Genomic DNA, 57,671 nt, shown 5'->3' on the forward strand with positions numbered 1-57,671 from the left:
TCCGTGTCAAACCGCTCTCGCGCCATTGGCGCACAACGGTAAACATGTAATCTCTACGCTCTTTCATAATCATATTATTTGTGGGCGTAAAACTACAGCCGATTAGTTAAGCATAAAAGATGTACTTGGTAGGGCGGATACTAATTGGTTTCTTAGTGATGCATATTGATGAAAATAAATCCGATTGGTTTCAAACTATTGCTGGTAGCATAGTTCAAGTGGATGATGACAAAATAGTCAATTATCTCACTCATTTGTTCTATCAACTAGTAAAACAAAACGTAGAATTATCGTACCTATTGATAACAAAACGTTTTGAAAGTCTCGGAAGAAAAAATTTCCTCGAAAGCTTTTGGCATGAACTAGTAAACCAAAACCACGAACTATTCCATGAACAGTTGACAAAATGGTTTAATGCTGAAAACAGGAATATACATTCAGCTATCCTTAAACTCACATCGTTATCCGAGATACACGAACATGATTTCGCGTTATCAGAAAAGGTGTTGACGACAATAAACAGCTCCGAGAAATTGTATGTTGCGATGAAAATTGCTGGATATATGTACTCAAAGGAACACCTACAATCTTTGATTATATCTTTAGTGAGATCTGTCAAGGAAGACGAAGCAAACCTGTTAGCTGAGTTATATGATATTTTTTATTCCTATGTAATCTATAACTACAGATCTACTTTGGATATGATAAGCGAAGAAGCGAAAAAAGAGAACACTCCCTCCCATATCGCGAATTTCTATGACCAGCTTGAGAAAGCCTACGAAATCTATTTTCAGAACTTCTCTCTAATTAAATCCCACTCCGAGCTCTCTCACGATAGCCCCCTTTCTCAACATCTACAATACTATAAGCAGCAACAGCTATCAGTTGGACTAAAAGAGTCCCAAAAACACTCTTTCATGGACTCCATGAAAAAAGTTCAACTACATTCCAATAATTGGGCATCTCGCAATTCGTCTGAAAACCAACACCACATACGTACTCTTGAAAAGTTTGGCATAAGTGTAGAATTTCCTGCTGGTGAAATTTACAATCCAATACTACAGGAAAGTAAACGTAGGTTGTATCAAAGAATAAAAAAACATGAAATTAATATTGACTGAATATATCAATTCATTAAAAGAAGATGGGGAACTAGATAAATTAATTAAAGACGTCCTCTTAGCCCATAACTTTGAAATATTCTCGGAACCTGAGAGAGGCAGACAATATGGGGTTGATATTTATGCCGTCGGAAAAGATTTTCAAGATAATGATGTTCAAAAGGTCTTTTTAATCACGGTTAAGCAAGGCGATATCGATCGTCAAAAATGGAATGTGGATCAAAATAGCGTCCAACAGTCCCTTGACGAAATTCGAACGGTATTCATTAGAAACAACCTTGCGCCGCAGCACGTAAATCTGCCAAAGAAAATAATTGTGGTCTCAAATGGCAGAATGAAACAGGCTATTCAACAAAACTGGCGGGGGTATCAGGAAACCAACAATGATTATGAATATGTATACTGGGGAATAGATTTTATAGTAAATGAGTTCCAAGCTCACCTACTCAACGAGGATTCGTTTTCAAATGAAGTTAGATCGCTATTCCGTAAAACAATTATAAATTTAGAGAATCCGGAATACCGATTAGAAGATTTCACTGCGTTACTGACCTCTCTGTTTTCAGAATTCCAAGCTACCAAACAGAAAAGGAAAAAATTCAAACTGCTAAAACAGCTTCGCTTGGTGGTTGCTATCGTGACTAAATATTGTCGCGAGGTGGATAATTTAAAACATGCGATAAAATGTGTCGAAAAGTATATCCTGCTTCTCTGGTCGGAAATCTCAAAAAATGACACAGACAAAGATTTGATCATAGCTTTTATAGAAGCTTATAACGATCAAATTTCTGTGTTTTATGCTTATTACGCCAAACTTAGCTACATTGGATCGATTCAGGATGGATTTGGAAAAGCAAAACACGAAGCGCTGATTTACACCGCAGTATTATATGAACAAGTCGGCATATTTTCTCTTTATGGCGCTCTCTTGTTACAAATACACGATGTTCTATTAAGCAAAAACGAAAAGCTTGCTGGAATTATAAAACAAAGAGCTAATGAAGTAGCCGATATGATTATTAAGACTTTGAATAATAATCCTATTTTCTTTAATCCGAGGGCCGACGATCATCACATTGAACTAAACATATTACTAATACTACTATACAGACTAGATCGGAAAAACGATATAAAAGGTATTCTTCAAATCTTCCTTAAACAAATTAGTGAAGGTCTTGCCTTTTTAAAAATTTTCCCTGTGTTTTCAAACTCGACTCAAATTATGGCAGAACTTGACGTTGATCATGAAAAGCGTATAAAATATGAATACGGATCTAGTACCCTTTTAATCTCATTAATTGAGTGGACATTAGTTATTGCGGATAATGATCTATATAACAGCTATAGGCTAACGAAGAGCACACTTATGAAAGACATCGAATTGATACTTTGGTTTCCTGATAAAAGTAGCGAAAGTGGACTATATCATCAGAACGTCGTAGGTGAGACGGGATATTCATTGTCAGAAATTGAATTGTTAGAAGATTTCAATGCCTATAAAACACTGGTTCTTGAAGAATACGCAAAAAACTGTGCTGAAAAAGACTTTTCGTTTATACAAAAATCATTTTGGTCAATTGGTCTAATTGCCGCACGACATTACCGAACTTATATTTTCCCGCATTATTGGAGACAATTTATTTCTGGATAACTTATACTGATATTATAAGTTTCTTATTAAGTAGCAATGGAGACCGGTAGAGCCTAATTTATCAAATACAAAAAGAAAGCCCCGAAACGGGGAGAATCGGGGCTTTCAAACTAACCAATTATAAACCTAAATTATGAAAAGACAATCTTATAAATTTCACTAACTGACTCTATAACGCATGTCGGCACCGTTTTGTTGCAGCGGATTTGTTAAAACATATTAAACAGACAATGCGGTGACCAAAGGCGGTCTAAAAAAGAGAAACCCGTCACTTTGAAAGCAACGGGTCTCCGCCCCAATGGGGTTAGGGGCTATCAACCTAAACCTACATTCTAAAACGAAGGAACGGGCGTATTATTTTGTTGGGCGAAAAAAATGCCCCGGCCAAACCAAAAGCCAGGGCGTGGTATTCCTATGAAAGCGGTACCGCGCCGGTTGGGAGCCGGCACCAACAGTACCTATACCAAAAGCTAATGTACAAAATCGATTTCGGTGTTCCAAAGATTTGGAAGTCAGTGGCAAAGTTTTTACCTTTAACGTAACTAATGTGCAGCCTGGACTGAAGTAAGCTATAATTGGTTTTAGTAATTGTGGTCGGATGGCTTTTGACGGACTTGTTGGCTCCGTTGGATTTGAGTTGGAAAGAACGGCGGACAAAAGAATTGGCACTGATGGAAGATCTGGTGCCGCAATTGAGAAAACTTGCTCAAGGATGTGAGATATCAGGACTAGCGACTTATGAATAAAAAAAATATTACAGCGATCGATCCACGGGGTTATGACGCCATATTGCAACAGGCTGTAGCAGAAATACGTGTTGGTCGAAACCTTGTAGCCCGCCAAATCAACAGTGGTGTAAGCTCAGTTTACTGGAGTTTGGGCAAATTACTTTTCGACAAGCAACTAGTAGAGGGTTACGGCACGGGCGTTGTGAATCAACTATCGCTTGATCTGAAAAAGGAATTTCCAGACATGGGCCTATCTCCGCGCAACTTGTGGAACATGAAGCGCTTTTATGAGCGTTATTATCAAGAAGATACAAAACTGCTACAGGCTGTAGCAGTTTTGCCGTGGGGGCATAACCTATTGTTGCTTGACAAGGTACAGCAACCCCACGCTGTAGCATTCTATGCAAACGAAACGATCACCAAAGGATGGTCCAGAAATTTGTTGCTCAATGCGATAAAAATGGACACCTATAGTCATGCTAAGGGGCAACTAAAATCAAATAATTTTAAGGAAACACTGCCCGCTGCACATGCGGACTACGCCGACGAAGTATGCAAAAGCGCTTATAATCTAGGTTTTTTAGGCATCACCGAACCGATCAAGGAGTTGGAACTAGAAAACCGACTCATCGCCAAAATCAGATCTTTCATATTGGAACTAGGACGCGGGTTTAGTTTCATTGGCAACCAATATCGGCTGGAATACAACGACAAAGAATATTTTGTCGATATGCTCTTTTTCCACCGGGGTCTACGTTCCCTAGTGGCTATTGAACTGAAGATCGGAAGCTTTAGGGCTGAATACGCTGGAAAAATGAACTTGTACCTATCCCTGTTGGACCGTCTCGAAAAAGGAGAAAACGAAAATCAGTCCATCGGAATCATCCTCTGTGCCGATAAAGATCATTTGGACGTGGAAATAGCGCTACAAGACATCAACAAACCCATTGGCGTAGCCGAATATCAATTGCTTCTGCCTAAAGACGAATTGCAAACCTTGGTACTCAATGAAATAAAAGCAATAGAAGAAGATGAGGAACAAAAGTGATCTGATACCTGAATTACGCTTCCCCGAGTTTGCGGATAGGTCATCGAGTGACCGGTCCGGATTGATATAGCTATCCCAACTGGTATTGAAAGAGCGGAGACGCAGGTCAGCGATTTCTGTCAACGACAGTTGGTGATTGGCATTATTTACCCGCTTGTAATATCGGCCTTTGAATGCAACGGGTTTTACCGGAAATTCCTTTACCGATAGAACACCGACTTTGGTCCGGCCAAGTCTATTTCATCCACATCGGCGATGATATTGGGTTGGTCACGAAGGAATCTTCTTTTTGGATATGAATATCCAATTGTTGGGTAGTTCGTGCTTGGCCATCCTGATTAGCGATTACTTGCTTGCTTCTTATGACGTTTTCTTCGAAAATAATTTCTAAAGCCTTATCAAGAAATGGGTCGGTCGCCAATATAAGGTCGTCGACAGCGTACGAAGCATAATAATCGGGAGGAATGCCTTTCAGATGGTGTACAGTTTTCCACAAGGGCTTATTTCTGATTCTATTTGACTTTCAATTCAGCTTTAACTCTCTGCACAAAGCCCAAAGAAACAGATGCCAATTCCGCAATTTTTTCATCATCGAAATCGGTGTTGAACAGTAGATTTTTAATGAATTGGAAATCCCTTTTTTCGGCACCTTCTTTAAGAGCCTCTCTACGCACCGAATCAAACGCATTCTGCGTATCCCACTTAGATTTTAAACTTGCTTCGTATGCCATACGTTCCTCCTTCCTTAATTTTCATCTGCTCGGTCTGTTTCATTGGTAGATGAGAGATCGATAAGCCCACTTTCTACGCATTGGGCTTATCTTAGTTTGCTACTTCCGATATCTTAAAGATAAGCTGAAATACAAAAACCATCCATCGAACGACAGATGGCTCGATACCATCACAGCGTCAGCCCAAGTCGCTGTTATTTTTTCTTAAGTAAATCAGCGCGGACTTTGCGCACAAAATCAACTGAAACTTCCGCTACTCCGGCCGCAGCCTCATCGTTCAAGCCCAGTTGTTGTATAAGATTAGCTACCACCTTGTAGCTTTTCTGCTCGGCCCCTTCAACACGTGCCTCACGTCGCACCGCGTCAAAAGCATTCTGCGTATCCCACTTATTCTTTAAACTTGCTTCGTATGCCATACGTTCCTCCTTTCTTAGTTTCGCTACTTCCGATACGTTAAAGATAAGCTGAAAAACCCGCTTATCCAAAAATGTCGGAACCTTATCCAGCGTGTTCATGTGCTTCAACAGGTACAGCCATTTGTCCATGTCTGTGAGCAACTCATTATCCGGCTTTACAAAATTAACGATTTTATCAGCTCGCAATTAGCCCTGATCGGCCTGATAGAGCCCTTCGGGGTTCCAAGAACTTAAAACCCAGTTTATTGTAAAAAACTTCTCCCGACGTCTTTTCCATCAAGGCGATATCGTGGAAGTAACGATCTTGTTCGCCCGCACCCATACGGAACTCCAGAATGCCGATTAAGTAAACTTCCGGTAGTTGGTAATCATTAGACGCCTTGCCCTTTTTCAGTAACCGCTGGATGAGCCGCGATACGTAATACAGTGCCCTGTCCTTGAAGAAATCCTGCCGGATGCGCTGCATCTCGACGATGAAATATTCGCCGTTATCGCCACGGCAATGCAGGTCGAAAACAACACGTTTATCGTCATCATCATCGCCGTCATGTTCATTAGGCGCATATTCGAGTTCTGCAATGTGCTTCTCCCCCTGAAAAAGGTCATTAAGAAACGTTATTAAAATCTCCTTGTTCGGTTCCTGCCCGAAAAGGTGGCGAAACCCCCAGTCAGTTAAAGGGTCGATGAATCTTCCTATTTTAGGTTCTTTTGAATTGGCCATACACAAAGATAAAAATTTTAGCTTAATTTTGCCGGTAAATTTATTGACCAATTAGCTTTTCAACTGAATGGTATGTGCAATTTTATCAAATACGTCAACATCCATAATTACAAAAATCAGAGAAGATCCAACATATTCCTCACCCCACTAAAAAGAAAACGAATGTTTATAAGGTGTAGCAGTGATAATTATGGTTCAGCCATAGATCGTTAAGCAACGCATTTCCGGCCTTCGAAGAGTTGTTGCTCCAGTTCACGGGGCAAGAACGGCGGAGCCAATTTCGAATCACATTTTTGTAGTTGGCGATCATTTCGTATTTTTACAAAAATGAATGGTCCTAACATGCAAACTTTGATCGTCCAACCAGAAAACAAGGAACAACTTCTTGCTGTTCAATCCGTATTGAAGCTACTTAAAATTAATTTCGTTGTCGGAGAAGACGAAGCTTTACCTACGTATGTAGCGGATGGAACGAAGGAGTCGATGCTGGAAGCGCAAGCCGGTAAATTGACACCATTCACTTCAATTCGAGAAATGCTAGATTTGAAATGAGCCTCGAAATTCATTACTCGAAATTCATTATACACCTAAAGCCAAGAAGTCCCTTCAATTTTTACATGCATTCATCACGGAAAAATTCGGTAAGAGACGCGCCGATAAATTTATCCGGGAAGCTGAAAAAACGATTCTCCTACTAAAGGAGCAACCTTATCTCTTTAAGAAAAGTGAATTGGGGGAAAACATCGGCTTGGCCTTATTATTCTACATTTCTTTTGGGATAATCGGCAAGAGCCTTTTTACGATTAATCTTTACAGCTCCTTATTTGGCTAATAAATAGAATCCGTACTTTTTATCTTGGCCTTATTAGCACATTTGTAATCTTCTCTGAAAAATCCGCTACACTTAAACCAAAAACCTGACATCGCAGTGTTATCGCTATTCGTTATAAAGGTCGCTAAAAACAAAGCCCCGAAACGGGGAGAATCGGGGCTTTCTAACTAACCAATTATAAACCTAAATTATGAAAAGACAATCTTATAAATATTACTAACTGAACCTATAACGCATGGCATATCCATTTTGTTGCAGCGGATTTGTTAAAACATGTTAAACAGACAATGCGGTGACCAAGCCGACTTAAAAAGAGAAACCCGCCACTTTGAAAGTAACGGGTCTCCGCCCCAATGGGGTTAGGGGCTATCAACCTAAACCTACATCTAAAACGAAGGAACCGGCGGATTGTTTTATTCAGTGAAAAAAAAATGCCCTGGCCAAACCAAACAAGACCAGGGCGTGGTATTCCTATGAAAGCGGCACCGCGCCGGTTGGGAGCCGGTACCAACGGCACCTATACCAAAAGCTAATGTACAAAATCGATTTCGGTGTTCCAAAGATTTGGAAGTCAGCGGCAAAGTTTTCCAGCAAACAGGGAGTATCATAGTGCGGAGATCCTGCCCATGGCGACGATGGCCAATAAGCAAACCATAGACAGGGTGTGCGTCGGTTTCATTGCGGTAAATATAGGCATTCGAGGGCACATCGCCCTTACTTCTCTACCCTTCGTATTGGTGTAATTCGGTGACCGTCAGAAAATAACCGTCGGGGTCCCGGAATGAGAATTCCTGCCGCAATGAATTTGGGTTTACATGGAGGTCTTCTTCAACGGCCCAGTCGGCATCTGTGAGGTTCTGCCTGATTTCTTTCCAATCCGCCGTGCGGAAATAAAGCAATAACCCGTTGCCTGCCGGCAACACCGGGTTTGCCATGGTCGGGTGTTGGTCTGCCTGCCACGCGTGGAGGCACAGCACGACTTCGTCAGCTTCGGTTGTCATGACGGCAAAATGGTCGCCGCCGTGTGCGTTTTTAAACTTAAATATCCGTTGATACCACTGCGCACTTGCTTGGACATCTTTCACGGCAACCATTGGATCTAATTGGGTCATTCGAGACGGATTTCGTTGTCAATTCAATGGGTCATCTATCGGCTTGAACCGTTTCGCTAAAAACCCAGTGGCCTTTTCCGGATGGATGTCGCACAGGGTTATTCCCGGCTCGCCGTACCGCTGGTGGACCAGGCAAGTGCCGTCCGGGGCGATGATGGCCGAACCGGATTCCTGGAAGGTGGTGGCATAATTGACACTGGCAAAATAGATTGTATTTTCCAGCGCCCGCATCTGCATGGCCTTTTCGTAGTAGGGATTGTCCTTGTGGCCCCATTCGCGAAGCGTGACGCCCGCCGTGTTCCCGCCTGAGAAATGCGGGTGGAAAACCACCTTCGCGCCCCGGCGTGCTGCCCAGCGTACCGTTTCGGGATAGCGGAAGCCTTCGTGGCAGATGGCTATCCCAAACGTCAGCCCGCCCACTTCGAAGAGCTGCCGCGTATCGCCCGGCGTCCACCATTCATCTTCCGAAGGATCCAATTGTACCTTTGCTTGATACCCCATCACTCGGCCATCGGCACCGATGACCTGCGCGACATTATATACCTCATCGCCGATGTACCAGTCCATGGGCAGGATGATGGCAATACCGTGCCGCGCAGCAATGCCCTGTGCTTCGGCAACTGCCCTTTCCAGGGCCCTGGGCGTGCGGTCGCTGGTTGGATAGCCCATGCCGGGGTATCCGGGTAAATACGATTCTGGGAAACAGACGACCACGGCGCCGCTGGTTTTCGCGCCCTCGGCCAATCGGTCCAGCCATTTCAGCCGTTGGGTGCGATCCGGGCAAATGGGTGGCGAAGCCAATGCGATTTTCATGGCCTAAATTTAGGAAAAGGAGCCGGAAAAAAGTCGCTGCATCGGAAAAAATACCGGCTCGGGGCAACCGCCAGAACGCCTGCCTGTAACCTCCCCACACAATCCGGCTTTTTATATGTTATTCACCGAAACGATTGGACAATGGATGATTCGCGAACCCCTTGGCTACGGCAGCTTTCACGGATACTTTTGGCGTTTTTTATGGTCGCCACTGGTATCGGTCACCTGACTTTTTTGCGGCAGGAATTCCAGGCACAGGTACCGAGGAGGGTACCGCTGGACACCGATGCCAAACGGTTGGCGCGCCTGTTTTTCCAGCCCGTGCTCGTGGTTTGGGCGCTTTGGTCATCCGGTGCATGGTCGTACCTACGCCGGCGAACGATAAGTAACATGAATCGTACGGAAAGGAAATAACATGCGGTATGTTTTGCCCATGGGCGTGGTACTAGTTGTCGGTTGTGGCGAATAACTTGATGACCACTTTCGCTTCCGGGTCGACCGGGGCGTTGTGTTTGGGATAAGGTGCTACGTCGATCAACCGGAACCTGATGTCGTTGATCACCGTATCCTGCGGGAACTTCGGCCCACCGTGGGTATTCAGGTCGAACAAATGCCTGTAGTTGCCCTCAGCAATGATTTCAAAGCGCACCCCGGCATTGCCTGCCCAGACGCACTGCACCCCTTCGGGGCAGCGCGAGTCCCCGAGCAGGGAATCCACCCGGATGCGGAAGTCGTGTTCGGCATCGTAGTAGGTATCGCCCAGCCCGATCACGATGGTGTCCCCTTTCCGCTCGGTCACCAAGCGCTGCCGGACATACACTTTGTCCGGGTTTTCGGGGATAACCGTCAAATCACTAATTGTAAGGGTGTCCTCTCCCCTGCTATACAGCTTATGCGTGGATTGGGGAAAATCGTCATGCCCATCGAAGCGGATGGTCAGCAGGCTGTCCGCCAGTGTGTAATGGAAGGGTGAATATTCCTCGGATTGCCGGCTCAGCACGCCGAAACGGCCGCGATCGGTACTTTGGAACTCGATGAATTGCAGCGCATAGCTTTCCGCATCCACCCATGTCCCTGCCAGCAAACCGAAATCGGCGCCCGCATCGCTGTTCTTTAGATTGGCCTTGGAACAGGAACCGAGCGTAAGGAAACTTGCTATTGAAACATAACCGATGGTTAGTATTGCTTTCATTTTCAGACCCTCCTTTTCATTATAGACGGTTGTGTAACCGGATGTGCTACGTTCGTTAATGTGAAAAATTTACAGTCGGTTCTTTTCATCCGAACCACATTGACCTCCTCCCAAATTCCGAGTCATGCTAAAGTAGGGAATTCGGGATCGAATTGCTAAATTTTAAAAAGGAGAAACCAGGATGAAGGAGGTCAGTTTTACCCGGGCTAAATAGCCGTACTTTGCCCTTTCTTGTATTTCAAAAATGCCACGAAATCTGACACCTCTTGCTTGAGATTAGCCGGTAAGGAACTGATTTCTGAAAACAATTGCGCATCCGAAACAGTACGGCTTTCTTTGGCTTTGCTTGGTTTGGCACTTTTCGCAGATACCTCATTCAGATCATATGGTGTGTTGAGTAAATTCTGATCCAAATGCAAGAAATCGGACAACTTACGAATCATGCTTTTTGATAGCCCGCGCTTTCTATTCAGTACTTCGGATACAATCCCGCTGCTTCCGATATACGGTTGCAAATCCTTTTGCTTCAAACCCATGTATTCCATTTTAAGTTTGATGATTTCTATGGGGTTGCCGACATCAATGTTGGTATGCTGATTTTCGTAAGCCTCAATCAAACCTGAAAGCAATTCAAACTGTTTTACGAGTTCTTCATTTTCTTCAAACCCTTCCCGATCACCAAGTTCTTCCAACAAGGCGACCGCCTTGTTGTACTCTTCCTCATTTCTAAACATTTTCATTTTCATGGCTTTCATTTAAACATTTCTACAACATACTGCTTGTTTAGTTTGCAAAGCTTCGAATATGCTGCGTGTGTACCAATCCACTTAACATAAATCACGGATTGCTTCAATTTGGAGTGAAATTGATATTTAATGATGATTCGTATGTGATTTCCTTTAATGTCAATTACAGCGCGCTCACCTCCGATAATATCTACAGCCTTTGCTCCAAACGATTCGACAATATCTTGGGGTTTTTCCCACGTTAGCGTTTTGACCAACGATACCCAAGCTTCGAGAGCGTCCTTTACTTTCGGATTTGTTTCGATATATTTACCTATCGAAGTGACTTTTACGATTCTAACCATGTTACTATTGCCAGTGATTTCGCTCTCGATTACAAAGGTAGGGATTTGCTCTCGAAATGAGAGATTTTTTATTTTGTTTTTTGAAAACATCGAGACTGACAACGACACAATTTAGAGACAATAAAAAAAAACGAGTTCAGCGAGCGCCTAAAGTTGGTCGCTGCATGTATTTCCCAAACAATGAATGTCAAGTTTTAAGAGCACAAAACTTGACATTAACAAATAATGGCTACCTTTGCAAAATGACGTTGGCAACACAGATACGCGACAGAATCACACAGCTACCCGATGGGAAGACCTTTGGGTATAACGATTTGCGTATTGCCAAAAAAGAATATACCACAGCGGCGAAAGCATTGGAGCGTCTGCAAAAGAAAGGCTTAATAAAGAAAGTATCCAAAGGCGTGTTTTATAAACCCGAACAGACCGTGTTTGGCGAGTTAAAACCCGACTACAGCGAGCTACTACGCCCTTATCTGTTTGAAAACGGTAAACGAGTAGCCTACGAAACCGGTACAGCGCTATATAATCGTTTGGGGCTGACCACGCAAATGGCTTTCCGCACTAAAATAGCCAGTCGGAGTAAACGCATCAATATTGATCGGGGGGTTTTAAAGGCAGATGCCGTAAAAAGCTATGCCGAAGTAACCGATAATAATTATGTTATTCTGGGTCTATTGGATGCATTTAAAGATATCAAACGTATCCCTGACAGTTCGGTCGCTCAGGCAATCCGGAGGCTAAGTGCTATTTTGGAAGCGTTAGACGCAAAGCGGCTCGAATCATTAATTAAATATGCCTTGGTCTATCCGCCCAGGGTAAGGGCTTTGGTAGGCGCTGTGTTGCAAAACAACGGTTATCGGGAAAAAGGGTTAGAAAGGCTAAAAGACAGCCTGAATCCGCTCACCACTGTCAAATTAGGCCTGAACGAATCCGAACTACCCACGAAGCGCAACTGGTATATCGAATGAGGCTGCATGAGAACATAAAACTATACAGGGACGCGATTCGGTTTACCGCGCAACAAATGAACCTGAAACCTGAATATGAGTTTGGTCCGGTTTTCATATAGCGAAAGCCCGTTGGATGACCTAAGGAAAAAGATAAGGCATACCTACGATTTGCACCAGCTACTCACCCAACAGGAGTTTTCCGACTTTCTCAATTCACCCGACTTTGAAACCATGATACTGAAAGTGGCTGCCGACGATGTGACCAGTTTTAGAAACAATAATAAGTGGTTAGCCTATCATCCGAATGAATCCATCATTTTAAAGATTTAGAAAATAGCTGGCGCGAGGTGCGCATCGCTTATACAGGCGATTTTAAAGACCTCGTATACGGAAAATTACCAGAGGAAGACGCCATTTTGACGACCCTGAAAATGATTGGAGCAAGGTTAAATAGCGTTACTTGGACCATTCAACCGTAACTTGTAGTTTTCCAGGAAATCCGCCACAAAAGTCGCTAAAAACAAAGCCCTAAATCAGGGAGATCGGGGGGTTCTAACTAACCAATTAGCTTCCAAAAAAGACGGTTTGACGAGTAGAAATTGTTCACTAATTTTAACGGCAAATTACGAAAGGGTCGACAAAACTGAAACCAACTATTTTATGATAACCGTAAACCCATACCTCTATTTCAACGGGAATTGCGAAGAGGCTTTTGATTTCTACAAATCAGTGTTTAAATGTGAATTCAATTATATCGGCCGATATAAAGATGTGCCGCAAACTAGCCGCGGGTTGTTTACGGAACAGGACCATAAGATTATGCACGTTTCGCTTCCGATCAGCAGCAAAACTACATTGATGGGTGCGGACAGTACCGCGCTGTTTAATCAACCGGTGTCAACGAGCAATTTCTCCTTATCGATCAGTACCGACAACAAAGAAGAGGCCGACACGCTATTTCAAAGCCTATCCGAGGATGGGGAAATAAAGCTACCAATGAACGAAACTTTCTGGGGTTCATACTACGGAATTGTAACCGACAAATTCGGAATCAATTGGAAGATAAGCTTCGAGTTGGACTGATTGGCAATTGGATTACCAATAAAAACACACTTGAATACCTGAGTGTACCTGATTATTTTGAATTTCGCGCTGACGGTACATATAGGGCGGATTTAGTTACTGGTCTTGTCACGGGTCGTTGGGAGATAAACGGAAATAAACTCTTGCTTACCGGGGCCAGCAAATTTGAGCTTTCCGAAGATGGCTTTGACATCCTTAAGCGCACCGGCAATGAGTTCGAATTCACCGACACATATTATCCTGAATTTGAAGCTCCCAATTCTTGGGAAGATCACCAATACAAAGGAGCGAAAGCAGAAATCACCTATTACCTGCAAAAGAAGTAGGCCTTCAATATTAATCGCCACTCCATATTGGGTGGTACGTCTAAGGAAATAGAAAATCTTTAAATATTGTCTGCACCGATGTAATCTCTGAAATAGACAGTCCCTCATGGCTTAGCCGTACTGTAATCTCCCAAAAAATTAGTTACGATAGTAAGTAGAAACTTAGTTGCCGATGATCTCCCAATAACCACCTTTGGCAGGGCCGATACGACGTAATTTTTTGTGCTTTTGCAATTGGCTGATATTGCGCTCTACCGAACGCTCAGTAATTCCCAGTAATCGCGCAAGCTCCGGTATCGTTATATCAGGATTACCCTGAATGTACGTTATAATTTTCCCCGACGTTTTCCCCGACGTTTTCCCCGACGTTTCCCCCGACGTTTTCCCTGTGTCGGCTAATCTTTCAGCATACACAATAACACGGAATCCATGCTGGAAATTTTCAAATTGAGGTGCTTTCAGCCCGTATTGTTCAAACGCCTCCCGGATTCGTCGAATCCCCGACCCGTACTTTTCGATAAGCTGCGCCTCCTTAAAAATTGCGGCAACTTTCCGGTTACGGGAATAGGACGAATACTCATCGGCCAGCAATTGCTCAATAGTAATAGTATCCGGCAGATGGCCGGGATTGAAGAACTCAATATAATCGTCAAAGATTTTTACCGATGAATCCCCACTGCTCATATAATCACGGTGGACAATCATATTAATGATAATTTCTCGTAACGCCGGCATAGGGTATTGCCAGCGCTCCTCGCGTTGCGGATCGCCAGTGATAATGTAACCTTTATTAATGTGCTTGCGAATGAACCCCAGCACTTCCTCCACTTCACTGAATAAGTCGCTGCGGACGGTCAACCCATCCTTGATACTGGTTGGTGTGGAGAAGCGGCCCAACTCAATGGCTGCCTGAAAGACATCATTTCTTGCAAACAACAGGAATCCGGCATTGCTGACCTTGCTATCCTTAATGAGTTCAAACTTCGTCAATACGGTAAGCGGGTCGTCGGTAAGCGGCGTCTCCTTACCCTGATTGCTCTTTTCGATAAATATTACAACCTTATCCAGCGATAGGTCATCGAGTACCCGATCCGGATTGATATAGCTATCCCAACTGGTATTGAAAGAGCGCAGATGCAGATCGGCGATTTCTGTCAACGAAAGTTGGTGATTGGCATTGTTTACTCGCTTGTAATACCGGCCTTTGAATGCAACGGGTTTGACCGGAAATTCTTTTACCGACAGTACGCCAACTTTGGTTCCGGCCAAGTCAATTTCATCGGCATCGGGAATAATACTGGGTTGGGTTTTATTCTTGATATCATTTACCCACTTCTGCAAAGACTCGCTACCCAACGTAAACCCTTTTAAAGGCTTGCCGCTATCATCAACACCCACCAATACCCGGCCGCCAACGCTATTGGCAAAAGCCGTAAGCGACTCAATGACCGCGTCGGTAAAGGAGCTTTTGAATTCAGTGTTTTGGTCTTCGCGTAAGCTGGTTTTTGGCATTTCCGTTTGGTATCTGGTGTTACTATTGGGTGCTCAAAGATAACTATTCTTGAATGAAATGCTGCAAAAAAGCTGTATTCGCGCGCGTGCAATTTCCCTAAGTGTAGTTTACGGAAGTGCTTAATACATGGATTAAGAAAATGCGAAGATACTGGATTGGGGCGCAGAGAACGGCCAGAGAGCGTAGCAAAATAAAGCCCCGAAACGGGTAGAATCGGGGCCTGTTAACTAACCAATTATAAACCTAAATTATGAACCCGACATGATTTAAATAATTATTAAATCACGAAGGGATAAGAATTATTTAAATCATCAAAGGCTCCATCTGACCACTAAAAATCACATCAGTTAAAAAAGAGAAACCCGCTACTCTGAAAGTAACGGGTCTCCGCCCCAATGGGGTTAGGGGCTATCAACCTAAACCTGATTCTAAAACGAAGGAAACGGCGGATTGTTTTGTTGGACGCATGATTTAATTTTTCAATGCGCCGTTTTGTGGCGTGGTTTGCCCGACTAGCTGACCTTTTCGCCATCAAATGAAAAAACTGTCGTTCATCACACAAGCGGGTTGCTTGTCACAAAGCATAGCGCGAATTGGGCGGTTCATCACCGGGAAATGGTCAGCTCGTCACAAAAACTTCGGGATCAGTTATCTCCATAAATGAGGGTTCGACCCTTACGGTTCTTGGATTTGATACAGATAACTGGACTTTTTGGCACCTCCCTATTTTCACAACTCAATTTCTCGTTCTATACTGATTTGCTCCAAAAAAGTTTCATCGTGAGAAATAACAAGTAATGTTCCTCGATACTCGTTAATGGCATTAGTTAATAGCGCTATATTCTGAATATCCAGATTATTGGTCGGCTCGTCCAAAATAATAATGTCGGGCGAGTGATTACTAATATGTAAACAGCATAACATTAAGCGCATTCTTTCCCCTCCACTCAAAGAACGGCAAGACTTGTCCCAATCTTCTTTGGTAAATAAAAAGCGGTTTAATCTCGTCTTAATTTCGTGTTCCTGCAATGCGGAAGTATTAAAGCGTTGTGCCTGTTCGTAAACGTTCAGATCATTACTTATCAGGGAATAATCTTGGTCAATATAAACCGCCTTGTTTGCTGCAATAAAAACCCTACCGATTTGTGGTGTGAGGTTTCCCAAAATCACGTTTACCAACGTCGTTTTTCCCGAGCCATTTGCACCCTTTATGGCGATACGTTCGCCGCTAACAAGTTGAAAATTCAGATTTTCCTCCCATAAGTATTTTTCGTTTTCATAGGCGAAATTGATGGCTTCTGCTGCAAAAATATTCTTGCCTTTGTGCAGTTTTGAATGGTCAAAATCGAGCTTCATTTGGTCGGTTTCAGAAAGAGAAGAACGTAAGTTTTGAAGTTCCTGCCTGATATTCCCGATTTTTTCTGCGTGAACGCCTTTCAATTTTGAAGTGCTGTTTTCAGCGTTGTTTCGTAAGGTATTCATCATGATCCGGGCAACGCCTGATTTTTCTTGTTTGCCTTTTCCTCGGCTATCTAATTTTTGTTGTCGTTCCAGTGTCTCCCGTTCTTTCTCTCTGGCTTTTTTCAATGCTCTTTCTTTGCTTTGAATATCGTGGCTCAACGCATTCGTTTCAATCTTTTTCTGTTCCTCATAAAAATCGTAATTCCCTCCGTAAACCTTAATTCCGCTTTTGTTTAACTCGCAGACGGCACCTAATAGGTTTAGTAATTTTCGGTCGTGGCTTACGATGATTAAAGTGCTTTTGGTTGATTGTATGAAATCATATAATAATTGTCTTGCCGAAGTATCCAAATGATTGCTTGGCTCGTCTAGCAAAACCAATTCGGGCTGATGGATGGAAATACCTGCAAGGAAGACTTTTGTTTTCTGCCCCCCACTCAATGTTCCCATTTTTTGCGACAAATCTAAATCAGAAAGTTGCCAATATTGCAAAACTTCATTACAACGGTTTTCTACCGTCCAGTCGTCATTCAGTATATTAAAGTTTTCTTCGTTTATACTTCCATTCAGAATTGCTGTTAGCGCATTTAGTTTGTTTTCAATCCGCAGGGCTTGTGCAATGGTCAACTGATTGAACTGCCCGAAAATCTGCGGGATATAATAAGGCGCCGTATCGATATTTACCTGTCCGTCGGACGGTTGAAGTTCTTTGGAAATAATTTTCAGCAACGTGGATTTTCCTACGCCGTTGTTCCCAATTAGCGCTATTTTGTCGTAATTGTTTACGGTAAGATTGATGTCGCTAAACAGTAAATCCTTGTTGAGATGTGTGTATGATAAATTGTGAATAGTAAGCATAATTTCTTTCTTTTAGGAATTAAACAATAGCACAACCGTTTTTACGGCCGTCACTCTTATTTGCCTGAAAGAAATTATTTTACATTTTTCGCTTACGTTATGTTTTGTACGGCAAACGTACGAAATAATTTTTTATGACGTCCGCTTTATCCCAATGTGGTGATCCCCCAAAAGGAACTGCTACCCCATTAATCTGGTAAGTCTTTATTTTTTAAGCGTCGACAGCAATTCATCCAACTGTTGGAAATCAACGGTCATACCTTCAATAAAGCCCATTTCGATTTCCTTTTCTAGGTCGGTAAGCGTATCGTAGGTCATCAGCATATCTACGCGCACTTTATGATCTGCCGGCACAAAGGTATTCTCCCATAGGTTTTGTGGAAGTGCCGGATTTAGTACGCCGTTTTCGTCGCTGAATCCACCTTTTGATGAAAAGAATTTCTCTTTTATAATGGCCACGAAATCGCTTCTGCTCCAATGTTTTTCACCTTCAGGGCTTACCATTGCATAAAGCCAAAAGCCGCCTTCTCGGAAATCCATTGTTTTCGTCTCCGCTCTCCAAGGTTGCGGACCCCACCATTGGTCCAGTAGTTCCGGTGTTGTCCATGCCTGCCATACCAGTTCAAGACTTGCATCAAATTCTCGGGTGATGCGAATGGTGTTGTTTTCTTTGTTGACAATGAAGTCAAATAAGGGATTGTTGCTCATGATTACTTGTTTTTAATAGTTCCCAATAAATCATCCAATTGGCTGAAGCGTGTTTCCCAGATTTTGCGGAACTGCTCCAACCAGTTGTCTATTTCTTTCATTTTATCAATTTCAAGCTGGTAATAGATTTCCCTGCCTCTTTGCTCCTGTTTTATCAACTCACATTCGGTTAAAATGCGGAGGTGATTTGAAATCGCCTGTCTCGTGGTATTGAAATTTTCGGCAATAGCATTGGGCGTCATTGCCTGCAAGGCGATTAGAGCAATGATCGCCCGCCTCGTCGGGTCGGCTATGGCCTGAAAAACATCTCGTCTTGTTTTCATTATGCAAGCATTTGATTGCAAATATAAATGCAATCATTTGATTTCGCAAATTTTTCCGATACTTTTTATCCGGTAGTTTCACCCACCTCTTACTTGTGAACGTATGCTTCGAAAAAGAGGATTAATGGACCTAGAAATTCCATACTTTTGTTATATGGCATCGGTACAGGAAGTAGACTTGCATCTCAAGGCGTTCATGCGCAACACGTCAGGGCTAAGCAACGAGCGAATGGTACAGTTAAGCATCGAGCGTATGCGGGCGGCACTTGATAAGGCCATTGACCAGCGCCAACGGGAAATCCGCTTCATCCATGGGCATGGAACCGGCACTTTGCGCGAACGGGTATACCACGAACTGCGGGTTTACCAGCAAAAGGGCCTTATCGAATCGTTTGAACCCTCGTTTTTCAATCCGGGAGCTGTTCAAGTGATTATCCATTATGGATAAGGGCCTGAAATACGAAAAAAGTACGGCTGCTAATCGAAACCAGCAAAATATCGTTCTCTAAAAGCCCGAGGAGCCAATCCGGTGATGGTACTAAATTGCTTATTGAAATTGGATATGCTGTTGTAGCCACACTCATAGCCGATTTCAGAGATTGACTTGTCGGAAACAAACATACCCCAATTTCAAGATTACCACCTTTTACAACGAGGTAAGCATGACGGATATACAGGGTGTGGATTTTGATTATCAAGGCCTAATAAGTCCAACAGCTATCGCAGCGCATCTATACGACGCTACAGACTACTATATATGTGGCCCTGCACCGATGCTGGACTTTGTAAGGGAGGAACTGGTTGCTGCAGGGGTAAACGCTACATCGGTTCATACCGAATCTTTCCACTCGGACCTGGACAGCGCCACTACCGAGCAGGTTTTACCATCCAACAGTGGAACGAATGCGGAGATACGTACCATCAGGTTTTGTAAATCCGGTAAAACGTTCCAATGGGACAGCCGATTTACTTCTATACTGGAGTTTGCCGAGGCAAATGATATCGAAATCAGCTCGGGTTGCCTATTTGGTGATTGCGGCACCTGCCTTACTACGATACAAGAAGGCACCATTAAATATACCCACCCTACCATGGTGAAACCCAATACAGGGCAATGCTTACCTTGTAGTTGCGTACCGACCAGTGACCTTATTTTAGACGCATGAAATTTACATGTAAACGACATGATGATACTCAAAACCACTAAACCCTGACTTACCGACGGCAAAAAGGATTAAGGCAGACAAACAGGTACACATTACTGAAAATAACATACATTGTGACCCTCTTCAAAACAATCTTCACCAGGGACTGCCTATTTTTAGATATCTATAATTGGGATAATAGCCTGGAGAAAAAAGAAGACGCCATCAAAGCCGTACGTGAGGTCATCCGGCAATGGCCAGCAAGGGAACAGGGTTGGAACGCGCGCGCATCCCAGTAAAAAACCGTCCCGCCTGAGGCGGGACGGCGAACCACAAATTAATATGCCCAAACACACTAAGGCATACTGATACGGCTTTTCTCCTCACTCTGGGTCTCACGGCGGGCGCCGTTCTTGAGGCTACCAAAGTTGACGGTTAGGGTAAGCCGCGCAACCCTTGTTTCGTTTTTCTGATTGATAATGGCATGCAAGCCCCCAAAGTGCGTACGTACGTCCTGCACACGGGTATCGAAAACATCGCTGACCGAAAATTTAAGGTTTACCTTCTTATCGTAAAACGACTTGTTCAACCCGGCATCGATAGACCATTGCGCACCAATGCGATACACGCTGTAGATCAGTGACGAGCGGTAATTCGCCGATGCTTCTGCTGTAAAGGTTGGCCATATCGTAAAGGTATGGTTGCTACGCAACTGCCAAGCAAACTGCCCCTGATGAAGCTGCTCGCCATTCAACGGCCCATCAAAAGCCATGTAAAAGGCATTCAGATTGTTGTTGGTGTCCCACCATTTTGCGATTTTCACCGGCGCATTCACGTTGGCATACCAGACGTCCTGTTTGGCAAGATTATCCCGCGATACCCACGTCTGTTTTGTTTCGTCATTCTGATTCATCGATTCGGCAATGACGTCATTTGTGCGACTGTAGCCCGCGCTCAGGTTATAGCGCTGCAATAGGGTGTACGACAGGTCGAAGGCATGGGTATATTCCGGCCGTAGGTACGGATTTCCTTTTTCGAAGGTATACTGATCGAGGAAGTACTCGAAGGGGTTAAGATTTCCGTAATTCGGCCTGTTGATGCGTTTGCTATAAGACAAACCGAATTGGTGATTGTCCGAGAGGTTGTAATTCACGAACACACTGGGGAAGAAGTCGATATAGTCACGCTTGATGCGGTTGGCCAACGTAATGGAGTTGCCATCCGAAACGGTATACTCGCTACGGAGCCCAGCCTGGATATCCCATTTACCCAACTGGGTATGGTAGTTGAGGTAGGCAGCGGCCACCTGTTCTTCATATACGAAGTGATTGGTACGGTTCCCGGCATTTTGCCACACGCCGCCCACCCGGTTTTCAAAGCGCATGTCGTTGTCGGATGCTACGTTGCTGTACTTCACCCCGGCTTCCAGCTTATTATCCTTACCGAATGGGTGAGTGTAATCCACTTTGGCCACGCGGATATCGATGATGGTAGGCATGTCGCTGCGCGACAGCAACGGCTCGTCTTTCATGTCGCCCGAGGGCAAGAAGAGCGTATTGTTGTAGTTGGCTTTGTTGTGATTCGAAAAGCGGGAGATGTCTACATCGGCCACCAATTTACGACCATTGGTGTCTATCGTGAACTGGTTGTTGACATTCACCGCCAAGCTCGTATAACGGCCATCGAAAATCGACGCGGTGGTAAGCGTCGAGTCCGGCGACAGGATGGTTTGGCCAATGAGGGTATGGCTCGAATTGTTGTTGTCGTTGCCACTGGCATACCCGTTGAGCGATATGCCGATCACGTTACGGTCGGACGTTTGGTAATCGACGCCGCCCCGGTAAGCGTGGCTCGAATGATGTCGTATAAAGTCGGTGTACTGCTGGAAATCGGTATTGGCTCCGCCGGGTAATGAAATGGACCGGAAAATATCGATTTCATTACCTCCCCGATTGTTCATGTAGCTATACGTGCCATATACATTCACTGGGCCTTGCTTATGGTTCAGGTTGAGCGATGTGTTGGCCTTATGGCCGAATCCGTAGCCGGCGCCCAGTGTCAGCGAACCATTGGTACCCGCCAACCGATTTTTTTTGAGCACAATATTGATCATACCTGCTGTTCCCGAGGCATCGTACTTGGAAGACGGATTGGTAATCAGCTCGATCGATTTGATGGTGTTACCATCCGTATTCCGGAGGAAATTGGCCAATTGTTCGGCTGAGAGATGGGTTTGCCTGCCGTCGATCATCACCGTGACACCTTGCTTTCCCATGAGGCTGATGTTGTCGTCCTTATCTACGGTTACACCGGGTGAGCGCTCAAGAATATCCATCGCGGTATTGCCCGCTGCCAAGGTGGAGTTCTCTACATTCACCACCAACATATCGGCCCGGCGTTCCACCAAGGGCTGTTGGGGTGCTGCCACGGTCACCTCCTCCAACACGGTATTGCCACTATTTAGCACCAATGTACCAACGGTCGTGCTACTTGCGGCCGATGTAACCACAATCGGTTCGCTGGCCCCATCGTCATAGCCAACAAGTACAGCGGTAACGCGGTAGCTACCCGGTGCAATGCCCGCAAACGTAAACCCACCCTGCTTGTCGGGAAAGACGGTACGGACAACCGTTGAGTCTTTCATATTCAACAGGTGCACGGTCGCCAAGTCGAGTGGTTGGGCCTGTTCATCAACCACCTTCCCGGCAAGGGTTGCCTGCTGGGCGTACACGCCAGCACCGCAGCAAACAAGGAGTGCAGTTATCACTATATAAAATTGGTTCATCAGAAAAATATTATTCATTCTTTATTCAGTGGCATCAATAAGCGCTCGCATGAAGCGGTGCATAACACTCCCCTGTCAAAAAGCATCCATCTTTTCAACCTGCTGTAAATTAGGTATGTTACGTATTGCTTATTTTAATTTAACGAACAGGCATTGCAACTATAAACCATTTCGGTTTTGCCCATGTTCTCGCGTTTTTTCGTTATTGAGCCGCGCACGTTGTTGGTAAGACGCATTGACGAATCGAAAAGTTGCATCGTTGCCCAAATAATTTTTAACATCCATCTATATGGCCCCTTTTGACGGACACCTAGTTGACAGCCGCTACGGTGTCGATAGCTGCGCGGGGCACGCTGTCTATACGAACGGTATCGATAATCGTTGGTGTTTCCGCGGGGAGTGGAGGTGCAATTGCACATTTCAAGCCGGAAGCTGTCATCACCCACTCCGTTTTATCAGGCCGATCCGACTCATCGTAATTTTCGGCGCACTGATTGAACGGCAGGTCGTAGATATGGCGTTGTAAATCCCTGTCGATGATCAATCTGGCCCCTACCGGGATATTCAGCTTAAGATGGAGTTGTTGATCGCGCATCAGGTCGTCATTAGCAATACGGAAGTGGCTACCAAACACGAGTGTGTCGCCGTGTTGTTGAAAATCGTAATCGATTTTTCCGGCCCGCTCAGCTGCCCGTTCGTACGTGGCCCCATGTGCCGAATACTCGTAAGTAAGTGAGGGCGTTTGGAGGGAATCCACTTTTACGATGCGCATATACATACGGCTTTGCCCCTCAAGGATATTCCGGTTGCGGATGACGGCCCGCTCACGGATACTGGATATCCGGTCTGACGAATCGCGCTGGAGACGGATTACCGTCATATCGTTTCTTGTAAGGCGGTACGCCGGGTGCTTTTCCAACGACCGCTCTTCCACTACGGTACTTTCCTCACGGAAATCGTTGAGTGTACGTGTGGCATATACCACGGTGAAGCCCACGGCAATCAACCATACGATCAACAACGTAAACCCGGTGTATTGCCCCATGGCACTCCGGTTAAACAAGATCCGTATGATCAGGGCCACCAATGCAATGAATGGGATGATGGCTACGACCAGGGCACCGACCAGCATCGGCGTACGAAAATCCGGCTCGATCACATTGAGCGGAAACATAGCCATACCGACACCGTTTCCGAAGAACCCGAAACTAGCGATGATGGCGACTACCAACACGATTAGTCCGCCACACAACCCGACGATTACGAGTACGCCGAGGATTTTCACCAATATGACAAATGCGCGCACCAAAAAATTTCCAGCCGAGTTGAGTCCGCGCCTAATACCCGCCTCGGCTCCGGTAAAATTTGAACGGAGGCCCTCCATCTCCTCCTGAAAACTACGTTTGAAATTCTGCAGATTGGGTGCTTCGCCACGCATGGCCATGCGGTCGGCGCGCGTACGGGCCAAGGGCATCACGATCCAAAGGATGATGTAAAGCAGGAAACCCGTACCGCCAAAGATAAACAGCAGTACCAGGATCAGCCTCACCCACCTTGCTTCGATGGCAAAATAATGCCCCAGTCCGCTACAGACACCGCCGAACACTTTGTCGTCGGGGTCACGCATCAGTTTACGTTCCCCACTGTGTGGTGCAAAATCGTATCCTTCGGCCGATGCATAGCCTTCTTCCTGCCCTTCGGTTTCAAAGTCGCTCACCCGTCCCATTTGGGCGATGACATCGTTGACATCCTGCATGGTTACGACTTCCTTTTTGCCCTGCACGATGCGGTCGTTAAACATCTCCGCAATGCGGTTCTCGATGTCGCCCACGATCTCATGGCTATCCGCTGTATTCCCGAAGTGCTTCTTCACCTCGATCATATAGGAGCGCAACACGTCATAGGCATCCTCTTCGATGTGGAAGACGATTCCGTTTATGTTAATGATGATGGTCCTGTTCATTTTCTTGTGGTTTTTATTGTCTTTTTGTTTGCTATTGCTATTTGCCTTTCTGCTGTCTACTAGTTGCTTTTTTCTTCCGGATCGCTTCCCGCCACACTGTTCGGTTCTTCCCCACCCGCTGCTTGCAGTCGCCCCGCCATCGAGGTCTGCACGGCAAAAACCAGTTCCTCCCAAGTGGTGTCCAACTTATTGAGTACTTCAGTTCCGGCCGGTGTGATTTGATAATACTTGCGGGGGGGGCCAGATGTGGATTCTTTCCAAACATAGCTGAGCAGCCCGTTGTTTTTTAGCCGGGTAAGCAAAGGATATAACGTACCCTCTACCACCAATAACCGCGCTTTCTTAAGCTCGCCAATGATGTCTGAGGCGTATATCTCGCCTCGCGAGATAATCGAAAGGATACAGTATTCGAGTATCCCCTTCCTCATTTGGGTTTGCGTGTTGTCTACTATCATAATGCAAAGATATATGTTTTAGTTTGTACTATGCAATACATAGTAGTATATACTTTTATAAAATCCTGATATTCAGAGTAAAAAATTTAAGTCGCATTGAAAATGAGTAGGCAAGGAAATAGCTATTCATCGAAAAAGCCACGATGGCTGGGGTGATGGCACCCACCATCGTGGCTTTATTTTCCGGCGTTGGCGACTGTTATCAGTAGCCCGGGTTCTGCTCCAAATTCGGGTTTACCGCAATTTGCTGGCTCGGAATGGGATATACCAGGGTGTGCGGACCTGCATCAGCAGGTTTCTCCTGCCAAGGCTCCAAAAATTTGCCAAACCGGATGAGGTCCTGCCGTCTCCAGCCCTCCCAATACAGTTCGCGTCCACGTTCATCGAGCAGGTTGTCGAGGGTTAACTCGGTAAACGGCCCTACACCTCTATTTTCGCGGATGTCGTTTACCAAGGCGAGCGCCTCCGCCGCAGAACCGGTGCCACTGCGTAATATAGCCTCTGCTTGCATTAGCAGCACATCTGCATACCGGAATACCACCCAGTCATTATTACGTTGGCCCGACGGCACACTATAGTCGAACGCATACTTCATTACCCGGATGCCGGCGGTCTCCAGGGTATTGCCCGAAGTTCTGAGCGTTACCTCAGGCGTAAATACCAGCGGTTGCGACGATGGATTTCTCGCCATCAGGGGTTCATCGGTTTCTAAATTATACTGCTGGCCAACGAGAAACCCGACATTACGCCGCTCTCCGGGGTTATCCATCGTATCAGCCGGATATGCATAGTAAATGCCCACCCGCTCATCCTCCGCCTCAAACAGACCGTAGTAGTCTGATAGGGTACACCAGCCGTTCCATCCACCCGGCGTCATATTGTAATGGGCTATCGTATTCCATGTTCGGTCCACACTTCCACCCCGCACGCCAAACTCGTTGTGGAGCGTAAAAATATTCTCTGTGGAAACCGCATCGTTATTCGGCGCGAAATTGTCGAAGTACTTCCCTGCTGGCGAAATGGTGTATTCACCACTCCCGGTGATATCCTCAGCCAGCGTAATTACTTGGTTCATGTCAGTTACATCAAACGTCGGATTTTCGCGGTTCAGGAACGTGCCTTTGTTCAGATACAATTTCATGAGCAACGCCCGGGCAGCGTTCTGATTGGCTACATATGCCTCACCTGAGCTTGGAAGGTCGCCCATGATGGCGGTCAGTTCGTTAGCAATAAAATCAATGGCATCCTGCGTTTGCAACGTTTCTGGCGGTACGCGAAAATCATCCAGCTCTTCGCGATAAGGCACCATACCCCATAGGCTCAATACGTCATACATGCTTAGTGCGCGGATAAAGCGGGCTTCAGCGGCTTGCCGTGGGGTAGGGTCACTACGTAACACGTTCGACGCCTGAAACTGAGCACCAAGCAAACTAACGAATGTACTGTTCATAAAGGAGTTGTCAGGGTTCCACGTATGCTGGTGGATAGCCCGATAAATTCCATTGTCGTCCCAGTCGCCGCCCCGGGTAGGTGCCATGGCCGCATCGGTGGAAATTTCTTCAAGCACCCACCGTTGATCTTGGTGGTAGGGGGTATTCAGGGCGGTATAGGCACCGATCAGCAGATCGGCCGTATTCACATTCGACACCCCTTGTTCCAGCTCGCTCCGAAGCTGCTCATTCAGGTCGGTACAGGAAAAAGACCAGCCTGCAACAACTAATACGACAACGCGATATATTTTTAATGTCTTCATGGTTCCAACATTTTACAGTGAAAAATTAAGGCCCAACAAAAATGTCCGTGCCGGTGGATAGGGAATGTACTCAATGCCAAGCGAGGGTATTCCGTCTGTGGTACCATCGGTGTTTACCTCGGGATCAAACCCATTGTACCCTGTAAAGACGAACAGGTTTTGGCCGGTGAGTGAAACGTTTACATTACGTATACCCCCGAGGTTTCCCACGTTGTAGCTCAAGGTCAGGTTCGACAACTTCAGGAAATCACCTTTCTCTAGGTAACGGGTTGAGGGTGCAGCCGAGTTGGACGTGGATTCACCCGCTTGTTGATCGAAGTTAACTTTTGCAATATTCCGATTAGACAAATTGTTTACACCCAACACCGTAGCCATCGTATTATTGAAGAGGTAATGGCCAAAGGCGCCGTGCATATTAAGGGTTGCTGTAATCCGCTTGTAAGTAACATCAGTGGATATGCCTAACAACGATGTGGGATTAGGGCTGTCTACGTAAAACTTATTCAACGCGGGGTCTACCGCTGTGCTGACGTCACCGTCCAACCCACGGTACATGCTCATGCCGGTTGTAGGGTCTATACCTTCAAACCGGGCCAAATACCACACGTTCAGCGGTTGGCCACTCACCATCCGCTGCCCGAGTACACCCGAGAAACCCTGCCCCCGCAGTGCTGCGGTTTCATAATAACCCAATAAACCGTTAACCTCATTTCGCAGCAATGTCGCGTTGGCGGACAGGTTCCAAATCCAGTTATCGTTCTGGATAATATTGCCGAACAAGGCGAGCTCTACGCCTTCGTTAACGATTTCACCATCTAGATTGACCCAAATCCGGCCCGCAGGTGCCGGCTGGGCGAGTGTTTGTTCAAATAGGGCATCGGTGGTGGATTTCTTAAAATAGTCAATAGACCCTGAAAGCCGTTCTTGGAAAAGCCCGAAATCGATACCGGCATTGATGGTTGCCGAACTCTCCCATCGCAGGTTCGGATTACCGAAATTTTCCTGACTAATACTCTGGGCATCGAATACGTAGCGATCTTTCGAAGCACCCGATGGGAATTCCTGATTACCGGTTTGCCCCCAACCCAGTCGGACTTTCAAGTTGCTGATGTGCTCACTATCCTGCATAAACGCCTCATTGGAGACGTTCCACGCGAACGCCAACGATGGAAAGTTAGCGTACTTATTGTTTTCTCCAAACTTGGTGGAGCCGTCGCGGCGGATGGTTCCGGTTAATAGGTAGCGATCCGCATAGTTGAATGCTGCACGGGCAAAGAACGACTGCAATTCGTTGGTCGGGTACCGGTAAGAATTAATCGATCGGTTACTGGCTATGGCATAATCGAGGTAGTCATAGTAGTCGAGGTCACCCAGTTCGGAAAAGCCGGTTCCGCTTTCCGAATTCCATCGTGTATCGAAGCTCAGGTATTCATAGCCCACCACGGCATTCAGGTTGAGATCCGTTGCAATATCTTTGTTGAATGACAACGTATGAGTGAGCTGGTGGTTGGTCTCGAAATCATTGCCAATGAACGCACCTCCGTTATTCACATTGCTCGGGTTAATCATCCCCGCGATAAACCGCCCCGTGCGCCTACCTGTTTGCCTGGTGAAACTGTACAACAGCTTATACTCCAGCTCGTCGGTTATTTTATAGGAGGGTGCAAAGCTCGCTAAAATGGTATTGACCACCGCGATGTCCTTGTATGCTTCGAGTGCAGTCAATGGGTTAATAAGCGAAGGTGATTGATAAGCCAATTCGCCGTCACTATCCCGCAGCGGCAATGTGGGGTTCCATTGCAGCGCTTGGGAGATGACGTTTCCCTCGAATCCAACACCGTAATCGATTGGCGCAATGTTTTCATTATTCTGTGTGGCCAGCAAGTTCATGTCGAGTCCCAGCTTCTTGCTTTCCAAGAAGCGGAAACTGCTGCTCAGATTGGCTGTATATTTACGCAGCCGGGAGGTTTCAATTATTCCGTTTTGATCCAGGTAGCCTGCAGAAACCCGATAACGACCGTCGGCATTTCCGCCCGATACATCCACGTTATAATTTTGGGTCATGGCCGTCCGGGTAATTGCATCAAAAGCATAGACATTCCCACCGTGGTCGGCTTGGGTATCGTCTGGTGTATAAAATTGCACGGCTTGCCTGAACTCATCGGCGGAGAGTACCTCAGGTTTCTTCAACAATGTGGAAAAGCCGGTAGACGCCATCACGTTCAGTATGGGTGTCCCCGTTTGTCCACGTTTGGTGGTGATAATCACGACGCCGTTGGCACCACGTGAGCCGTATATCGCGGTTGCAGATGCATCCTTCAAAATATCCATACTGGCGATATCATTCGGGTTGAGGTAACTGAGTGGGTTACCACCGTCAGACCCGTATCCGCCGGATCCGCCCGGCCGTGCGGATGTACCCGATAGCGGAATGCCATCCACCACGAACAGCGGGTTGTTTCCGGCACGGATGGATGAATTACCCCGTATCCGCACGGTAGTAGCTCCACCCGGCTGGCCGGTGTTGTTGATGACCATCACGCCCGCTGTTCGTCCTTGTATCAATTGGTCGGGTGCCGCAATAACGCCTTTGTTGAAATCCTTGGCCTGCACCGACGCTACCGAGCCGGTGAGATCCCTACGCCTCGCCGTACCGTAACCGATTACGACTACCTCGTCCAAGCTTTCCCCGCTCGATGTGAGGCCGAAATCGACCACTTGCACCGACCCCGATACCGTGACGGTACGTTCGGCTTGTTCATAACCAATGTAGGATACCGTGAGGGTATAGCTACCATCCGGAATGCCGGTAAAGGAATAATTTCCTTGCTCATTCGTTCCGGCCTGCCGGTTCAATTCAACAATGTGCACGGACGCACCAACCAGCGGTTGCTGGCTTTCGTCCAATACTTTACCTTGTATGCCACCTGTTTGGGCATACCCTGGCATGGCCCATAGCAATGCCAACAACGCACAAACGAAACCGCCTACGCGCCGAAAAAAGAATACAACTGTTTTCATAATGCTTTGTTTGTTAATAATTGGTTATTGATCACGGGTTCATGATGATCAAAAGCCGTTGATCGACGGTTTACCGTCAAGCACTGCTTTCCTAACAAAGAGGGTGTTGATTTGTTTTTTTAAGGAATATTCTTTTTTACTGCTTCTTCAACAACCACTTTCTATAGCGGTGGAGGGCAAACATCACCACACCCGCTATCACGGCACAGGTTGTTAGCGGGTGGCCTTGGGGCAATGCGAGTAAGCAGATGAGGCAGAATACCACCACGAAGACGTACAAGTAACTAAAGTAAGGGTGTTTGATAAGGCTTTGTAGTCTTCCCATGGTTGTTCCTATCGCGCTACGGGCTCAACCCGCAGCCCCACATCCGCAACCTCGCGCAGTGGGTTTTCGCGCATGTTTTGCTCAATGATAAAGTGGTATAGCCCTGTATCCGGAAAATGGATATTTTGCCTGATGAGTTCCTGATGGGCATACATGCTACCGGTACTGCGGCCCAACCAACGGCCATCAGGAGCGGCAAGGCGCAGTTCAAACCGTTCCGTCGTGTCTTTGATACCCGGCCCCGACTGGTGCACAAGCAGGAAAATATTCGAATACCGGTAGTCGGGCGTATGGCGTAGGTTCAGGTAGATATTATACCGTTGGCCCGTGTCGGTAATATGTGCTGTCAGTCGGGGTTGGTCGTCATAATGCCAAGTGTTGTCGGCAATGGCTACGTTCTTGTCTACCACGGCCGTATCTGTACACGATATAACCAGTATGCCTAATGCAAAAACCAATCGCCATATTGTCGATCCGTGCTGCATGGACTATTGGTTTGGGGTTCCACCGGGTTGTTGTGTTCCTCCTGACTTACCACGGCGGTTGCCCCGGAACCGTTTTTTCGATTTCGGTTTCCCCTCGTCAGCGGGAGACGGTGGAGTCGACTGCCCCGCATTGCGTGCCTTATTTTCGGGTTTAGGCCCCGGTCGTTGCCCCTCGGGCTTCTGCTTGCCTTTACTGCGGCGCTTTTTCTTATTGCGCTCATCCAAACGTGTCAAGCTATCCTGGCCTACCACATTCTCGTAGTCGTAACTTACAGGTTTCTCTTCCACGACTTCCTCCAGCACGACAGCGCCAATTTCTTCCGGTCTCACCCCTTCTTTATTGAGCTGGTGGATTTCTTTTACACGGTCGGTGGTCAGCGGAATCCAGTTTTCCTCTCCGGGATAGGTAAACCACATCAGTTTTTTGAAGATATCCGTTTTCTGCAGGTATGCCGTTCCGCGCTGTGTTTCTATCCGCTCGATGTTGTTGGGAATATCTTTGAGCGCATCCATGTAGCTGTCCAGCTCGTAGTTGAGGCAGCATTTTAGCTTCCCACACTGACCCGCGAGCTTAAGTGTATTGAGTGACAGATTTTGGTACCGCGCTGCGGAAGTTGATACGGTTTTGAAGTCTGTGAGCCAAGTGGAGCAACAGAGCTCACGCCCACAGGAGCCAATCCCCCCCAGCCGGCTGGCTTCTTGCCGCATACCAATCTGGCGCATCTCGATACGGATACGGAACGCTTCCGCCATACGTTTGATGAGTTCCCGAAAGTCTACCCGCCCTTCGGCCGTATAATAAAAGGTAGCCTTGCTTTTGTCGCCCTGGTAGTCTACGTCGCTGATTTTCATCGATAACCCCAAGTCTAGCGCCAGCTTGCGGGCGCGATGCATGGTTTCCCACTCCAGGTCTTTCGCCGCTTGCCATTTTTTGATATCGGCGTCGGTTACCTTACGGTATATCTTTTTGGTTACGCTTTCTGCGGTCACTTTATTCTTTTTCAGCTGAAGACGCACCAATTCACCGGTCACTGATACATGGCCGATATCGTATCCTCCCGTATTGGGTTCTACGGCTACCATTTCGCCCATTTCGAGGTAAAGGTTCTCGTGGTTGACGTAAAATTCTTTCCGGGATCCCTTAAACCGGACCTCCACAATATCGAAGGGTTTATAATTTGTTGGCATGTCCATGTCGGCCAGCCAATCGTATACATTCAACTTATTACATCCGCTCGTGCCGCAGGTACCGTGATTCTGGCAACCTGCCGGTGCAGTACCAGCAGTACCACACCCGCCGCCGGATGAGCAACTGCTACATCCCATAATTATCGCTATATATAGAGTCCACCTGCCGGCGGAACGTTTGATACTTAAAAATTAAAACTAACTGCAAAGATAAATCTAAAAACAATATTTTCGGATTCGCATTGCGTTCAATATGATAGTGTGCCTCTTCGAGCAACCGTACCGTTTCTTCCACCTGTCCCAATTGGTAATGCTTGCCAAACTTCTGCACGAAATCCAATTCGGCGGCGGGTAAGTGAATCATTTGCAGCATGCCGGCCTTTAACAATACCGCCTGCCGCATCATATTAATGGCGTAAAGTAAGAAACTTTTTTGATTTTCGCGGCCCAACTTCAACAATTCATCCTCGCAGGCCTTGATGATGTCCGCACCGGCATCCATTACACAGTAGCGCAGCCAGCGTACCATAAGGTTGAAATAACCGTTATTATCTTCACCCAGCAGGTTGATGGCCTGTTGCAGGTTTCCGTTGCTGATGAACGCAATTTCGTTGGCCTGGTGTTCGCTCACACCGTGCATGCCTACCAAGTAACGACTTACACTGGCGTTATCCAGGCGGTTTATCTTCACCAACTGTGTGCGTGATATAATGGTATTCAATATTTTATCAGGGTTCTCGGCCACCAAAAGGAATAATGTGTTTTCCGGAGGTTCCTCGATAAGTTTCAGCAGCGCATTGCCCTGGGTATCCAGGTACTCGGGCAGCCACATGATGAGCACCTTGTACTTCGCTTCAAAGGCTTTCAGGCTCAGTTTTTTGATGATATGATGCGCTTCGGCAATGTTGATGTTTGCCTGTTTGTTTTCGGCATCCAGTTGGTCCCTCCAATATCCGATACCCATATATGGGTTGCTTAAAAAAGCTTTGCGCCAAGCTTCCGCATATGTTGCGGCGGTATCTTCCTTATGTTTTGCAAAAAAAGGATAGGATAGGTGGAGGTCGGGGTGTATTAACTTGTTGTATTTGCGGCAAGATGCACATTCGCCACAACTATCGGTCGGTTGCCGGTTTTCACAGTTGAGGTATTGGGCGTAGGCTACGGCCAACGGCAAGCTTCCGCTCCCCTCCGGCCCTAAAAAAAGCTGCGCATGGCTTACCCGATTTTCCTGCACGGTATTAATCAGGTGTCGTTTCACCGCTTCTTGCCCGCCTATTTCCTTGAATAACATGCGTTCTCTACTGTATTTGTCCGTTAGACCCTCAGCATCATTCATGCCACGGGCCCGATTTTCCAAAGGTACGTAAAAGGTGGGGAATGTTGGTAGCTTTCGGCAGGCAGACGAGTTTGCATATTACGGGACCGATGCCCCAAAGTTATTCGCAAAATCTAAAGTTCTGGTGGAAAGTTCTGCCGTTGGATGACGAAATAATCGAATTGGCAACGCATGGTATCTGTTGCCGTCCAAGTCATTTTGGCATAACCCTTGCCTATTTGTAGGCGTAACAAAAAGGAGAACGTTATGAAAACAATGAAAATGATTGGAACATTTGTGATGGTATCATTGCTATTTATGGTTGCGTGCGACAAGGACACCGATCCTGCCGATAGGGACTTGTTTGTTGGAACGTACGAAGGCACGATATCATTCAATGGTGATGGTGAAACCATCATCGATGATGACGGAAAAGTAACGGTAACCAAGGTAGGTAGTTCGTACTCCTTTATATTCGGAAGCGGCATTCCGGATATCACCGGCGTACGTTTCGAAGAGGGGGATGACAATGTATATGTCAGTGTTGGCGATGGACTCACAGGTATACGAATTACAGCAAGCTCGCTCGACATCGGCGTCACTAATGATAGGGGCACATGGACGGCAGATTGCAGCCGGTAAGCGATGTACAACATATTGAAAAACGGCCAGCATGCTGGCCGTTTTTTTTATTCCAGTTTACTATTCCAGACAATCAGTCGAATAAATCAGACAACCGAAAGCGAGTTTGGCCCCAATGTTGTGCGTGCAGCACCATGAGAATTATTTTGCAGTTCGTGGCAGCAGTCTCCATCCTGCTTGCAGGGTGCGGCGTAGACCGGCAAGCCAAGGCCTTACGTGCACTCGAGAAATGCCAATATGCATTTATTTCAGCCGATAGCGTATATTTAGCCGGCACAGACGTAAATAAACTGATAGCGAACGGACGAGTAGATATCGGTAGACTACCCGGCGTGGCATTGGGCTTCCTCAACCGCGACATCCCCTTGTCGGGCATTTTGAACTTGCGTATCACCAACCCGACCAACAACCTGGCCGGGATTCAACAATTCGCTTACAAAATCGCCATAGAAGGCAGGGAAGTCTTGGACGGCACATCAGACCTGCCCATTGAAGTACCGGCCGGTGAGACCGTTATCGTTCCTGTGAAACTGCAAACCAACGTTTACCAATTCCTTTCCGACCAGCAGACGCTCCAGAAGCTGCTCGCTTTCATCAAAAGTGCGCGTGATGGCGCTACGGATGAAAAGGTAAACCTCACGTTCAGCATCAAACCCACGCTGGCCCTGGGCAACAAGCAGCTTAACTATCCAGGCTATATCCGTGTCGACAAGCAGGTAGACGCCAGCGTTCTTTTGAAGACCGGGCTCATTCCGCGCTAGCGCCGGGTATATTGCTCCTCGTAATATTGCTGGTAGTGGCCCGAAGTGACGTCGTTGAGCCAATCTTCGTTGGCAAGGTACCAGTCCACCGTTTTCTCCAAACCCTCCTCAAACTGCAGGCTCGGCTGCCATCCGAGGTCGCGTTCCAGTTTGCTCGCGTCGATGGCATAGCGCAGGTCATGCCCCGCCCGATCTTTCACAAACGTAATCAGCTTGGCCGATTCGCCTTCAGCACGCCCCAGTTTGCGGTCCAGAATGCTGCACAGCAACCGGATGAGGTCGATGTTGGTCCATTCGTTATGCCCACCGATGTTATAGGTCTGCCCCGATGCAGCCCGATGGAAAATCACATCGATAGCCCGCGCGTGGTCTTCTACCCATAACCAATCCCGCACATTCTCCCCTTTTCCATAAACCGGTACGGGCTTATTGTTTTTAATGTTGTTGATGGCCAACGGGATCAGCTTTTCGGGAAAATGGTGCGAACCGTAATTGTTGGAGCAGTTTGAGATCACAACATCCATTCCATACGTATCGTGGTACGCCCGTACAAAGTGATCGGACGATGCTTTGGATGCCGAGTATGGCGAATGGGGGTCGTAGCCGGTTTCTTCGGTAAACATCCCTGTATCGCCAAGGGCACCGTACACTTCATCAGTAGAGACGTGGTAAAAGCGGTGTTGGTCATATGCTCCCACCCACTGCCCGCGGGCGGCATTGAGCAGGTTAACGGTGCCTACCACATTGGTGAGCACGAACTCATTCGGGCTGCTGATCGACCGGTCCACATGCGATTCTGCTGCTAAATGAATAACCGCATCGGGCTTTTCCGTGGCAAACAAATCATCTATAAACGCTGCATCGGTGATGTCTCCTTTTACAAAACGATAATTGGGTGCCGTTTCGACATCTTTAAGGTTAGCCAGGTTACCCGCATAGGTAAGCTTGTCTAAGTTAACGATTTCATATTGTGGGTAGGTGGTTACCAGCCTACGCACGACATGCGATCCGATAAATCCGGCCCCGCCCGTAACGATAATTTTCTTTTTCGTGTTGCTCATACTTCGTTAGGTAAGCCCTGCGCCTCCATATAGGGCCGCATGCCCGATTGGTACGCAAAGGCCAATGCACTATTCAGTTCGTCCCGGAATTCAAACTGCAAATCTTCATGCAGTTTATCGTATATCCCGAGGATGTATTTCATCCGGCCGGTCTGGTATTGCAGCAGCCGGTCATTCAGCTGGTACAGGTGTTCCTCAAACAGCTGGCCGAAGTGGGCAAAACTTTGTGAGACTAACCACAATCGGCACCGCACTTCGCTCATTTTATCTTTCGTAACGGTTGCATGCTCATTGATTAGGCCGCTCCCATACTTCAGCTCACCCATGATGGCGTCCGCATTGCGCGACCGAAGCATGTTGGGGATGTATCCTGCCGCCCGGTCGATGAGCTGCTGCAGCTGGCCAAGAAGTGCCGCAGTACGCTCCTCCAAATCGAACTCATCTTCCAGCAGTTGGAAATGCAGCTGCTTTATCAGCATCCCGTCTTTATTGATCAACCGCACCAGCAGCTTGTCCTTCTCCGCCTGTGGCAGGTCGAGAATGGCTTTTTTTAGTGCCGGTTGTTGATTGAGTCTCATCTCCCCGATCTACGTCAGCGGATGGTCTTGCAGATACTGTTCCCATTTCCAAGCCGACCGCATCATATCGGCAATACCCAGCTCGGCTCTCCAACCCAGTTCGACGGTCGATTTGGAAACGTCGCCCCACACCTGCTCCACATCGCCGGTACGGCGCGGCCCGATCCGATAGTTGAGCGCCACGCCGGTCGATTCCTCGAATGCGAGGATCACCTCCAACACCGAGTTGCCCGTGCCCGTGCCGATGTTGAACACGTCGTAATTGCCATTCGGGTTGCCACGCTCAAGCAATTTTATCGCCGCGACATGCGCCTTCGCCAGATCCACCACGTGGATATAATCGCGGACGGCCGACCCGTCGGGCGTATTGTAATCGTTGCCGAATACGGTGATGGGACCGCGTTTGCCGATGGCGCTCTGCGTGATAAACGGCACCAGGTTCTGCGGTACGCCCAGGGGCAGCTCGCCGATCAACGCCGTATCGTGGGCACCCACCGGATTGAAATACCGCAGCGACACCACTTGGTAGTTGCCGGCGGCGGCTGCCGTCTCCGATAGGATTTCCTCAGCAACCTGCTTGGTGTTGCCGTAGGGCGATTCCGCCCGCTTCACCGGCGCGGCCTCGGTAACCGGCAGCTCATCGGGCTGGCCATACACCGTGCAGCTCGATGAAAACACGAAGTTAACCGGCTTATCACGGTACGCGTTCAGCAGATTGATCAGCGAGAAAAAGTTGTTGTGGTAGTATTTGAGCGGCTGCTGCACCGATTCGCCAACGGCCTTATACGCTGCAAAGTGGATGATGCCGGTGATGTCCGGCTGACCGGCCACGAATGCGCGCACCGCCCCTTCGTCACAGAGATCGAAGTTGTGGAATTCGGGCCTGGTACCGGTAATCTTCGCAATCTGGTCCAGCACTCCAACGTTGGAGTTCGACAGGTTGTCTACCACAACGGGAGTGTAGCCCGCGTTCTGCAGTTCGACTACCGTATGTGATCCGATGTAGCCCGTACCCCCTGTAACCAATATCCTGCTCATCTATTTTTTGTTATAGTATGTAAAATCCTTATGTTTTATTTCCTGGTCGGGCAGCGACATGAAGTAGTCATAAGTAATCCGCAGCCCTTCTGCTCGGCCCACCTTAGGCTCCCAACCCAGCAGCTCACGCGCCTTGGTGATATCGGGACGCCGTTGCTTGGGGTCATCCACGGGTAGGTCACGGTATACCAGCTTCTGGGTGGTGCCGGTAAGCTTGATGATTTCCTCGCCGAACTGCCTGATGGTGATCTCGTCGGGGTTGCCGATGTTGACCGGATGGGGATGATCGCTGTGCAGCAGGCGGTAAATGCCTTCCACCTGGTCGTCGACATAGCAGAACGACCGTGTCTGCGAGCCATCGCCGAAAACGGTGAGGTCTTCCCCGCGCAGGGCCTGGCCGATGAATGCCGGCAGTACCCGTCCATCGTTGAGCCGCATTCGCGGGCCGTAGGTGTTGAAAATACGGACAATGCGCGTCTCCAGGCCGTGGAACGTGTGGTAAGCCATCGTAATGGCCTCCTGGAAGCGCTTGGCCTCGTCGTACACGCCGCGTGGCCCCACCGGATTCACATTGCCCCAGTACGTTTCGGGTTGCGGGCTTACCGTAGGATCGCCATATACCTCCGAGGTCGAGGCTACCAGGATACGCGCTCCCTTGGCCCGGGCCAAGCCCAGTAAATGGTGCGTACCCAGCGAACCCACTTTCAGGGTCTGGATAGGGATCTTCAGGTAGTCAATCGGGCTGGCCGGCGAAGCGAAATGCAGGATGTAATCCAGCTTACCCGGCACATGCACGAATGTGGATACATCATGGTTATAAAATTCGAAGTGCTCGAGTTTGAATAGGTGCTCGATGTTGCGGAGGTCGCCCGTGATCAGGTTGTCCATGCCTATGACATGGTAATCCTCCTTGATGAAGCGGTCGCAAAGGTGTGACCCCAAAAAGCCCGCCGCGCCGGTGATGAGTATACGTTTTCTCGACATCTTGTTTCTTAGCTTAACCGACTAAGTTTTCGGTTTTAATGTATCCGAGGCGAATATAAGGATTATCGCAAAGATGCAAGCATCCCCACCGGCCGCAACCAAAAATTAAGGCCGGTTCATTGCATTTTGTCGCGTTTCGGCGACAAGCGCAGGCAAAATTCTACTACTCCACGAACAATTCGGCAGCGATATGGTCGGCAAACAGCTTCCCTTTCCGAGTGAGGGTAGCTACCGGACCTTCGATAGCAATGTCGCCGGTAGCGGTAAAGCGTGGCAGCACGGCCTTGAGTGCACTGCGGTAGCGCAGACCGAATTGCCGTTCTACCACGTCGAGGTTGAGCCCCCATATCGTCCGTAAAGTAGTCATAATGTACTCGTTGAGCTTATCGGAGGTGCTTAATTCTTCTTTCTCATACGGCACCCGGTCTGCCTGTATAACCCTGATATAATGTGCGTTGTTTCGAATATTCCATTGACGCGAGTGGCCATCAAACGAGTGCGCGGAGGGGCCGATGCCGATATAGGGCACGCCTTTCCAATAGTTGCTGTTGTGGCGGGCATAATTTCCCGGCAAGGCAAAATTGGAAATTTCGTAGTGGATGAAGCCGGCAGCCGCCAACGCGTCCATCAACTGGTTGAATTGGGCTGCGGCCTGTCCTTCGTCGACAGGCAATTGCTTACCTTTGCGGATGAATGCCGCGAGCGCCGTTCGCGGCTCGACGGTCATACCATAAGCAGAAATGTGTGGAACACCCATTGCCACCAAGCGACCGATATTGGATTGCCATTTCGCATCGGATAGGATCGGGTATCCATAGATCAGATCGGCCGTGATCATGCCATAGCCTGCATCCTGTACCCGTTTGATGGCTTCATGAGCCTCCACGGCACTATGCGCACGGTTCATCCACCGCAGGTCTTCTTCAAAAAACGATTGGATACCGATACTGAATCGGTTGATGGGTGTGGCACGCAGTGCCTGCACATATGCATCGCTCAAATCGTCCGGATTGGCCTCGATGGTAACTTCGGCACCGGGGCGAACCTCGAAATGGCTTGCCACAGCCCCGATCAGCCGATTGATATCCGCGGCGGAAAGCAACGACGGTGTCCCCCCCCCGAAATAAATGGTTTCGATAACCACATCCCGGCCAGCGAGGTAACCTGATTGCAACGCTACCTCCCGACATAAGGCAGCCACCATGTCATCGCGGTGCTTCAGCGATGTACTAAAGTGGAAATCGCAGTAGTGGCATGCTTGCTTGCAAAAGGGGATATGGAAATAGATACCGGCCATTCCACAAAGGTAACGTTGTTTAACAACTATTCCTTTCTCATCGGTCGCTTTTCATTGTATGTCGCATTTCCGTGAAACCAAGCAGCCGCTTGTCCGGCCAGCCACAGGTAATGGTCAGTCGGCAAATCGTCTTCGATACCGATAAAACGAAGTCCTTCAACGCCGTTCAGGGGAGTGTCCTTCTCGTTTGCGGTTTTGAATATTGCCGTACCTTCGTCAATCTCGTCAAACATGGCAAGGTATAGGGAGCGCGCACCGGCCTGTTTGGCTGCCACCACCTGTTGCCAGAAGAAATCACCGTTTAGCCGCGGAATCTGATGGTATATCTCCGGATTATGATTCATATTGCCCCAGCTGAACCCCGGGAAGACCAGTGGGACATAGTCTACGCCGTTAGCAGCACACCAAGCGATGTCTCCACCAACCACGGATGGGTCGAATGTTTTGCTGTTGTAACGGCCAACGGCCCATGGCATCACGATATCCGCTTTCCTGACGAGTGTGTGCAGCATTTCTGACGGCTCGGTATCCCGGCCCAATGTACTCCAGTAATAGGGCACGCCAAGCATAACGGAAATATCGTGTTCTGATTTCAGTCGCTCAACTAGGTTGTCTACGTCAGCAATGGCATAACGTCTCTTGTCATTGAATCCAACTCCCCAGATGGTCATTAGGGGTTTCCCCCGGTGCCAAAGATAGGTTGGATTAACAGCGAGATCTGTCAACTCGAATGTTTCCACGAGCTCCTTCCAGTCTGTTTCAACCAATGCGATATCTTCACTGCGGCAACCGCTCAGATCATACATCACGCTGATGGCCCGCCCATATTTCTTTGCCGCTTTCAGTGCATTCTGGAGCACCTTATTGAAATGGCGTTTTCCCGAATGGTTGTTGATTTCGGCCACAAAGCGCTGCATGTGGACCCCATCGATGCCGTATTCTTTCATCCATTTGAAATGGAGGTCCACGCTTTCCTCGTCGTACGGACTATATAGGTATGCGTCGCGGCCATCTGCGAATTTAAACGGTGATTTATATGTTTTTGTGTATTCGCGGATATCCGGCCACATATCTACATTGGTATTTCCCGGTTGGAAAACACCTCCTCGCCCTCGGTAATGATACCACCCCCGGTTGGAGTCATCGCCCTCGGCGGCAAACCAACCTTGGTAACCGGCCATTACCAGCCCGGTATAAGAAGAGTAGACCGGTTGTTCCCAGATTTCTTTAATGGTGCTTTCCTGATTCTTTCCCAGCGGGTTATCCGATCCGGGGGTATTTGCACGGTACCTGTTGGTTTCGGCACCTGTGACTACACGGCTGCCAGGCATCTGCAAAAAGCCGAAGGGGTCCGTCTGTCTCACCCATTGGTGGGCGTAATGCAGGAAGGCATTCCGATAGCTGTCCGGTTGTTTGTGAAACCAAGTGATTTCATCGTATCCCCAAGCGTAATGATCAGCAAGATTAGCTTGATCGCGGTGGTCGCTAATGCCGAAGTTGTCAAATTCAACCAAATACAGGCTCTGTTCGCAGCTCCACCCGCTGGGGGTAACTCCACCAACGGTCTTCTTATAAATGCCATCAAGGTACCCCACCGCCAACTCCACCTGCTGCGGTTTATCGGTAATTTCGCGGAGACGGAGCGGAAAAGAGACGAAATCAAATAATAGCTGCCCATCCATAACCATTCCGCCATTGGGTAGATGCGAGTCGCAAATCACGGTACCACGGCGTGCAAGTTTCTTGGCAGCGCCCCTTACATGTTTCAATAGTGTCTTCCAAGCCGCTAGGCTTTCTTTTTCTCCACCCATAGCCATCAATTGGGCCTGTCCAAAGTGGATGGCTTCAATGCCTATCTCCATATACCTACACGCTAGGAAATAGAAAAACAACTGCGTTTCTTGTCGGGTTATGTCTGGCACACTGCTCCCCTTACGCCAATGGTCCACGAATTGTCCATTTTGGTTGAGCATATCCGCGTACCGGAAATGCCGATGCTCAATGGGAAGCCCGAAGGTCTCAAACACCCATGCCGGAACCGGGATATCCGCTACTTTCTCCGATATAATCTCAAAAATACAGGCTTGAAATACCAAGGTGCTGTCAAAAGCATGCATCGACGCCATGGTATGCTCGGCACCGTCCCAAAATGACGGTGTAAGGTAAAAACGCTCATTACCCCAGGAATAGAGTGCCCGCCCGATGAATTTAGCACCGATATGCTTGAGCATCCGTACGTCATCGGCCTTATGCGGATAAGGGCCATCGATATAGCACCCCTCGCTGTTCAAAAACTCGGCTTGTGTAATGCTCTTGCTCAGGTAATTTTCCAACACTTGTTTCGATACCTTGCCGTCTGCGAACTGGTATGAAGGCTGTGTGCCCAACGAGGTTTGTGCATCCGCCCGTCCCATTGACAAAGCGAGGAGAATCGCTGATCCGATGATGATTGATTTTTGCCGCGTCATATTGATTGAATTAATTCGGTACCGCCGTTGACGATATCTTCGTGGGCAATCCATGGTTAGGGGAACTAGTTAATCCCGAGTTCGCGCTGTATTTGTTCGAGGCTCTTGCCTTTGGTCTCGGGCATTACGCGCCAGATAAACAAGAAAGAGAGCAACATCATCACTGCATAAAATACAAACGCATAGAAACCACCCAATGGGCTACCCTCTACAATAATCGGAAACAACCAGGAAATCACGGCTGCCATAACCCAATGGGTGAAGCTACCTAGCGAGCTGCCCTGAGAACGTACCCGGTTTGGGAAAATTTCGGCTATGAACACCCAAATTACTGCTCCCTGTGAGAACGCAAAGAAAGCGATGAAGCCCACCAAATACACGATAACGTATGGATTGGCAACATCCGGTTGGCTAAAGGCAACCGCTGTGAGCACCAGGAATACCACCATGCCCAGCGCACCAATAAGCAGCAAGCGCTTTCGACCAAACCGGTCGATAACCGACATCGCCAATATGGTAAATAGGAAATTTGCCAATCCGATGTATACCGATTGCTGGAATGCATCGGCCCGCTCGAAACCGGCCATCTCAAATATACGGGGGGCATAATATAGAATTGCGTTGATACCCGAAAGCTGATTGAACATAGCCAACAATACTGCATATGCGATCGGTTTGTTATACTTTCCATTGAAGAGGCTTTCCGCCTTTGCTCCCACGTTGCCGGTTGCCACCACGTCATTGGCCTTTTCCGCTGCATTGGGCTCTCCCAATCGTAAAAACACGTGGGTTGCCTCAGCGGCCCGCCCTTTGCTGGCCAACCAGCGGGGGCTTTCGGGGATAAGCCAAAGCAAACCGTAAAATACCACGGCAGGGAGGGCCATGATACCCAACATATACCGCCAGGCGTCCTCACCGCCGGCCCCAGCCAGCAGATAGTTGGTCAGGTAAGCAACAAGGATACCGGCCACAATATTCAACTGGAACATCCCGGCCAAGCGACCGCGCACCGCGGCCGGCGAAATCTCTGAAATATACATAGGGCCTACCACAGAAGATGCCCCGACGGCAATCCCTCCGATAAAACGGAAAAAAACAAATCCTTCCCATGCGGTCGTAACGGCACAGCCGATTGCCGAAAGAAAGTATAAAACGGCTATGGCAAAAAGCACCTTCCGCCGACCATATCGTTGAGCAGGTCTGCCGATCACGAGTGCGCCCAGCACCGTGCCAATGAGGCTGGAAGCAACCGTAAATCCCAGCCAAAAGGAATCCAATGACCATAGCTGCTGTATAGTCTGTTCGGCACCGGAAATTACCGAGACTTCGAAACCGAACAGAAAGCCACCCAACGCCGCGATGAGTGCAATACGGGTAGGATAATTATTCATAACCTAAGCTGTCTATAAAATATCATATGGTGCATCAAACACCGGTTTTTCTAATTGTGTTTTACTGCCAAATTCCAGTCTAATTGCAAGATATCGCCTTTTTTAGTATCAAAATTCACTGTACGGTCGCCCAGCCGCAACGTTAGCTTCCCTCCTTTTTCCGATACTACGCGTGCCCCGTTGAGTTTCCCGTCTCGCCACGCAAGGTCGATGACAAATCCGCCACGAGCACGTAGCCCTTCGACTGATCCTTCGGCAAATGCCGTAGGCAACGAAGGTAGTAAATGTATCTCAAACCTGTTGTCTTTAAGTGCCACATGGCTTTGAACTAGCATTTCGGCAATTGCCGCTGTTGCACCGAAATTGCCATCGATCTGGAAAGGCGGATGGTTGTCGAACAGGTTTGGTAGGGTCTTTTCCCGCAATAACACGCCCAGCAGCTTATATGCGTGGTCGCCGTCGTGCAGCCGGTTCCACATGTTGATTTTCCATGCCAACCCCCAGCCGGTGCCACCGTCGCCCCGTGCGATTAGCGTCTTCCTAGCGGCTTCGGCAAGTTCGGGCGTGGCACTTACCGAGATTTGGTTACCCGGATGGAGCGCGAACAGATGCGAAGTATGGCGGTGATGCGGATCCACTTCCTTATAGTCCGCTACCCATTCCATTATTCGCCCGGTTGACTCGCTAATCCGGATGGGTGCCAATCGGGATAGGATTTTATTGCATGTGTCTCTGAACGTTTGGTCTACATCCAGAATCTCAGCGGCGGCGATGCAGTTTGTCAATAAATCGTGGATGATTTCGAGATCCATCGTGGCACCGTACGTAAAAACGGAATGATCCCCGTTGGATAATATAAATGCATTTTCGGGTGAATATGAGGGATTAGTCACCAGCTTGCCCGCTACTGGCGTACCTAAAGGTGCTTCCACCAAGAAATCCACGATAAAATCAGCAGCCCCTTTCATCAGTGGATATGCGCGCTCCTGCAAAAAAGCCGTATCTAGCGTATAGCAATAATGTTCCCAAGGGTGTTGTGCCAGCCAAGCCGCTCCCATCGGCCAGATACCCTGTGGCCCATCTGCGGGGGCGGTGAATCCCCAAGCATCTGTAAGGTGGTGTACTACCCAACCGTCTGCACCGTACAACACGCTAGCCGTACGAGAACCCGGCTTAACCAATGCGTCAGTCAAGTCGAATAGCGGGAAGTGCATTTCAGATAGGTTCGTAATCTCTGCCGGCCAATAATTCATTTGCAGGTTGATGTTCGTGTGATAATCGGCATTCCATGGTGGATTCATCTGCCATGCCCACAAGCCTTGCAGGTTGGCGGGCATTGTGCCCGGCCTCGAACTGGAAATGAGTAGGTAACGGCCGTACTGGAAAAACGTTTCCACGAGGCACGGATGGGGTCGGCCGGTGTCTCTGGCCTCCTCCAGCAGCTCATCAGTAGCCAGCTGTATTGCTTTTTCATCAGGGGCGCCCAATGTAAGCTGAACACGGTTATAATAAGCTTGGTGTTCATTGATATGTACCGCTTTAGCCGAGTCATAGGAGCGCTGCATTGCCTTTGCTATCGTTGCCGCACAAGCATCTTCGGGAAGCCCGGGAAAATCGAAAACGGTTTCATCCAGGTTGGCAATGCCGGGGTGGTTGGTTGCGCCAGCTATATAGAGCGTCAACGTATCCGCATTGGCTACAGTGAGGATGTTTTCACGGAAACCAATTTTTCCGCCTTTCGCTACCGCCTTTACCTGTGCCGCAAAGCGAATGCCCCGGCTATTTCCATCGTTGTCTTTAACAGGCAGTCGGCCTTTCAAGAGTAGCGACGTTTTGTCGGTGGGATGGGGCATGGCTTCGGCATCCTGTTGGCGCCGAAATGCAAACGAACTACTTATCTTTCCGCCGTCGCTCGCCGTAAAGCGAACCACGATGACGTCATCTTCTGCAGCGGCAAAACTTTCCCGTGTGTACCAGGTACCTTCATACAGATAGCGTACAGTAACAATACCAGTGGCTAAATCAAGGCTACGCGTGTACGAATCGGCCTTCAGGTGCGGGGTATCGAACCATAGCTCAGCGAGCGACTGATAGGGCTTCACGCGCTTTGGTCTGCCCATCATCGTTTGTTCTGCCAGTTTTACGGCTTCATTGTTCTTGTCTTCAAAGAGGAGGCGCCGCACCTCCGGCAACGTTTCCAACGATTCGGGATTATTGGGATCGAGGGCATAACCATCCCAAAGTGAACTTTCGTTTAGCTGGATACGTTCGTCTGCCACACCGCCGAAAACCATGCCTCCCAACCGGCCGTTGCCGATGGGTAGCGCTTCTTCCCATACCTTGGCGGATTGCTTATACCAAAGCACATTCCGCCCCTTCGGACGCTTGCCTGCGAAGTTGAATTCCGCCCGGTCTATCCATTCCGCACGTATGTCTCCGCTGCGCGAGCTAGCGGGAAGCACCGCACCTTTATCCACAGGATTCTCCTGTGCAAAGGCAACACCACAAAAAAACAACAATAAGGCAGTCAATAAGCGCTTCATCTGGATCAATTAAACGGTTTATACGATCAGCTCATTGTCCGTTCGGACAATGTATTTATTAATCGCAAAGATAGGACACCCTATTAAAACAATCTTAATGAAGCATTAATATAAGAATGAATGGGTAATTCTATTTACTTTATTTCTGACCTTCCAGATACGTCACTAATGACGCCAGCTCTTCGTAGCTCAGTGCATTGGCAAGGCCTTCGGGCATCATGGACATCTCCAGTTCCTGGCGGTTTTTGATATCCGCCGTCTTGATTTCCGTGGCAATGCCTGCAATGTTATTGATGGTGATTTTCTCTGCAGACTCGGCCGTAACAAAACCCACGTACATTTCGCCGCTTTTCAGTTCGATTTGCACCGTTGCAAAGCCCTGCGAAATGGAAGCGTTCGGTTTGAGTATTGATTCGGCAATCTGCTCACGGTTCATGATGGAGCCGATCTGACCCATAAATGGTCCTTTCATCGGTCCACTCGCATCCACGGTGTGGCAGGCCACGCAACCTTGCTTCACGAAAAGCGCAGCCCCTTCTTCCGCATCGCCCTTAATTCGCTGTAGCGCCAACAAGACATCTTCAATGGACGACTCGCCCACTTGCCCCTTCTTCTTTTTGATAGCCTCTAAATCGACCAATGCCGCGTCTTGACGCGCCTTTTCCAGATCGACCGTACCGAAGCGATCGATGCCCAACCGGTATTTCGTATTGAGTGCGCTGAAGAAGTTCTTATTTGTTTTACTGGCTGCTTCCCATTGTGCTATCAGGAAACCACGTATCGCCGGGGTCGACGTCCATTCTTCCGTTTTATAATATGGGCCGTGCGTATCGGGCCGTGTGCCCCACCACCACGACGCATCATAGCTCGGTTCATTATGATAGATCCGCGCGAGGGTGTTGATTACTTTTTCGCGATAGGCTGTGTCATCGGAGCGGTCATGGGCGCCGATCAAGGCATCCACCACACGGTCGTCGTGAAAATAGCGTATGGCCCAAAGTGCCATGTCGGCTTGTTCGTTGCCCAGCGCATCAATACATTCCTCCACCGCATTGAGTGCTACCAACGCCTTTACCGAAAGGTGCGGGATGATGATTTCCACATTGGGCGTGGCATGCGGACCTTCAGTGCCCAGCGCCGGTGCTTTGAACGAAGCCGGCACCTCGGTATTTAACAATTGGCCGATGGCCTTCCGGATACCCAATCGACCCACACCGATGGTGGCTATAGCCCTCACCCGAGGGTTATCCGATTGCAGGGCAGCAAGGAAAGGTTCCGCAGGCACAGCATCGGCCCACTTTTTACGATCAGCCAGGACACGCAGGGCGAACTCCTGCAGCGTGGGATTTTGGGTAGTCGCAACCAGTCGGTCGATACCCGCTTTACCTGCCAATTGCGCATAGGTGTACAATGCGGCTACCCGCTGTGCCATACCCAGCGATTCATCTTCAACCAACTTCCATACCGAGGCGGCCACGCGTTCGCCGGGATTCCTACTAAGCAATTCAAACTGGGCTGCCTGACGGGCTTTGGCATCGGGTGATTCCAGCAGGGCGACAAGTTTTCGTTCAGATTGCTGCGTGACATCGGCAAAGGGCTGGTATTCCCATCCTTCGGGCACCACCCGCACCACATAACCGATATCCGGACTACCGGAATATCCGGCGCCGTCCCAAGCGGATAGGTACATAATCCCGGAGCCGTCGATATCTACATCGGTAATCTGGGGCAGCTGGATGAACGGTTCCTCAGCTTGTGTGAACGTGGGACCATCGGCCGTAACGGGGTGCCTGTATAGGTAACTCCGCCCCCAATCGGCCATCAGCGGTGTGTTGTTGTAGGCATCCGGCCACCGGTGGTCGTTCAGGTACAATGATCCCGTTCCCGAGCCGCCACCCACATCCACCAATGCTGGGATAATTTCTTCCGTATAGTGCTTAAATAACAATGGGTACCCATATTCACCCGATTGCAACTGGTGCGAAAACCGGATGTTCCAGCCCCCGCCGTCGTTGGTGTTATCGCGGGTGAATATGTTCATCAGCGGATCGATGGCCACGTCGTAGATATTGCGTAGGCCATGTGTATAGACTTCCATCTCGGTACCGTCGGGCCGCACACGCAGCACCCCACCACCGAGCATGGTCAGCTGGGTGCCGTCGCGATCGGTGGCCTTATGGAAGCCAAAGTCGCCCACGGCGATATAAATCCAGCCGTCGATACCCAGTTGGATGCCGTTGGTGGCATGGTCCGTTCCTCTTTCGGCGAGGTAAGTGGGGTTGCTCAAACCGGTAATCAGCGGCTGCGGGTCGCCGTCGGCCACCCCGTCATTATCGTTATCTTCAAACATGATGAGGTCCATGTTTTCGGCTTTTTCCGTTTCGGGCGAAAAGCGTGTATGCAGTACGAATACCTTATGCCCCATGGCGAGGATACCGCGGGGATTATCTACCTTGGCAAACTCTGTATGCGTATCGAGGATACCATCACCGTTGCAATCAATGAGCTTGACGATGGCCCCGTAGCCCATGTCCTTGCCGAGGGAGCCCATCTTGTCAACCCCTACGTACACATCGCCCAGTGCCGACACGGCCATGCACGCTGGGCTCGGCACCAGTTCGGCGTCAGCAAAAACAGTGATACCCAAGTCAGAAGGCCACTTAAGTCCATTCGCTAATGAGTCCGTCATGGCTCTGTATTGATAGGTGGGTGCCGGGTTGCAATCGCGTGTATTGTCGGTACAGCCCCAAAAGGCGACAGCGCCTACAAGCGTATAACCGATAAATTGGAACGGCTTGGCTAGGCAAGCGAGTTGTAGATTAATAAATTTCTTCATTCGTATATAAAATTCTCTTTAAGCGCTCGGCAAATATAAGTGCATCATTTAAAAAGTCCCAATACACAAGCTTATCTCTCGAGTCACCTACCTCCATTCGAAGCTACCGCGACTGTGACTCGGCATCAGGTTGAATAACATCCATACACCGATCAGTGTTATCCGTTTCATAAATGGTTACCAGTTATCATAAATCGTCCAAACTCCACGAATCCTCCCATTGCACATAAGGCGTTTCTTCGTCAAGGCGAACAGGCAACCAAATATAGCGACTATCTTTGAGATCACCCGGCTTCCACCGGTCGGCCATAAAAATAAACGTATCTGCCTTCCCAACCACGGGTAGCACGAATGTCGATTGTGCATCGAAGGTGATTTCCGCTTTCGGCCCATGCATCGGGTCGCCGAGTGACGTCCAGGGCCCAAACAGGTTATCGGCCACATAGAGCCGGGCCTGGTTGGGTTGCCAACCGGTACATGCACTGGTGAAGAGGTAATATTTACCCCGGTATTTAAATAGGGCCGGTGCTTCGCGGTGCTCGCGGAAGAGCATGCTGTCTTGTGTGGTTGGCTGGAGGTAGTCGTCAGTTAGCCGGGCTATACGCAGGTCAAAATTATCGTTGGAAGCGTAGATATGGTATGCGCTGCCGTCATCATCCACAAACAGCCCCATATCGCGTGACATGTTGCCGTTCGGTCGGAAGCTGTCCACAAAGCGGAATGGACCCATCGGTGTATCGCTCACGGCCACCGCCGCACGGGCCGCAGCATATCCCTGGCCACGCAACTCCAGGTGGAACCACATGACGAATTGCTTGTTCTGCTTGTTGTATATCACTTTGGGCCGCTCCATGATGCAGCCCCATACGATATCGCTGCTGGGATCTTCCACCGGCGAAAGGGCCAACGCCTCCCAACGCCAATGGTAAAGGTCTGTAGATGCATACACATTCACACCTTGCGATTGCCTGCCGCCACGTTTCTCGCCATACCAATAGTATACACCATCGTGGTACACGATACCACCGCCATGGGCGTTGATGTGCTCTCCCCGATCATCGGGCCAAAGCTGGCCAGGTGCGAAGACGTTCCGGCCCAAGTTGTTGGCTACCCCGATATCGGGCGACTGGTCCGGCAGCACGGGCTGGCCAAAAAGGTCGTTCACCACGGTGTCTACCAATGGCCTACCTTTTCCCTTGGCTGGCGAATCGCCTTTCAGCAGCAGCCCCTTTAGCGCACCCATACCGGGGTGTCCCACGTTTTCCAAGGTAACGAACAGCGGGTCGCCGAATACGGCAGCTGGATCGTAGGGTCGGGCGATATGCTCGCCGTGGTACAGGTTGTTGGCATAAAAAATACGGGTAGCCTTCGCATCTTCATAGTCTACGGGCGACAGCGCATAGAAAATGTTATTCGCGATGAGCGTACTGTCTGGGTATCCGTGCCAATTATCGAAAGCAATCAGCGTGCTGTCGGCAGCTGGGTGGCGAAAGGCCGATATGAGCACTACGTTGTTGTATATTTTCGTATTGGAGGTAGGCCCGGGCAAGTGTATGACGGGTGAAAACCCAGCGTGTTTCCCCGCGATGCGACCGCCGTCGTTCACACTCACGTTATAGCGAACCACGGTACCCGTGTTGCCTACGCTCGACCGCGTACTTGCACTGCCATCATTGCAAACCAATAGAAACCCGCCCTCATTATCGTGGCTATAGTTGTACTGGATGAGCGTATTGCGGCAATTCCAATCCGAATCAAAGCCTTGGGCGTCCCAAGGGGCCTTATGGTCGCTCACCTCGTTGAATTGGATAACCGTATTATCGCAGCTCCACGGCCAAATCCCAGCCGCTGCCTCGCTGTCTGGCAACAGCCGGGGGCAGTCGCGCATCACATTCCATTCAATCAGTGCCGAATCGCAGCCAATGGGGACGATGCCATCACCGGGCACCCCTTCCAGCAGGTTATGGCGGATGACGACGGCCCGGCTGGGGTACCAATTGTCGCGGCTCCAGTAGCCGTTAATGAGTATGCCGTTGCGATGGGTGCGCTTCACGGTGTTGTGTTCAATGGTGAGTCCCTCATACCACGAGGGCGTTTCACGGCCACCGTTTTTAACGATGATACCCGCACCACCACCTTCCTTCTTCACCAAACTGCCATTCACGTCGTGGATATCCAACTGGTGGAGCCGTATAGCCTTCGCTACACCAAAATCCCGGATTTCGACGATTATCCCAGCTCTGCCAGCTTCCCGCTCGGGGCCGTGGTTGGAGATGTCGAGACCCGATAGTTCCCACCCCGAGACGTTATACAGGTGTACGGTAGCGAGGAAACGCCCATGTGCTTGCAAACGTGGTTTGTACCCTTTCCCAAAATTGGCCACCACGATGGGCTGTGTTTCTGTGCCCGATCCCTGTGGCTTGAGTTGGCCTTCGTAAATACGCCCAGCGCGGAACAATAGCGTGTCGCCGGGTTGGAAATGGGCTTGGTTCACGCGGCCGAGGCTCCGCCATGCGGCGGTGGAATCCCGGCCCGATGCTCGGTCATCACCATCCCGCGAATCCACATAGTAGGTGTCGGCATACGCCCACTGCCCGATGAGGCAGCAGGCAATCAACAGGTATATTAATCGATTAGTCATCATACCCTACAAATGTCGGAAATAACCGACTACCATTGAGAGATAAAATTAGCCGACGCCATTCACTCGTTCAAATAATCTGGGATAATGACTCGCTAATCGATATGCAACGGCACCGCAACAGGTTCCAGCCAGGGGCTGGTGCATCTCACCGTTACGGTGCCCGATTCGCCCGTTGACAGGATGTAGGCCAATAATCTGCCACGGGAGGCACGGTGTGTAGCGTCCGTGTAGTTACTCATGTCCGTATTGTTGCTACCTTCGAGCCCCAGTAATTTAGCCGGGCCATCGATCTGCACCGATATATTGTCGTCAGCAAGGGTAACAGGCAGGCCGTCTCCGTCAACGATTTCGATGGTTACGTGGGCAACCTCATGGTTGCGCCCGAGTCGTGCCCGGTCTACCGAAGCAACTAACCTATGGGGGCGTTGCGACGTTTGGATGGTGTCTCGTACCACTTCTTCGCCATCGCGGACACCCACGGCTTCCAACGTACCGGACCGGTAAGGGACATCCCAATAATAAACACCGGTTTCATCATCCAGCCGCTTTTGGGCGGCAACAGGTTCGCCGTTGAGCAACAGGTTTACATCGGCGCAATTGGTATAGCTAACCACGCGGATGGTATCACCGTCGGCATAATTCCAAACAGGCCACGCATCCACGGATACGCGCCGCTGCCATGGGTTGCGGATGGCGTATGTACCGATGTAAACCATCGGGCTATCGGCCCAGAGCGACTGGCGATAGTAGCCACGCGGCTTGATGAAGCCGCCGAAGTCGAGCAATCCGGAATAGAAGCCGCGTGATGGCCAACGCCCCGATTCGCCGAGGTAGTCGATACCCGTCCAGAGGAACTGGCCGAAGATGTGTTCGTTATCGCGCACCGCCTTCCAAGCGGCCAGGTCGTGGCGGTTTTCGCTACCGTAGATGACGCGGTCGGGATAGCGCTCGTGATCTTCCTCGTACCGGCTCTCGGTGTAGTTGTAACCCGCGATGTCCAATGCGGCCGGATACGCCGTTTCGTTCGACATGGCCACCCCGGCCAAGCCCGCGGTAACCGGGCGGCTGGCGTCATATTCTTTCACAACAGCGGCCAAGCGCTTCGCAATATCGCCGAGGCGCATCGCATCCGGGGCATCGGGTTTGAACCCGCCGAACGTAGCCTGCGTAAAGCCACCGTCTTTTTCATCACCGTCCAATATGGGGTGTGAATACGGATCGTTCGGATAATCCACTTCATTGCCGATGCTCCACGCAAAGATGGAGAGGTGGTTGCGGTCGCGTTTCACCACGTCGGCCAGGTCCTGTTCGCCCCATTCCTCGAAAAAACTGTAGGCTCCCTGAAATCCGGGCGTACCCACGTTCCACCCTTCCAACCACTTCCGTTTGGGAAATTCCCACTCGTCAAACGCTTCGTTCATCACCAGCAGGCCCAATTCATCGCAAAGTTCGTAAAGCGATGGTGCCTGGGGGTTGTGGCTCGTCCGGATGGCATTCACACCGATTTCCTTCAGGGTCAACAACCGGCGGCGCCATACCTCCGGATATACTGCCGCGCCCAACACACCGGCATCGTGGTGCAGGCATACACCTTTCACCTTCATCCATTCGCCATTGAGGGCAAAACCCTTGTCGGGATCGAACGTAAACGTACGGAACCCGGTTTTAACGACCGACTGATCGATCGGCTCACCGTCTTGAAGCACGGTGGTTTCCAATATATACTGGTTGGGATCATCCAATCGCCATAGTTCCGGATTTTTCACATTCAGCGTCAATTGGACGTCTTGGCAGCCAGCTGCGATAGACGTTTTGGTCGTCTTTTTAGCCACCGTGGTACCCGCCGGGTCTTTCAGTTCGGAGACGATCGATACGTCGGCCGGCGAAGCGGATGGGTTAGCCACGGCCACCTGTACATGCAGCGTGCCTTTATTCCGGTCTACCGTGGGGTACGCATATACGCCCCATTGTTCCAGGTGCACGGGTGCCGCCCGTACCAGCCACACATTGCGGTAAATGCCCGAGCCGGTATACCAGCGCGAATCGGCATCGTCGCTATGGTCCACCCGTACGGTCAGTACGTTTTCCTGGCCATACCGGACGTGCGGAGTGAGGTCGTACATAAATGAAATGTAGCCGTTGGGGCGTTTGCCAAGCGACTGCCCGTTGATGAACACTTCACTGTGGTTATATACTCCCTCAAAGTAAATGTACAACTGCTGGCCGCGGTATTCATTGGGCACGCTGAGCGTTTTGCGGTACCAGCCGATGCCACCCGGCAGGTAACCCGTGGCGCTGGCCAGCGTGGGGCTGAGCGGCTGCTTAACTGACCAGTCGTGCGGCAGGTCCAACCGCTCCCATGAACGGTCGGGTTCGCCGGGCTGCTCGCCTTCCGGCATGTCACCGAGTTTGAATGCCCAGCCGTCGTTTATGTTCTCGGCGTGGCCGAATCCGGGTTGGCCGTAAACCTGGGCAGGCTTAAGCCCCACCCAGATACAGGCCACCAAAAAACAAGATATCATTCGCATAATTACTTCCTTCCTTAGCTATCGTTATTATTATATTATCACAAATTTAACATCAATAATAGGGGTTCTGCTGCAGTTGGTCGTTCGAGGCGAGGATTGGCACGGCGCTGCTGCCAAGGTAACCGCAGTAACAAGTTTCTGCCACATGGGATAAGCTTTTACCAACAAACTTAATGATTATTTTTATCTTAAGACCGGGCCCGCCTTAGCACCGTTGAAATACCCAAACCGATCATAAGCGTAGTACAATGGGGATACCACGAAAAACCCAGCCGGTATGGCGGTGGGCAAGCCCGTCGGCTTTTCTGCCAAACTGTCATTCTTTCAAAATATTCTTTTTAACTTTGTAAGCTTTAATGGACGATCATGTTTGAGACACCCACAACAACGAAACAGCACGACGAATCGCGGCAAGGTGAGGCATTGTTGATTGAGAATGACCCGAAAAAGGCCGATGGCCGTAAATTATACATAGAGAGCTATGGCTGCCAGATGAACTTTTCGGATAGCGAGATTGTGGCCTCCATTCTACTCGACAAAGGTTTTGAGACAACGCGCGATTACCGAGAAGCTGATGTGGTATTTATCAATACGTGTTCCATCCGTGAAAACGCTGAGCAACGCGTGCGCAACCGACTCAAGGAATTCGAATCGGCCAAAGCCAAGAACCCCGGAATGGTGGTGGGCGTACTGGGCTGCATGGCCGAACGGTTGAAATCCAAATTCCTGGAAGAAGAAAAACTGGTGGACGTCGTAGTTGGACCTGACGCCTACCGTGACCTACCTAACCTCATCGAACAGGTAGATGAGGGCTCGCGGGCGGTTAACGTGTTGCTGTCGCGCGAGGAGACCTATGCGGACATCAGTCCTGTTCGCCTCAACTCGAATGGGGTAACGGCCTTTATCTCCATCATGCGGGGCTGCGACAACATGTGCTCTTTCTGCGTAGTGCCATTCACCCGGGGACGTGAGCGGAGCCGTGATCCGCAGTCGATCGTGAAGGAGGCCCAAGACCTCTTTAATGCAGGTTACCGGGAAGTGACACTGCTGGGCCAGAACGTAGACTCCTACAAATACGCTGCGCCAGTGGCCGACGGCCAGGAGCCAGCGCCAGTAGTTACCTTCGCCAATCTCTTGGAAATGGTGGCCCGCGTGAATCCGCTGCTGCGTGTGCGATTTTCTACATCGCACCCCAAAGACATCACCAACGACGTGCTCTACACCATGGCGAAGTACGAAAACATCTGTAAGTATATTCACCTGCCCGTACAATCGGGCAACTCACGTGTGCTTAAGGTGATGAATAGAACCTACGACCGGGAATGGTATATAGGACGGGTGAAAGCCATTCGCGAAATCATTCCCGACTGCGGCATCTCGACCGATGTCATCACCGGTTTTTGCAGTGAAACGGAAGAAGAACATAACGATACCCTTTCGATGATGGACTACGTGAAATATGACTTCGCGTATATGTTTGCCTACTCGGAGCGGCCGGGTACACTCGCCGCAAAGCGATATACAGATGATGTGCCCGAGGAGGTGAAAAAACGACGCCTCACCGAAGTGGTGAATCGCCAACGCGCTCACAGCCTAGAACGCCTGGAAACGTACGTAGGGAAAACCCATAAGGTTCTCATTGAGGGCTTGTCGAAACGCTCAGATAAAGACTATTGCGGCCGGAATGATCAGAATACTATGGTGGTATTCCCGATAGACAACCGTTATAAAGTGGGCGATTATGTGATGGTCTATGCCGATCGATGTACATCGGCGACGCTTATTGGAACAATTGTAGACTAGATATTAGTCATTACCGTAAGTTGCTATAGTCGTCATCCACTAGTTGATTACAATAAAAACCAAACGTTTAATCCGGGAAAGGGTTAAGCTAAGGACCGAGTACGATAGACTAAGTACTTAACAAATATGGATATTCAAGACATAAAGAATAGATTCGGGATTATTGGCAATTCGCCGTTGTTGAACCGAGCCATTGATGTGGCACGGCAGGTGGCGCCTACCGATATTTCCGTATTGATTACAGGGGAGAGTGGAAGCGGTAAAGAGGTGTTTTCGCACATCATCCACCAGCTCAGTGCCCGCAAACATGGTCCATTCATTGCGGTCAACTGCGGGGCGATACCAGAAGGCACCATCGATTCGGAACTTTTCGGACACGAAAAGGGCTCATTTACGGGAGCGCATGAGGCCCGCAAAGGTTATTTTGAAGTGGTGAACGGCGGCACCATCTTTCTGGATGAGGTTGGCGAGCTACCTATGGGTACTCAGGCCCGATTGCTTCGCGTACTCGAAACCGGTGAATATATCCGTGTGGGCTCATCGAAAGTACAGAAAACGAATGTACGCGTAATCGCCGCTACCAATGTAGACATTTACGAGGCCGTACAGAAAGGCAAATTCAGGGAGGACCTTTACTATCGGCTCAATACTGTGCCGCTGCGTATTCCCGCTTTGCGCGACCGGAAGGAAGATATCCATTTGCTCTTCCGCAAGTTCGTGGCAGACTTTACCGACAAATACCGGAGTCCCAATGTACAGCTCACTGAAGATGCGCAGCAGCTGCTAGCCAACTACACTTGGCCGGGCAATGTGAGGCAATTAAAAAATATTGCCGAGCAAATTGCCGTATTGGAGAAAGAGCGCCTCCTTGATGCTGAAGTGCTCCAACAGTATTTGCCTCACGACAACAGGAGTAACCTCCCCGTACATGTGGGGACAGCGAAAGGTACGGACGATTTCTCGGAACGCGACCTCCTATACAAGGTGCTTTTCGATATGAAAAAAGACATGGTCGAATTGAAGAAATTGGTAGTGGAGATTATCCAGAACGGAGTTAACTCGGGCATTGTAGAGGACAATTCGCCGTACATAAATAAGCTGTACCGTGAAATCGACAACCCAATTACCGAGCAGCTGCCGGCACCGCCAACATTAACCATCCACCGGCCTTCGCCAAACGATTCCAACGACGATTTCCGCTATCATACCCAAGAAGCTGAAGAGGTGGAGGAAGAATCATTGTCGCTCGTTGAGCGAGAGTCGGATCTGATTAAAAAGGCACTGAAGAAGCATAAAGGCAAGCGGAAATCGGCAGCTCAGGAACTAGGGATTTCTGAACGAACATTATATCGGAAAATAAAGGATTTAAACCTGACTTGATACAGATAGCTATGATGATGGCAAAAGCGATTAGGTATTTATTGGTGTTGTCGGTTGTTCTTACAGTAAACAGTTGTGGCATAAAATACGGCTTTACCGGAGGATCGATACCCGAAGGAATGAAGACGTACACCGTTGAATTCTTCGAGAATACAGCGCCCATTGTAAACCCCACGCTTAGCCAAACATTTACCGAAGCCCTGAAAGAACGTATCCGCAGCCAATCCAGCCTAAGTCAAGTGACCAACGAGGGCGATGCGATTTTCGAAGGGCGCATCACGGGGTATAGCATTGCGCCGGCTGCAGTTGAAGCGGGAACCGATCGTGCAGCACTCAACCGGCTATCGATTACGGTAAACGTGAAATACACAAATACGATCAAACCCGAGGACAACTTCGAACAGCCGTTTACCCGATTCAAAGACTTTTCGTCTGCTGGTGGCTCGATACCCGCACAGGAAGAGGCACTTATCCGGGACATCAACCAGATGCTTACGGAAGATATCTATAACCGGGCATTTGCGAATTGGTAAGGTGATGATGATTTGATGATTAGTTGAGTGGAAAACGTGAATTACAAAGAATTATATCATAGTGCATTG

54 protein-coding genes (1 of these 54 running past the window's edge) are annotated in these 57,671 nt (G+C 48.8%); 20 read left to right on the plus strand and 34 right to left on the minus strand.

The genetic code is table 11. The features are described 5' to 3' along the window. Positions 1-119: 119 nt before the first annotated feature. From VNQ80_RS06775 to VNQ80_RS06790, 4 genes are all read left to right on the plus strand, one after another. Positions 120-1,121: a hypothetical protein gene (locus tag VNQ80_RS06775; protein WP_325636742.1), complete on the plus strand. Its 1,002-nt coding sequence runs from the start codon at positions 120-122 to the stop codon at positions 1,119-1,121. After that, positions 1,102-2,772, plus strand: a complete 1,671-nt coding sequence (locus VNQ80_RS06780) for a hypothetical protein (protein WP_325636744.1) — start codon at positions 1,102-1,104, stop codon at positions 2,770-2,772. Before VNQ80_RS06775 ends, VNQ80_RS06780 begins: the two co-directional genes overlap by 20 nt. A gap of 575 nt (positions 2,773-3,347) precedes the next feature. After that, a complete protein-coding gene (locus tag VNQ80_RS06785; RefSeq protein ID WP_325636746.1) occupies positions 3,348-3,518 on the plus strand; it encodes a hypothetical protein in 171 nt (56 codons plus the stop codon). After that, positions 3,511-4,548, plus strand: coding sequence for a PDDEXK nuclease domain-containing protein (locus VNQ80_RS06790; protein ID WP_325636748.1), 1,038 nt, complete (start codon positions 3,511-3,513; stop codon positions 4,546-4,548). Before VNQ80_RS06785 ends, VNQ80_RS06790 begins: the two co-directional genes overlap by 8 nt. Positions 4,549-4,783: 235 nt before the next feature. On the opposite strand, the gene VNQ80_RS06795 is transcribed toward VNQ80_RS06790, so the two are convergent. From VNQ80_RS06795 to VNQ80_RS06810, 4 genes are all read right to left on the minus strand, one after another. Then, positions 4,784-5,044 (minus strand): hypothetical protein, encoded by a 261-nt coding sequence (locus VNQ80_RS06795; protein WP_325636750.1) that lies wholly within the window; start codon positions 5,042-5,044, stop codon positions 4,784-4,786. A gap of 16 nt (positions 5,045-5,060) precedes the next feature. Continuing rightward, the gene (locus tag VNQ80_RS06800; RefSeq protein ID WP_325636752.1) at positions 5,061-5,279 is read right to left on the minus strand and encodes a hypothetical protein; all 219 of its coding nucleotides are present in this window, start codon (positions 5,277-5,279) and stop codon (positions 5,061-5,063) included. A 194-nt stretch (positions 5,280-5,473) separates the two neighbouring features. Next, a complete protein-coding gene (locus tag VNQ80_RS06805; RefSeq protein WP_325636754.1) occupies positions 5,474-5,824 on the minus strand; it encodes a PD-(D/E)XK nuclease family transposase in 351 nt (116 codons plus the stop codon). 46 nt (positions 5,825-5,870) lie between these two features. Then, on the minus strand, positions 5,871-6,416 hold the full coding sequence (locus VNQ80_RS06810) for an Rpn family recombination-promoting nuclease/putative transposase (protein WP_325636756.1): 546 nt from the start codon (positions 6,414-6,416) through the stop codon (positions 5,871-5,873). 327 nt (positions 6,417-6,743) lie between these two features. Here VNQ80_RS06810 and VNQ80_RS06815 point away from each other — a divergent pair, with 327 nt between their 5' ends. After that, positions 6,744-6,968 (plus strand): DUF2683 family protein, encoded by a 225-nt coding sequence (locus tag VNQ80_RS06815; RefSeq protein WP_325636758.1) that lies wholly within the window; start codon positions 6,744-6,746, stop codon positions 6,966-6,968. A 22-nt stretch (positions 6,969-6,990) separates the two neighbouring features. Next, positions 6,991-7,248 (plus strand): type II toxin-antitoxin system RelE/ParE family toxin, encoded by a 258-nt coding sequence (locus tag VNQ80_RS20935; RefSeq protein ID WP_414692985.1) that lies wholly within the window; start codon positions 6,991-6,993, stop codon positions 7,246-7,248. Between the two features lie 722 nt (positions 7,249-7,970). Here VNQ80_RS20935 and VNQ80_RS06820 read toward each other — a convergent pair. Beyond that, entirely contained in the window at positions 7,971-8,360 is a 390-nt protein-coding gene (locus VNQ80_RS06820) for a VOC family protein (RefSeq protein WP_325636760.1), read from the minus strand. Between the two features lie 18 nt (positions 8,361-8,378). Beyond that, positions 8,379-9,173 (minus strand): carbon-nitrogen hydrolase family protein, encoded by a 795-nt coding sequence (locus tag VNQ80_RS06825; protein ID WP_325636765.1) that lies wholly within the window; start codon positions 9,171-9,173, stop codon positions 8,379-8,381. A 141-nt stretch (positions 9,174-9,314) separates the two neighbouring features. Here VNQ80_RS06825 and VNQ80_RS06830 point away from each other — a divergent pair, with 141 nt between their 5' ends. After that, on the plus strand, positions 9,315-9,587 hold the full coding sequence (locus tag VNQ80_RS06830; protein ID WP_325636767.1) for a hypothetical protein: 273 nt from the start codon (positions 9,315-9,317) through the stop codon (positions 9,585-9,587). Between the two features lie 31 nt (positions 9,588-9,618). On the opposite strand, the gene VNQ80_RS06835 is transcribed toward VNQ80_RS06830, so the two are convergent. The 3 genes from VNQ80_RS06835 to VNQ80_RS06845 form a co-directional block, all read right to left on the minus strand. Further along, entirely contained in the window at positions 9,619-10,365 is a 747-nt protein-coding gene (locus VNQ80_RS06835; RefSeq protein WP_325636769.1) for a hypothetical protein, read from the minus strand. Between the two features lie 206 nt (positions 10,366-10,571). Further along, positions 10,572-11,105 carry a hypothetical protein gene (locus tag VNQ80_RS06840; RefSeq protein WP_325636771.1) on the minus strand — a complete coding sequence of 178 codons (534 nt, stop codon included), beginning with the start codon at positions 11,103-11,105 and terminating at the stop codon, positions 10,572-10,574. Between the two features lie 11 nt (positions 11,106-11,116). Beyond that, the gene (locus tag VNQ80_RS06845; protein ID WP_325636773.1) at positions 11,117-11,455 is read right to left on the minus strand and encodes a type II toxin-antitoxin system HigB family toxin; all 339 of its coding nucleotides are present in this window, start codon (positions 11,453-11,455) and stop codon (positions 11,117-11,119) included. Between the two features lie 242 nt (positions 11,456-11,697). Here VNQ80_RS06845 and VNQ80_RS06850 point away from each other — a divergent pair, with 242 nt between their 5' ends. The 4 genes from VNQ80_RS06850 to VNQ80_RS06865 all read left to right on the plus strand — a co-directional run bounded on the left by VNQ80_RS06850 (position 11,698) and on the right by VNQ80_RS06865 (position 13,817). Beyond that, complete coding sequence (locus tag VNQ80_RS06850; protein ID WP_325636775.1) at positions 11,698-12,426, plus strand: DUF6088 family protein; 729 nt, start codon at positions 11,698-11,700, stop codon at positions 12,424-12,426. A 75-nt stretch (positions 12,427-12,501) separates the two neighbouring features. Further along, positions 12,502-12,738: a hypothetical protein gene (locus VNQ80_RS06855; protein ID WP_325636777.1), complete on the plus strand. Its 237-nt coding sequence runs from the start codon at positions 12,502-12,504 to the stop codon at positions 12,736-12,738. 330 nt (positions 12,739-13,068) lie between these two features. Continuing rightward, the gene (locus tag VNQ80_RS06860; protein WP_325636779.1) at positions 13,069-13,491 is read left to right on the plus strand and encodes a VOC family protein; all 423 of its coding nucleotides are present in this window, start codon (positions 13,069-13,071) and stop codon (positions 13,489-13,491) included. Continuing rightward, positions 13,464-13,817, plus strand: coding sequence for a lipocalin family protein (locus VNQ80_RS06865; RefSeq protein ID WP_325636781.1), 354 nt, complete (start codon positions 13,464-13,466; stop codon positions 13,815-13,817). The genes VNQ80_RS06860 and VNQ80_RS06865 overlap by 28 nt, the downstream gene beginning before the upstream one ends. A 162-nt stretch (positions 13,818-13,979) precedes the next feature. Here the strand turns inward: VNQ80_RS06865 and VNQ80_RS06870 are convergent, their stop codons facing one another. From VNQ80_RS06870 to VNQ80_RS06885, 4 genes are all read right to left on the minus strand, one after another. Beyond that, entirely contained in the window at positions 13,980-15,329 is a 1,350-nt protein-coding gene (locus tag VNQ80_RS06870; RefSeq protein ID WP_325636783.1) for an ATP-binding protein, read from the minus strand. A gap of 730 nt (positions 15,330-16,059) precedes the next feature. Continuing rightward, entirely contained in the window at positions 16,060-17,649 is a 1,590-nt protein-coding gene (gene abc-f / locus VNQ80_RS06875; RefSeq protein ID WP_325636785.1) for a ribosomal protection-like ABC-F family protein, read from the minus strand. 204 nt (positions 17,650-17,853) lie between these two features. Beyond that, positions 17,854-18,357, minus strand: a complete 504-nt coding sequence (locus VNQ80_RS06880) for an SRPBCC domain-containing protein (RefSeq protein WP_325636787.1) — start codon at positions 18,355-18,357, stop codon at positions 17,854-17,856. 2 nt (positions 18,358-18,359) lie between these two features. Then, positions 18,360-18,680 carry a metalloregulator ArsR/SmtB family transcription factor gene (locus tag VNQ80_RS06885; RefSeq protein WP_325636789.1) on the minus strand — a complete coding sequence of 107 codons (321 nt, stop codon included), beginning with the start codon at positions 18,678-18,680 and terminating at the stop codon, positions 18,360-18,362. Between the two features lie 103 nt (positions 18,681-18,783). Here VNQ80_RS06885 and VNQ80_RS06890 point away from each other — a divergent pair, with 103 nt between their 5' ends. After that, positions 18,784-19,128, plus strand: a complete 345-nt coding sequence (locus tag VNQ80_RS06890) for a Smr/MutS family protein (protein ID WP_325636791.1) — start codon at positions 18,784-18,786, stop codon at positions 19,126-19,128. Between the two features lie 29 nt (positions 19,129-19,157). On the opposite strand, the gene VNQ80_RS20940 is transcribed toward VNQ80_RS06890, so the two are convergent. Then, a complete protein-coding gene (locus tag VNQ80_RS20940; protein ID WP_414692984.1) occupies positions 19,158-19,301 on the minus strand; it encodes a helix-turn-helix domain-containing protein in 144 nt (47 codons plus the stop codon). Between the two features lie 41 nt (positions 19,302-19,342). Here VNQ80_RS20940 and VNQ80_RS06895 point away from each other — a divergent pair, with 41 nt between their 5' ends. Next, the gene (locus tag VNQ80_RS06895; protein WP_325636793.1) at positions 19,343-19,846 is read left to right on the plus strand and encodes a flavin reductase family protein; all 504 of its coding nucleotides are present in this window, start codon (positions 19,343-19,345) and stop codon (positions 19,844-19,846) included. Between the two features lie 113 nt (positions 19,847-19,959). Continuing rightward, positions 19,960-20,124 (plus strand): hypothetical protein, encoded by a 165-nt coding sequence (locus VNQ80_RS06900; RefSeq protein WP_325636795.1) that lies wholly within the window; start codon positions 19,960-19,962, stop codon positions 20,122-20,124. A 56-nt stretch (positions 20,125-20,180) separates the two neighbouring features. Here VNQ80_RS06900 and VNQ80_RS06905 read toward each other — a convergent pair whose 3' ends face one another. From VNQ80_RS06905 to VNQ80_RS06945, 9 genes are all read right to left on the minus strand, one after another. Further along, positions 20,181-22,610, minus strand: coding sequence for a TonB-dependent receptor domain-containing protein (locus VNQ80_RS06905; protein ID WP_325636797.1), 2,430 nt, complete (start codon positions 22,608-22,610; stop codon positions 20,181-20,183). Positions 22,611-22,920: 310 nt separating this feature from the next. Then, on the minus strand, positions 22,921-24,573 hold the full coding sequence (locus VNQ80_RS06910) for a PspC domain-containing protein (RefSeq protein ID WP_325636799.1): 1,653 nt from the start codon (positions 24,571-24,573) through the stop codon (positions 22,921-22,923). Positions 24,574-24,632: 59 nt separating this feature from the next. Beyond that, positions 24,633-25,028, minus strand: coding sequence for a PadR family transcriptional regulator (locus VNQ80_RS06915; RefSeq protein WP_325636801.1), 396 nt, complete (start codon positions 25,026-25,028; stop codon positions 24,633-24,635). 202 nt (positions 25,029-25,230) lie between these two features. Beyond that, complete coding sequence (locus VNQ80_RS06920) at positions 25,231-26,781, minus strand: RagB/SusD family nutrient uptake outer membrane protein (RefSeq protein WP_325636803.1); 1,551 nt, start codon at positions 26,779-26,781, stop codon at positions 25,231-25,233. Positions 26,782-26,793: 12 nt separating this feature from the next. After that, entirely contained in the window at positions 26,794-29,802 is a 3,009-nt protein-coding gene (locus tag VNQ80_RS06925) for a SusC/RagA family TonB-linked outer membrane protein (RefSeq protein WP_325636805.1), read from the minus strand. A gap of 136 nt (positions 29,803-29,938) precedes the next feature. After that, positions 29,939-30,127 (minus strand): hypothetical protein, encoded by a 189-nt coding sequence (locus tag VNQ80_RS06930; RefSeq protein ID WP_325636807.1) that lies wholly within the window; start codon positions 30,125-30,127, stop codon positions 29,939-29,941. A gap of 8 nt (positions 30,128-30,135) precedes the next feature. Next, positions 30,136-30,612: a gliding motility lipoprotein GldH gene (locus VNQ80_RS06935; protein ID WP_325636809.1), complete on the minus strand. Its 477-nt coding sequence runs from the start codon at positions 30,610-30,612 to the stop codon at positions 30,136-30,138. Positions 30,613-30,615: 3 nt separating this feature from the next. Then, positions 30,616-31,938: a regulatory iron-sulfur-containing complex subunit RicT gene (locus VNQ80_RS06940; RefSeq protein ID WP_325636811.1), complete on the minus strand. Its 1,323-nt coding sequence runs from the start codon at positions 31,936-31,938 to the stop codon at positions 30,616-30,618. Next, entirely contained in the window at positions 31,928-33,091 is a 1,164-nt protein-coding gene (locus VNQ80_RS06945) for a hypothetical protein (protein ID WP_325636899.1), read from the minus strand. Before VNQ80_RS06945 ends, VNQ80_RS06940 begins: the two co-directional genes overlap by 11 nt. A gap of 291 nt (positions 33,092-33,382) precedes the next feature. On the opposite strand from VNQ80_RS06945, the gene VNQ80_RS06950 reads away from it, so the two are divergent. Both VNQ80_RS06950 and VNQ80_RS06955 read left to right on the plus strand, forming a co-directional pair. Continuing rightward, entirely contained in the window at positions 33,383-33,757 is a 375-nt protein-coding gene (locus VNQ80_RS06950; RefSeq protein WP_325636813.1) for a hypothetical protein, read from the plus strand. Positions 33,758-33,891: 134 nt separating this feature from the next. Beyond that, a complete protein-coding gene (locus tag VNQ80_RS06955) occupies positions 33,892-34,518 on the plus strand; it encodes a hypothetical protein (RefSeq protein WP_325636815.1) in 627 nt (208 codons plus the stop codon). On the opposite strand, the gene rfbB is transcribed toward VNQ80_RS06955, so the two are convergent. From rfbB to VNQ80_RS07010, 11 genes are all read right to left on the minus strand, one after another. Beyond that, positions 34,515-35,579: a dTDP-glucose 4,6-dehydratase gene (gene rfbB, locus VNQ80_RS06960; protein ID WP_325636817.1), complete on the minus strand. Its 1,065-nt coding sequence runs from the start codon at positions 35,577-35,579 to the stop codon at positions 34,515-34,517. The two genes, VNQ80_RS06955 and rfbB, sit on opposite strands and share 4 nt — an antisense overlap. After that, complete coding sequence (locus tag VNQ80_RS06965; RefSeq protein ID WP_325636819.1) at positions 35,576-36,157, minus strand: hypothetical protein; 582 nt, start codon at positions 36,155-36,157, stop codon at positions 35,576-35,578. Before VNQ80_RS06965 ends, rfbB begins: the two co-directional genes overlap by 4 nt. A 9-nt stretch (positions 36,158-36,166) precedes the next feature. Continuing rightward, positions 36,167-37,195 (minus strand): UDP-glucose 4-epimerase GalE, encoded by a 1,029-nt coding sequence (galE, locus tag VNQ80_RS06970; RefSeq protein WP_325636821.1) that lies wholly within the window; start codon positions 37,193-37,195, stop codon positions 36,167-36,169. Then, positions 37,196-38,179, minus strand: coding sequence for a UDP-glucuronic acid decarboxylase family protein (locus tag VNQ80_RS06975; RefSeq protein WP_325636823.1), 984 nt, complete (start codon positions 38,177-38,179; stop codon positions 37,196-37,198). Between the two features lie 163 nt (positions 38,180-38,342). Next, positions 38,343-39,476, minus strand: a complete 1,134-nt coding sequence (gene hemW, locus VNQ80_RS06980; RefSeq protein ID WP_325636825.1) for a radical SAM family heme chaperone HemW — start codon at positions 39,474-39,476, stop codon at positions 38,343-38,345. Between the two features lie 26 nt (positions 39,477-39,502). Next, a complete protein-coding gene (locus VNQ80_RS06985) occupies positions 39,503-41,944 on the minus strand; it encodes a glycoside hydrolase family 71/99-like protein (RefSeq protein WP_325636827.1) in 2,442 nt (813 codons plus the stop codon). A 65-nt stretch (positions 41,945-42,009) separates the two neighbouring features. Then, a complete protein-coding gene (locus VNQ80_RS06990) occupies positions 42,010-43,335 on the minus strand; it encodes a sugar porter family MFS transporter (protein ID WP_325636831.1) in 1,326 nt (441 codons plus the stop codon). Positions 43,336-43,385: 50 nt separating this feature from the next. Further along, on the minus strand, positions 43,386-45,878 hold the full coding sequence (locus VNQ80_RS06995) for a glycoside hydrolase family 95 protein (protein ID WP_325636833.1): 2,493 nt from the start codon (positions 45,876-45,878) through the stop codon (positions 43,386-43,388). Between the two features lie 139 nt (positions 45,879-46,017). Then, the gene (locus VNQ80_RS07000) at positions 46,018-48,714 is read right to left on the minus strand and encodes a DUF7133 domain-containing protein (RefSeq protein WP_325636835.1); all 2,697 of its coding nucleotides are present in this window, start codon (positions 48,712-48,714) and stop codon (positions 46,018-46,020) included. Positions 48,715-48,901: 187 nt separating this feature from the next. Next, on the minus strand, positions 48,902-51,358 hold the full coding sequence (locus VNQ80_RS07005; RefSeq protein ID WP_325636837.1) for a family 43 glycosylhydrolase: 2,457 nt from the start codon (positions 51,356-51,358) through the stop codon (positions 48,902-48,904). A 92-nt stretch (positions 51,359-51,450) separates the two neighbouring features. Beyond that, positions 51,451-53,886, minus strand: a complete 2,436-nt coding sequence (locus tag VNQ80_RS07010) for a sugar-binding domain-containing protein (protein WP_325636839.1) — start codon at positions 53,884-53,886, stop codon at positions 51,451-51,453. Positions 53,887-54,252: 366 nt separating this feature from the next. On the opposite strand from VNQ80_RS07010, the gene miaB reads away from it, so the two are divergent. The 4 genes from miaB to VNQ80_RS07030 all read left to right on the plus strand — a co-directional run. Further along, on the plus strand, positions 54,253-55,689 hold the full coding sequence (gene miaB, locus VNQ80_RS07015) for a tRNA (N6-isopentenyl adenosine(37)-C2)-methylthiotransferase MiaB (RefSeq protein ID WP_325636841.1): 1,437 nt from the start codon (positions 54,253-54,255) through the stop codon (positions 55,687-55,689). Between the two features lie 126 nt (positions 55,690-55,815). Continuing rightward, the gene (locus VNQ80_RS07020) at positions 55,816-57,069 is read left to right on the plus strand and encodes a sigma 54-interacting transcriptional regulator (protein ID WP_325636843.1); all 1,254 of its coding nucleotides are present in this window, start codon (positions 55,816-55,818) and stop codon (positions 57,067-57,069) included. A 14-nt stretch (positions 57,070-57,083) separates the two neighbouring features. Continuing rightward, the gene (locus VNQ80_RS07025; protein ID WP_414692986.1) at positions 57,084-57,602 is read left to right on the plus strand and encodes an LptE family protein; all 519 of its coding nucleotides are present in this window, start codon (positions 57,084-57,086) and stop codon (positions 57,600-57,602) included. A 36-nt stretch (positions 57,603-57,638) separates the two neighbouring features. Beyond that, a protein-coding gene (locus VNQ80_RS07030) for a hypothetical protein (RefSeq protein WP_325636847.1) crosses the window boundary here: on the plus strand, positions 57,639-57,671 show its beginning. It continues 1,005 nt past the right edge of the window; only the first 33 of its 1,038 coding nucleotides appear in the window; its start codon is at positions 57,639-57,641; its stop codon lies off the right edge, out of view.

The sequence above is a fragment of the Parapedobacter sp. genome (genome assembly GCF_035556095.1).
Taxonomy (GTDB): domain Bacteria; phylum Bacteroidota; class Bacteroidia; order Sphingobacteriales; family Sphingobacteriaceae; genus Parapedobacter.

Coding starts and splice junctions, on each gene's coding strand:
- VNQ80_RS06775 (WP_325636742.1), top strand. CDS start 120: ATGTACTTGGTAGGGCGGATACTAATTGGTTTCTTAGTGATGCATATT.
- VNQ80_RS06780 (WP_325636744.1), top strand. CDS start 1,102: ATGAAATTAATATTGACTGAATATATCAATTCATTAAAAGAAGATGGG.
- VNQ80_RS06790 (WP_325636748.1), top strand. CDS start 3,511: ATGAATAAAAAAAATATTACAGCGATCGATCCACGGGGTTATGACGCC.
- VNQ80_RS06800 (WP_325636752.1), bottom strand. CDS start 5,279: ATGGCATACGAAGCAAGTTTAAAATCTAAGTGGGATACGCAGAATGCG.
- VNQ80_RS06805 (WP_325636754.1), bottom strand. CDS start 5,824: ATGGACAAATGGCTGTACCTGTTGAAGCACATGAACACGCTGGATAAG.
- VNQ80_RS06810 (WP_325636756.1), bottom strand. CDS start 6,416: ATGGCCAATTCAAAAGAACCTAAAATAGGAAGATTCATCGACCCTTTA.
- VNQ80_RS06815 (WP_325636758.1), top strand. CDS start 6,744: ATGAATGGTCCTAACATGCAAACTTTGATCGTCCAACCAGAAAACAAG.
- VNQ80_RS06820 (WP_325636760.1), bottom strand. CDS start 8,360: ATGACCCAATTAGATCCAATGGTTGCCGTGAAAGATGTCCAAGCAAGT.
- VNQ80_RS06825 (WP_325636765.1), bottom strand. CDS start 9,173: ATGAAAATCGCATTGGCTTCGCCACCCATTTGCCCGGATCGCACCCAA.
- VNQ80_RS06830 (WP_325636767.1), top strand. CDS start 9,315: ATGGATGATTCGCGAACCCCTTGGCTACGGCAGCTTTCACGGATACTT.
- VNQ80_RS06835 (WP_325636769.1), bottom strand. CDS start 10,365: ATGAAAGCAATACTAACCATCGGTTATGTTTCAATAGCAAGTTTCCTT.
- VNQ80_RS06840 (WP_325636771.1), bottom strand. CDS start 11,105: ATGAAAATGTTTAGAAATGAGGAAGAGTACAACAAGGCGGTCGCCTTG.
- VNQ80_RS06845 (WP_325636773.1), bottom strand. CDS start 11,455: ATGGTTAGAATCGTAAAAGTCACTTCGATAGGTAAATATATCGAAACA.
- VNQ80_RS06850 (WP_325636775.1), top strand. CDS start 11,698: ATGACGTTGGCAACACAGATACGCGACAGAATCACACAGCTACCCGAT.
- VNQ80_RS06855 (WP_325636777.1), top strand. CDS start 12,502: ATGAGTTTGGTCCGGTTTTCATATAGCGAAAGCCCGTTGGATGACCTA.
- VNQ80_RS06860 (WP_325636779.1), top strand. CDS start 13,069: ATGATAACCGTAAACCCATACCTCTATTTCAACGGGAATTGCGAAGAG.
- VNQ80_RS06870 (WP_325636783.1), bottom strand. CDS start 15,329: ATGCCAAAAACCAGCTTACGCGAAGACCAAAACACTGAATTCAAAAGC.
- abc-f (WP_325636785.1), bottom strand. CDS start 17,649: ATGCTTACTATTCACAATTTATCATACACACATCTCAACAAGGATTTA.
- VNQ80_RS06880 (WP_325636787.1), bottom strand. CDS start 18,357: ATGAGCAACAATCCCTTATTTGACTTCATTGTCAACAAAGAAAACAAC.
- VNQ80_RS06885 (WP_325636789.1), bottom strand. CDS start 18,680: ATGAAAACAAGACGAGATGTTTTTCAGGCCATAGCCGACCCGACGAGG.
- VNQ80_RS06890 (WP_325636791.1), top strand. CDS start 18,784: ATGCTTCGAAAAAGAGGATTAATGGACCTAGAAATTCCATACTTTTGT.
- VNQ80_RS20940 (WP_414692984.1), bottom strand. CDS start 19,301: ATGTTTGTTTCCGACAAGTCAATCTCTGAAATCGGCTATGAGTGTGGC.
- VNQ80_RS06895 (WP_325636793.1), top strand. CDS start 19,343: ATGACGGATATACAGGGTGTGGATTTTGATTATCAAGGCCTAATAAGT.
- VNQ80_RS06905 (WP_325636797.1), bottom strand. CDS start 22,610: ATGAACCAATTTTATATAGTGATAACTGCACTCCTTGTTTGCTGCGGT.
- VNQ80_RS06910 (WP_325636799.1), bottom strand. CDS start 24,573: ATGAACAGGACCATCATCATTAACATAAACGGAATCGTCTTCCACATC.
- VNQ80_RS06915 (WP_325636801.1), bottom strand. CDS start 25,028: ATGATAGTAGACAACACGCAAACCCAAATGAGGAAGGGGATACTCGAA.
- VNQ80_RS06920 (WP_325636803.1), bottom strand. CDS start 26,781: ATGAAGACATTAAAAATATATCGCGTTGTCGTATTAGTTGTTGCAGGC.
- VNQ80_RS06925 (WP_325636805.1), bottom strand. CDS start 29,802: ATGAAAACAGTTGTATTCTTTTTTCGGCGCGTAGGCGGTTTCGTTTGT.
- VNQ80_RS06930 (WP_325636807.1), bottom strand. CDS start 30,127: ATGGGAAGACTACAAAGCCTTATCAAACACCCTTACTTTAGTTACTTG.
- VNQ80_RS06935 (WP_325636809.1), bottom strand. CDS start 30,612: ATGCAGCACGGATCGACAATATGGCGATTGGTTTTTGCATTAGGCATA.
- VNQ80_RS06940 (WP_325636811.1), bottom strand. CDS start 31,938: ATGGGATGTAGCAGTTGCTCATCCGGCGGCGGGTGTGGTACTGCTGGT.
- VNQ80_RS06945 (WP_325636899.1), bottom strand. CDS start 33,091: ATGTTATTCAAGGAAATAGGCGGGCAAGAAGCGGTGAAACGACACCTG.
- VNQ80_RS06950 (WP_325636813.1), top strand. CDS start 33,383: ATGAAAACAATGAAAATGATTGGAACATTTGTGATGGTATCATTGCTA.
- VNQ80_RS06955 (WP_325636815.1), top strand. CDS start 33,892: ATGAGAATTATTTTGCAGTTCGTGGCAGCAGTCTCCATCCTGCTTGCA.
- rfbB (WP_325636817.1), bottom strand. CDS start 35,579: ATGAGCAACACGAAAAAGAAAATTATCGTTACGGGCGGGGCCGGATTT.
- VNQ80_RS06965 (WP_325636819.1), bottom strand. CDS start 36,157: ATGAGACTCAATCAACAACCGGCACTAAAAAAAGCCATTCTCGACCTG.
- galE (WP_325636821.1), bottom strand. CDS start 37,195: ATGAGCAGGATATTGGTTACAGGGGGTACGGGCTACATCGGATCACAT.
- VNQ80_RS06975 (WP_325636823.1), bottom strand. CDS start 38,179: ATGTCGAGAAAACGTATACTCATCACCGGCGCGGCGGGCTTTTTGGGG.
- hemW (WP_325636825.1), bottom strand. CDS start 39,476: ATGGCCGGTATCTATTTCCATATCCCCTTTTGCAAGCAAGCATGCCAC.
- VNQ80_RS06985 (WP_325636827.1), bottom strand. CDS start 41,944: ATGACGCGGCAAAAATCAATCATCATCGGATCAGCGATTCTCCTCGCT.
- VNQ80_RS06990 (WP_325636831.1), bottom strand. CDS start 43,335: ATGAATAATTATCCTACCCGTATTGCACTCATCGCGGCGTTGGGTGGC.
- VNQ80_RS06995 (WP_325636833.1), bottom strand. CDS start 45,878: ATGAAGCGCTTATTGACTGCCTTATTGTTGTTTTTTTGTGGTGTTGCC.
- VNQ80_RS07000 (WP_325636835.1), bottom strand. CDS start 48,714: ATGAAGAAATTTATTAATCTACAACTCGCTTGCCTAGCCAAGCCGTTC.
- VNQ80_RS07005 (WP_325636837.1), bottom strand. CDS start 51,358: ATGATGACTAATCGATTAATATACCTGTTGATTGCCTGCTGCCTCATC.
- VNQ80_RS07010 (WP_325636839.1), bottom strand. CDS start 53,886: ATGCGAATGATATCTTGTTTTTTGGTGGCCTGTATCTGGGTGGGGCTT.
- miaB (WP_325636841.1), top strand. CDS start 54,253: ATGTTTGAGACACCCACAACAACGAAACAGCACGACGAATCGCGGCAA.
- VNQ80_RS07020 (WP_325636843.1), top strand. CDS start 55,816: ATGGATATTCAAGACATAAAGAATAGATTCGGGATTATTGGCAATTCG.
- VNQ80_RS07025 (WP_414692986.1), top strand. CDS start 57,084: ATGATGGCAAAAGCGATTAGGTATTTATTGGTGTTGTCGGTTGTTCTT.